Origin of the sequence: Paenibacillus sp. GXUN7292 (assembly GCF_050864975.1) — a bacterium.
Classification (GTDB): Bacteria; Bacillota; Bacilli; order Paenibacillales; family Paenibacillaceae; genus Pristimantibacillus.
In genome coordinates this window covers 1-57671 of sequence record NZ_JBOZWO010000015.1, presented here as the reverse complement: position 1 = coordinate 57671, position 57671 = coordinate 1, and the positions used below count along the sequence as shown (strand labels likewise).

The window sequence follows — 57671 nt, the reverse complement described above, 5'->3', positions numbered from 1 at the left end:
AATTGCTGCTAAACGGCTGGTTTTTGCCGGATTGGGAGCGCTGGAGCGAGTATAAAAGATGCTGGCGCCCGGCTATTCCAAAGGAGCGTCATGACATAAACAGCGAATGGGAAGCCTTGCAGCAGCAAGCGGAAGCGTTTGGCGACCAGGCTATCAGCTTGTGGCTAAGCGAGGCGATTGAGGAGCTGCTTGCGAATAATCATGACGTGCAGCAGGCTTGGGAGCAAGCAGAGCGTTCTGCTGGAAGCGGGCTGCTGGCCAGAAAGCTTCCGGATGAGCAGGATTGGCTGACCGCCATTGGGCTATTAACGGATTCAACGCCGTTCCGTATAGCTCTGCAGCTGCTGGAGCCGTTTGCAGGGGACTGTGAGGAATGGAGATTAGTGCCGGCTGTTCAAGCGCGTGAAGGCGGCCCTTGGCAGGCAGTCTATTACAATAAGCGGGCTGAGCTTTGGCGGCCATTGTTGGAGGAGCATGCTGAGCTGCCGTCGTTATGGCAGCCTTTGCTGACCGAAAAGATCGGCAAGGAGCACCAGAAATGGCTCGCTGCCTTGCATAATTGGGAGCTGGAGCAGGGTGACGAAGCAAATGATTGGAAGTTAACGGAGGAAGAAGCTCTCAACTTTTTGCATGAAGGCAGTATGACACTGCTTGAGGCAGGCTGCTCTGTATTGCTGCCATCCTGGTGGGAAGAGGCCAGATCGCGCAAGCTGCGCGTCAAGGCGAAGATGAAGCATATGCTTGGCTCCGCTGCCGAGCCTATGTTTGGCTTATCGCAAATTGTCCAGTTCGACTGGCGCCTCGCTGTTGGCGATTTGCAGCTAAGCGAGGAGGAGTTTCTTAAACTGGCTGAAGAGAAGCGGCGCTTTATTCAAGTGGGCGAAAGCTGGGTATATCTCGACCCGCAGGACGCAGCGCAAATCAAAATGTGGCTGCGCAAAGTCGGCCGCGGCAAAGGGCTGACGTTCCGCGACGTACTGGAGCTGCATTTACGCGGAGAAGCCAGCTTCTTAACCGATTATGAGGATATGAGCGGCCGTGCTGAAATCGAAATGAATGAGCATTTGCAAATTTGGATGGAGCAGCTGCAAAATATTTCATCGATGCCGCTGGTCGACAAGCCATCTGCCCTTCATGGCGAGCTCCGCGAATATCAGCGACAGGGCTTGTCATGGCTGCTCTTTTTGCGCCGTTACGGACTTGGCGGCGTTTTGGCAGATGATATGGGGCTAGGCAAAACGATTCAATTTATAGCGTATTTGGCTTATTTAAAGCAAGAGAGATTAGCACACGGCAGCTTAAAAGCTGCCGGGCATGCTGAAGAAGCGCTCCCATCACTGCTAATTTGCCCTACTTCGGTTATAGGCAATTGGGAGAAGGAATTGGAGCGGTTTGCGCCTGATTTAAACATCGAGCTGCATTACGGGGCGAAACGGCAAAAAGGCGAGGAATTTAAAGAGCTGGCGGGCAAAGCGGATTTGGTTATTACGTCCTATGCGATCGCTCTGCTCGATCAAGAACAATTTGTTGATATGCAATGGGATGCGCTATGCCTAGATGAAGCGCAAAACATTAAAAATGCATACACGAAGGGATCAAGCGCCATTCGCCAGTTTCCTGCGCAGCATCGCATAGCCCTTACTGGAACACCGATGGAAAATCGCTTGACGGAGCTATGGTCCATATACGATTTTATTAATCCTGGTTACTTGGGCAGCTTGGGTGAATTTCATAAGTCTGTAGTCATTCCAATAGAAAGAACGCGGGATGAGCAGCTCATTGCGGGGCTGAAGCGCTGGGTGCAGCCTTTTATGCTGCGCCGGTTGAAAAAGGACCCTGCTATACAGCTGGCGCTGCCGGATAAAATTGAGTCAAAAGCTTTTGTTACGCTGACTGCCGAGCAGGGCGCGATATATGAGCATATTGTCGCTGATTTGATGGAGAAGCTTCATACGCTTGATCCGATGCAGCGGCGCGGCATGGTGCTGGCCGCATTAACGAAGTTGAAGCAGCTGTGCGACCATCCTTCCTTGTTTCTAAATGAAGGCGGATTGAAGCGGTGGGAGGAGGAACGCTCCAACAAGATGGTACGCTTGCTTGAGCTAATCGAGGAAATTGCAGCTGAAGGCGAAAGATGCCTGATTTTTACACAATATATCGAGATGGGCGAGCAGCTAAAGCGTATATTGGAAGCGCGTTTTAAGCTAGAGGTGCCTTTTCTGCACGGCGCTGTGCCTAAACAGAAGCGGGATCAAATGATTGAAAGGTTTCAAAATGAACAGGAGGATTGTCTCGCCTTTGTTTTATCTCTTAAAGCAGGCGGAACCGGCCTTAACTTGACAGCAGCCAATCATGTTTTTCATTTTGACCGCTGGTGGAATCCTGCCGTCGAGAATCAAGCGACCGACCGCGCCTTCCGGATTGGGCAAACTAAAAATGTACAGGTTCATAAGCTGGTGACGCTTGGAACGCTGGAAGAGAAAATAGATACGATGATTGACAGCAAGCAGTCGCTAAACGATCAAGTTGTCGGACAGTCAGAGCAATGGATAACGGAATTGTCTAATGAGGAGCTGCGCGAATTGTTTGCTTTGCGCAAAAACTGGCTGAAAGGATAGGTTTGCTGCATGGATGAGTTGCACAATAGGCTAGATAAATTAAAGCTGAAGGAAATTATACCTGAAACGGGCCAGCCGTCTGTCCCTGATCAGCTTGAAAAAATGCCTCAGCAAGAGGAAATGACTGAGGATTGGAAGAAATTTTATACGGAAGTAAGAAAAGCAGTGGAGCGGATGAGGGAATAGGAAAATGAAGGATAAAAGCACGGCTGCAGGGAGCGATGGGTCTCGCCTTGCCGTGCTTTTAGCATGGTTGCTTTCGTTGCCGAATTTCTTGCGTGCTGCTTGAAACAGCCTGCTTTATTATCCTTTTTAAGGTGTTATCGCACAAAGTGGTCAAAGGTTAGGTCATGCAATATATAGGCAAGAAAGAAAATGACAGATGGATTTTCGTAATGATGCTGCAGTTGTGTTAGCTGCGCGTAGTAGATTTCACCATAATGCGGATTGTTGCGCATTTCGAGATTGCTTTTAATCAGCGCGTCAAGCTTGTCGGATATATCCGTCAGCTCACCTTCATAAGTTTTGTCCTTGGCATGTACAATAAAATCTGTAAGAGGCTCATGAAAGCTGATCGGCAATGCCTCCACCAGAGATACTGCGAGCTGGTGTTCATACTGCTCAAAGGCGGCTTTGATCTCAAGCGATGATTTTTTTATAGGTGAGGCTACATCGCCGCTAATGCTTTCAACCAGATCATGATATAGCGATTTGGCGAGTGCGCGAAAATGGTCAATGCCGCTTGACCCGAAGCGTTCCGTTTCCAGCCAGCTGTTAAATAACGTCATAGCTGCAACACGAAAGGAATGCGTAGCGTCATTATCGGGAATCAGATTGAAGCTGCCGCCCCAACGTTCGATTAAATCAAGATTCACAATATGGTGAACCAATTGCTGCAAGCCGCTATACGGCTCTTGCTCCAAAGCTTGAATAAACCATTTGACAGCAGGCAGGGCTGTTTGCTGCAAATCATCGTAAAGGGCTTGACAGGTTTGTGAAAAATAAGGGCTGCTGCCGGCCTCATGCTCGCGCTTGCAAAACAAATAGGCATCAAGCGTATCGATTTGCTTGACTAAGGCGCCTATATCGGAATCATCCTCCGCAAGCACAATGTAATTATAGAAGGAACCTTGCATGGAGCGTGATAAGCAGCTTACCAAATCTTTGCTGACCTCTGTTTCAAGCTGACGGATATGCGCTGCCACGATGGCGTCTTTTTTTGTGTTATGTTTGATAGAACCGGTAACGGTCTCATTAAGATCATGCAGCAGCGCCCGTGCCGCAAGCTCGAGCTTGTCCACTGGCTGCTTGATTATTTGCTCTTGTATGATGCCGATTAGCACGGCAATTGCCGCGCAGCGAAAGCTGTGGCTGGCTGCATTGTCTTTATAGCGTGGGGAGTGCTCATGCCACCTGGGCACATACTGCATTTGAATAATGGCATGAAAAAAACGGCTGTTTTTCATCCGACGCACCGCCTTTTAGAGTAATAAATAATCGTTCTATGTTATTATAAAATGAAAAGGATAGCGAGACTAGACAAAAAAGAGGGAATACCTATGCGGCGCTTTGGACTTGCGTTTAATCAATATTTTGAAAAATGGATGTTTCTAATTATACCTTGCTCCTTACTGGCAGGTTTTTTTATGGCCTCGGAGCTGCAGTATTTTATAGGAGCCGTCCCTTATTTGTTTGCTTTTGTTACTTTTACGATGGCAGTGGGCTGCGGGATGAAACAGCTAAAGGCTTCGGCTGGCAGGCCAGGCCTTATTATACTTGTGTTTATTCTGGCGCATATGATTTCGCCGATTGTGGCCTATGCTGCAGGAATCTTAACGTTCGGGGCGGACTCTCCTTATGTTATAGGGCTTGTGCTGTTCGCAATTATACCGCTTGGCGTATCCTCCGTGCTATGGGTGGGCATGTCAGGAGGGAATATACCGCTCATGCTGGCTATGGTCGTGCTTGATTCTTTGCTTAGCCCATTTGTTGTGCCTGCGGGCATTCATCTGTTTTTCAATTCTGCTATCGAAGTAGAGGCTGGGCCTATCATGCTCGATTTGACGATAATAATCGTGCTGCCTACTATTATAGGGGTCTCTTTGTATGAATGGAGCAAGGGGAAAATTGCCGACCGTGTGAAGCCGGCAGCAGCTCCGCTGTCCAAGCTTTGCTTCGTGCTTGTCGTTGCGTTGAATGCAGCTGCCATTGCGCCATATATCGGGCAGCTTAAGCAAGATATGCTAACACTTGTGCCATTGACTATCGCATTAGTTGCGTTTTGCTATGCAATTGGATATTTTGCTGCAGCGAAGCTTAAAGATAAGGGAAAGCAGATTACCGTTTCATATGCAACGGGCATGCGCAACATCTCGCTTGGCATTGTACTGGCGCTGGGCTATTTCAGTCCGCTTGCCGCTGTGCCGGTCGTCTTGTCTATACTGATTCAGCAGCCTATGGCTACCTTGCATCATTATATTTTACAAAAACTTAATAATAATAAAGCTAGCGAGACAACCTCACTGCATGTAGGATAAAACTAGCGGAGATGCATGAAGACTATCGATTCGGAAGCGTATGCTTGAGTATCGACAGTTTCAATCTAGAAGGAAGCAACAGTATGTGTGGCGGGGGTGAGTCGTATGAACAGTTTTCGTACCAGATTAACGATGATTATTATTTCTATTATCGCTTTAGCTGTAAGTGCAGCTGGCTTTATGATGATGAATACGTTCAAAAATATTTATATTGACGCTCTTGAAGATAATATGGTGCGCGAGATGAAGCTTATCGCCTCCCGTATGGAATGGAAGGCCAGCGACAATGCAGAGGAAGTGTACAGTTATTATACCGAGCAAGCAAATGAAATAAAATCATATACAGAGTCGCGGATTACCTTTATTCGCAGTGACGGCGTCGTGCTTGGCGATTCGGATTATGCCGCGGAGGAAATGAATAACCACTTATACCGCAATGAGGTATCCGAAGCGCTTGAGGAAGGAATTGGACGAGCTGTTCGCTCCAGCAACACGATGCGCATGAATATGATCTATGTTGCAATTCCGATCAAGGATCAAACGGATAATTATTCTTATGTTATTCGTATGGCGATGACGCTGGATGAGGTGGACAGCGGCTTGCGCAAGGTGATGTATGTGATGATTGGCGGACTGCTTATCTTATTTGTCCTTGCTGCTGTTATCAGCTATAGAGTTGCCCTCGGGCTTACAAAGCCATTAGAGCAAATTACGAAGGTGGCTAAGCGGATAACGAATCAGGATTATGTAGCTAGAGTAACGGTAGTGAAAAAGGATGAAATTGGCGAATTAGGTCATGCTATTAATGCGATGGCGGACAGTCTGCAAGTGCAAATGGAGCGCATCAAGCAAAATGAAAATCAATTGCAGACCGTATTGGCAAATATGATTAACGGCATCGTCATGATAGAGACTGACGGAAGAGTCGTGCTCATGAACCGCCATGCAGAGGAAGTGCTTGGCTTGCCGGCAAGCGAGCTTGTTGGAAGGCATTATTCAGAAGCCAAGCAGCAGTACGAGCTTTCGCAAATGATCCAGGGCGCATTAAGATCCAAGGAGGCTCTGCGGGAGGAAGTGACCTTTTACTATCCGGAGGAGCGGCTTGTGGAATTGACGCTGGTGCCGATATCCGAAGGCGAGCATCAGCGCGGCGGCGTGCTGCTTGTGCTGCAGGACGTATCCGCAATCCGCAGGCTGGAGCGCATGCGCAGTGAGTTCGTTGCTAATGTGTCGCATGAGCTGAAGACGCCGATTGCAGCAGTTAAAGGCTTTGCGGAAACGCTGCTGGGCGGAGCTGTAAAGGATGAGGAGACTGCGCGTTCATTCCTGCAAATTATATTCGACGAAAGCGACAGGCTTAACCGTTTGATTGGCGATATTTTGGAGCTGTCCAAGATTGAGTCCAGACGTGTGCCGCTAATGTTCTCTCCAGTTGAACTGGATAGCTTTGTGAGCAAGACGATGACGTTGCTTGAAGCTGAAGCGACGATGAAAGGAATCGAGCTTTGCAGCAAAATTCAGCCAGGCCTTTATGTGGAGGCTGACGAGGATCGGTTGCGCCAAATCGTAATGAATTTGCTGTCCAACGGCATCAACTACACGCCGGACGGAGGCAAAGTAACACTTTCGATTCACGCGATTAATGACGATTTGCTGTCTATTCAAATTAGCGATACAGGAATCGGCATACCGAAGAAGGACCTGCCCCGTATTTTTGAACGCTTTTACCGCGTAGATAAGGCGCGTTCAAGAAGCTCGGGCGGAACAGGCCTTGGATTGTCCATCGTCAAGCACTTGGTGGAGCTTCATAAGGGAACTATTACGGTGACAAGTACAACTGGAGTCGGAACAACCTTTACCATTATTTTGCCCGTGCTGCAATAAGAAACCAATCCGGTAAAAAAAATATTGCCTAATTGGTGGACAGGCATGTTAAACTAGAGGTATTGAACGATTACAGATAGTACGCGGGTGCGGTATATATGCTTTAGTATGTACGACTCGCATGGAGGTCATCATGTCGTATAAAGTGCTTGTTATCGAGGATGAGCCTACACTGGCCAGGCTATTGTCCTATAATTTGTCGCAAGAGGGTTATGAGACTAAGGTAGTCGATCATGGCGGGGAAGGGCTGCATACTGCTCTTACGGGCAATTTTGATCTGATTATATTGGATATAATGCTTCCTGGTCTCAATGGCTTTGAAGTATTGAATCGCCTCCGTCAAGGCGGCAATAAAACACCTGTTATTATTTTGACTGCGCGCAATGCGGAGGAAGAGGTTGTGCAGGGGCTGAAGCACGGAGCGGATGATTATATTACGAAGCCCTTTGGGGTTGCAGAGCTGCTGGCAAGAGTATCCGCCGTATTAAGGCGAACACAAATAGAAGATACTGCGCCGGTCATGTCCAGCGAGAAAGTAATCCAAGCGGGAGAGCTGTTTATTTATCCCGAAAAGTATGAGGTTACATTGCATGGCGAAGCGATTCCGCTGCGTCCGAAGGAATTCGAAGTACTGCTTTATTTGGTGCAGCGCCCAGGAGTAGTTGTGACAAGAGATGATCTAATGAATGTCGTATGGGGCTTTGATTATTTTGGCGGCCAGCGAACCGTAGACGTACATGTCAGCTCTCTGCGCAAAAAGCTGGAGCTGGGTCAGCAGTCCGTTGCCATTGATTCCATTCGAGGCGTCGGCTACAAGCTCGTAATGAAGAAAAAGCTCGAAACCCAGTAAGCGGGTTGCGGGCTTTTTTAATTATTTTTCTTAATTATGCGTGCGACGTCTATTTATTTAGTAAGAGTCGGCATATGCGCGGTATTTAGTTAGTAGGCATCTCTATAGTGCGCTATTGTCGATTAATTGTAGGCAACTACAGGCAAGCAAAAAGAAAGGGGAATGAAGTCTTGATCGCAGTACCCCTCTTTACCATTGCACTCGTTGCCTAATCCAGAATGGAATCGAAACTTTTCTGCCTTTAGCGTCTAACGGTTCTGACAAGCGCTATCTAGCTAAAAAAAGGCTATTTAGAAATTGTAACGGTTGTGATCAGCGTTATTTGTGAACTTTGGCTTTTTCGAGCTGCTTTTGAGGTAATTAAGACTTCTAACAACCGTTAAAATCTAGGAACTGGTGTTTTAGGCATGTTAGCGCTACTGACAACCGTTAGATTCTGAAATCTGATGTTATAAGCACAACAGTGCGCTGAGAAACTGTCGATTAGGTTGAAAACATTCAAAAGCAATGAAAAGGGAAACGGAGAGCAAGATTTGGGAATGGAGAAGCGGCAGCGTCCGCCTTTGTAGGCTAATTTTTTCCTTTACAAGGGTTATTTATTCATAAAAATTGGACTACAACAGCGGTCGGAATCCCAATCTTGATCGCAGTGATACCCCTTTCTATTGCTTGTTGCAACTATCCACAATTAATCGACAGTCTCATACAGTGTCTTATTTGATCAAAAAGGGTCTCCGGACTGACATTAGTTCACATATAGCGCATCAGATCTTCGTTACAAAATCAAAACAGCCAAATCAGGCCAAATAGCGCCATGAGGATTCGTTAGAATCAGAAGTAGCGTATTTGCTGGCCACAAAGCGTACTGCTGTTACAAACAGCGCACTGCTAGCCCAAGTTTGCCAATCGGCAATGCAGCAAAAGCCCCTAAAGTAACAGATCTCAAAGCATCGTTAGTTTAAGTTAATAGCTTGTTACCGCTTATAATCATCCTGCTGCTTCCACTGCAGCATTTTGCTTTGAAATTGCTTCGGCGAGCAATCATTGTATTTTTTGAACATTTTATAAAAATGGGCCATATTTGGCATTCCGACACGATCGCTGACTTCCGCAATGCTTAAGTCCTTCGTCAGAAGGAGACGTTCTGCAGATTTCACTTTGCGGTAGTTGACATATTCCGTGAAGGAGAGCCCCAGCGTTTTTTTGAAATATTTAACGAAATAATAGTAGCTCATATTGGCAATCTTGCATACTTCCTCTACCGAAATGCGGTCATGCAAATGCTGGTCAATATAATCGAGCACAGGCTTAAGGCGTACTTTATCGAAATTGTCTTGCTCCAGCAGCACTTGACGATTGTCGTTTCTAAGCAGAAGCAGAAGCAATTGTTTGATATGGATACTGACGGCCAGCTCATAGCCCGGTTTTTTCAGTTGTGTTTCTTCTAATATTTGCATAATAAGCTGAGATGCTGCTTTTTTTACCTCTGGATACTGCCTAAATATATAGTTTGCCTTGCTTAAAGGCATATGCGTTTCTGAAAAATATTTCAAGTAAGAGATTGAGCTGTGGTCAAAAAAGTTTTCCAGCTCGAATTGCAGCACGATATAGTCACAGGAATGCAGCGTACGGTCACGATGCAGCTCCGAGGCACCGATAAGCACAATATCGCCTTCATTAAGCGGATAAGTTTCTTCCGCGATAGAAACATCAAGCTCGCCTTCTATAATGAGAAGCAGCTCCAGCTGCTTGTGATAATGCCAGTTGATGTAGTTGCCGCCGGCTCGCTTCGTGCGGAAAATGCGAATCGATAATAAGGGATTTTCATAGGGCACCATTTCATTGAACGCTTCCATCTTCATTTCCATATCTCCCTTACCGAGCAGCTTTGCGAATAAATTGATGAACGACCTCAGAGAGCACCAGACCAATCGCTATTGCCCCTGAAATGAGCAGCACCTGAGTGCCAAGCTGCAGGGCGATATCATATTGATCCTCGACGACATTGCGCATGGCGTTATAAGCCAGCCTGCCGGGAACCAGCGGAATAATGCCTGATACGTTGAACAAAATGATCGGCGTTTTTAAGAGCCGGGCAAAAATCTGGCTAATTGCTGTAACACAAAACGCTGCAAGCATAACTGCCGCAATGGGATTAAGGCCCAGCCATTCTTCACCGGCAATAAAGACGAGCCAGCCGCCCATACCAACTGTACCGCAGATTGGCAGCAAGCGCAAAGGCACATTGAATATAAGCCCAAAAGCGGAGGTAGCAATAAAGCTCATCAGAAGCTTCAATATAATATCCACAACGCGCTAACTCCTTTCTGCCAAGTAAATGATTTCGTCGTTCTTTGAAGTGAACAATTCTAAAAAACAAATAGTACAGCAGCGATGCCTGCTCCGATCGCGGATGCCGTCAGAAAGGCTTCTGCTCCTTTGGAAATTCCAGATACTAAATGGCCGGCCATAAGATCGCGTATAGCATTTGTAATATGCAAGCCGGGCACCAGCGGAATTACGGAGCCGATTATAATCGTATCAAGCTGCGAGGCAAGTCCCATATGTACGACAGCAACGGCAAGCGTTCCGATTAGCAAAGCAGCGATAAACTCAGCAAAAAACTTAATTTTTATAGAATCATGTAAAAGATTAAAACAGCTGTAGCCTATCCCGCCAATTATAAAAACAGGGGCCAGCTCGTACCATGTTCCGCCGGACATATACAGAAAACAGGCGCTGGCGACAGCAGCAGCTAGTGTCGTGAGCCAACTGGGGTAATCCAGCTGCGCCTTGTCAACATGCTGCAATTGCTGCAGTGCTTCATGATAATCCAGCTCGCTGCTGGCTACTTTACGCGAAATATCATTCACGATCGCGACCTTTTTTAAATTGTTGGATCGGTTAGAGATCCGCACTAGCCTGGTAACATGGGAGGAGCCGTCTATCGCGAACAGGATCCCAGTTGGCGTAACGAAGCTATGTGAATTATGATGCCCGTAAGCGGCGGCAATACGCATCATCGTATCTTCTACACGCTGAGTCTCGCCACCGCTTTGCATAATGATTTTGCCTGCCAGCAGGCAAAGCTTCGTAACTGCTTGTGTATCTGGCTGGACAGCTGCGTCTGAAGAAGTGAGGTCCGGCATCATCTATTGCCTCCGCAAAGCTTGGAATTGTGCGCGTATTTGCTTAAGCAGTGCTTCGTTCGAGCACACGTCATAAGCTGTGGCTGCCAGAAGCTTGGCTCCAAAAATCATTCGTTCAAGCGCCTGCTCTGTCATGGCTGCATCGCGAAACTGCTCGGTATGAAGCAAAAAGCGTTCCTCCACGATTTTGACATAGGGATGAATAGCCGGACAGCGAGTCGATACGTTGCCAAGATCAAGCGAGCCATGATCCTGGCCTTCCCCAATTTCCTCCACAGGAACGCCCATCTCCAGCAAGTTTTTTTGAAATTGATCGGATAGCGCTTCATTTGTAATCAATTCATCATAAGACAGCTCATAGTGATTCATGCGAAGCTCGCAGCCGGATTGCAAGGCAGCGCCCTCTGCGCATTTCTTTACTTTAGCCGTAAGCTCATTCGTATAGGCCCGCGAAGCCGAGCGAATATAAAATTTAGCGGACGCATAGTCCGGAATAATATTGGGTGCACTGCCGCCTTGATCGATGATGCCGTGAATTCTCGCGTCGGATTTCGTCTGCTGGCGCAGTGCATTGATGCTGTTGAACAGCTGCAGCACACCGTCAAGCGCATTGACTCCTTCCTCCGGGTTAGCCGCTGCATGAGAGGCTTTGCCGAAGTACTCAAATTGAACGGCATCGAGCGCGAGCGAGGTGCCTGATCGTTCGAACTGATAATATGGATGCGCCATTAGAGCAAAATCGCATTCGTCGAACAGACCTGCTTCGGCCATCGGCACTTTGGCGCCCATCGTTTCTTCTGCCGGCGTGCCATACACTTTAATTTTGCCGCCTGTTTCATTCAAAACAGATTTGAGTCCGACAGCAGCCGCGGCACTCATTGAGCAAATCAAATGATGGCCGCAGGCATGGCCGATTTCAGGCAAAGCGTCGTATTCACAAAGCAAGCCCACTGTCGGACCCGGCCGATTGGAGTCATAGGTGGCTATAAACGCAGTCGGCAAATTAAGCACACCGCGTTCGATAGAAAAATTATGGCCTTCAAGTGTTTTAATCAATAAGTCAGAAGCGAAAAATTCTTTATGGCCCAGTTCAGGCCTGCTCCCAATTGAGCGGGAAACCTGCTTGAATTGTTCGGCATTTGTATCTATAGCTTCCATTACAATGTTCTTGTTAGACATAGGCTTATCCTCTTTATCCTCATAATAGTCACGCTTCTATTATAACATATTCCCTTTTGCAATTATTTTTACAATCCCATAACATGAATCTCGTTTTGGTTTAATGAACTAGTTCTATAGTAATGGTGTCACTAACAATTAGGGAGGTCAAAGTACTATGGCAATTGTAGTGAAACGGCCAAATCAGTCAGAAATTGCAGCTGTAATTGAAATGAAAGGCTCAACCCAAGCAATAGCTTCAGCAAACAGAAAAAAAGATGAAGAATGGGGCTCTTACATAAGACAACCCTTGATTGCTCCGCCCGAACTTTCATGCAGGGAGGCTATACAACTATTCCGGCAAAATCCTGAAAGTGAATGCTTGGTCGTATGTACGCCATTATACAAGCCGCTTGGGATATTAATGAGACCCCGTTTTTTTCTAAAACTGGGCCAGCGGTTTAGTGCCGAGCTGTGGTATGACAAGCCGATTGAAGCTTTAATGGATCAGCAGCCTTTAATCGTAGATGCGAAAGAGGAGCCGCAGCAGGTCATTAGCAGAGCTTTGCAGCGCCAGGAGCATATTTTATATGACTGTGTTCTGGTAACTAGCCAGGAAAGATTGCACGGAATATTAACGGTATCAGATTTACTTAAGCTTTCTAGCGCTTTGCAAGAAAAAGCTATTTTAGGACAAATCGCTGTCATTGCATCCGCCGAAACCGGCTTGCAGCAAATCAAGGATGTCATTTCTGAAGTGCATCGATCTGCAAAACAGGGCGAGCAGCAGGCCATCGCGATGTCTGAGTTGATGAACAGCGGCCGAGGCGAGCTTGGAAAGGTGACAGATGTTTTTCAATCCATTTTGTCAAACGCGTTGGTGCAGCAGGAACAAATGAAAAATTTGCAGCAGGAAGCGGGAGCCATTTATAAAGTTACCGATTTAATAAAAGGACTGGCAGAGCAAAGCAATCTTCTTGCAGTGAACGCATCTATTGAAGCAGCGCGGGCGGGTGAGCATGGAAGAGGGTTTGCGGTCGTGGCAGAGCAGGTAATGAAGCTCGCTAATGAAACAAAGCAGCTTGCTAATGGAATTACTAGAATAACGAAAGCCGTTATACATGCGATAGAAGATACAGCAGCCGCAGTAGAGACGGGCAAGGATGAAACGATGGCAAGCCGGCAGTTTGTAAAAAAGACGGAGACTGTATTCGATCAGCTGATGAATACAGCCCATCAAAACGAGGAAAGCGGCAGGCATATCGGCAAATTGGCTGAGCATTCCTATCAGCATGCCGTTCTAGTAGCAGATGAAATGGAAAAATTGAGAGCTTCCTATGAAAATTGATTAACAAATCGCAATACTTTTAACACTGCATTTACAAAATCAGAATACTTCATTAACAAACTGTTAGTAGTATTAGAAGCGTAGGAACGATAAAAAATATTAAACATTCAATTCAGAGGAGTGGTTGTTTTGGTTAAGAGAAAGAAAGCAAAAGGGATTATTCTAGCATCGGTAGCGGCTATTTTGCTGCTTACATCAGCTTGTGGAAATAAAACGGACAGCGGGGATAAAAATCAGGGAGCAGCAACTACAACACCTCCTTCAGCTACAGCGCCGGCAAGCGAAGCGCCAAAGGTTGAAACTGCGAAGCTTAAAGGTGAAATTTTGGTAGACGGCTCCAGCACAGTATTCCCATTGACAGAAGCAGCTGCAGAGGAGTTTGGCAAAGAGCATCCTGATGTGCGTGTACCGGTAGGCGTTTCCGGAACAGGCGGCGGCTTTAAGCGTTTCTGCGCAGGTGAAATTGCAATTGCAGATGCATCACGCAACATTAAAGATGAGGAAGCAGCAGCATGTGCGGATAAGGGAATCGAGTTTACTGAGCTTTCTGTAGCATACGACGGACTATCTGTAGTTATTAACAAAGATAATGATTTTATCGACTACTTGACTATTGAAGAACTGAACAAAATTTTCGTAACGGAGTCTGGCGTTAAAACTTGGAAAGATGTTCGCGACACATGGCCGGACAAAGAAATTCTAATGTTCTCTCCTGGTGCTGATTCTGGTACTTATGATTATTTCAACGAAGCTGTTCTTGACAAAAAAGGTATTCGCAACGACAAAGCGATCGTATTCAGCGAAGATGACAATACGCTAGTTCAAGGCGTTGCAGGCAGCGAGTTCGGCATTGGCTACTTCGGTTTTGCTTATTACGAAGAAAACCAAGACAAGCTGAAGGTTGTTCCAATTGACGGCGGCAAAGGCGCAGTAACTCCATCTTACGATACGATCAAAGACAGCAGCTATTCACCGCTTTCCAGACCATTGTTCATCTATGCTAACAATGCAGAGATGGCACGCCCTGAAGTGAACGAGTTTTTGAAATACTACATTAACAACATCGGCGCAATGGCTGGCGAAGTTGGTTACGTAGCATTGCCGGATGAGAAGTACAAAGAAGAAGCAGCTAAAATTAAATAACGCACTTATAAGAGGCGAGAAAAATGTGATGCAAGATGTGATGCCTTATCGGGCATCACATTTTTCTCGCCAATGATGTTAAAGATTTGTAAAAGGGTAAAGAGGAGGCCGTCCAATGACGCAGCAAGCCGAACCGTCCAAACTGGGAGCTAGTGCACCTAGCCAGCCATCGATTGGTCGATTTAAGAATGAGCGTGTAAGCATAATCAACAAAGTAATGCCTGTACTGCTTTTTCTTTGCGCCAGCGTATCCGTTCTAACGACGATTGGAATTGTCGTCACATTAATTACGGAAACATACAGCTTTTTTAAAACTATTCCGATTGCAGACTTCTTATTCGGCACCAAGTGGTCGCCATTAATTCCGCCAAAAAGCTTTGGCATATTGCCGCTGTTATCAGGCACCTTGCTGATTACGGTTATCGCGTGTTTAGTTGCTGTTCCGATCGGTCTTGCCAGTGCTATCTATCTATCGGAATATGCACCTAAACGCGTGCGCAATATTGTAAAGCCGATACTGGAGGTTCTGGCCGGTATCCCGACGATTGTATATGGCTATTTTGCACTAAGTATTGTAACTCCGATTATTCGAGATATATTCAGCTCTGCAGGAACGTTTAACGCATTGAGCGCTGGTATTGTAGTAGGTATTATGATTATCCCTATGGTTTGCTCCCTTAGTGAGGATGCGATGTCCGCGGTACCAAGATCACTTCGTGACGGCGCATATGCGCTGGGCGCCACAAGATTCGAGGTTGCGCTTAAAATAGTTGTGCCTGCCGCTTTGTCCGGCATTGTGGCATCGGCCGTGCTTGCTTTCTCCCGTGCGATTGGCGAGACGATGATCGTTACTTTGGCAGCGGGCGCTACGCCGAATATGACAGTGAACCCGCTGGAAAGTATTCAGACGATGACTGCTTATATCGTACAGGTCAGCTTAGGCGATACACCTCATGGCTCTATTGAATATGGCTCGATTTTCGCTGTCGGCATGACTTTGTTCGTCATTACTTTCTTGCTTAATATTGTTGCCCAATATGTTGCAAAACGATTCAGAGAGGAGTACTAGGCATGAGTATATTTCAAGATGCAAATCGCAAGCAGATTGCTCAACGCCGCCGTATAGACTGGATGCTGCATTTACTATTTGTCGCGGCAACCTCGGTCGGTGTCATCGCCCTGTGCGCCTTGCTGATTGATATTGTTATCGATGGTATAGCTAAGGTTCAGCCCCAGCTATTCACCGAGTATCCATCGCGTAAGGCAGCAGCTTCCGGTATGAAGTCTGCATTCGTAGGAACGATCTACATGCTTTGCATTATGGCCCCGCTAGCTTTCGTATTCGGTGTCGGAGCGGCTATCTATCTGGAGGAATACGGCAAGAAAAACCGCATTGCGAAGCTGATTCAGCTTAATATAAGCACATTGGCAGGGGTTCCTTCTATCGTATACGGAATATTGGGCCTTGCCTTGTTTGTCCGCCTTCTATCCTTAGATAGAAGCTTGCTTGCAGGGGCTCTGACCATGACGCTGCTTGTCCTGCCAATTATTATTGTCGCAGCTCAAGAAGCGATTCGCGCAGTGCCAAGATCAAGACGCGATGCTTCCTTTGCACTGGGAGCAACACAGTGGCAAACTGTCTCACGAGCCGTGCTGCCATCGGCTATGCCGGGTATTATGACAGGTGTCATTTTGGCTATGTCACGTGCGATTGGAGAAACTGCTCCGCTAGTAATGATCGGAGCCCTGACTTATGTTGCCTTTTTACCGAATAGTATTATGGATTCTTTCACGGTCATACCGATTCAAGTATATAACTGGATATCCAAGCCACAGCCTGAATTTAAAGAGCTTGCAGCCGGCGGCATTATTGTGCTGCTCGTTCTACTGCTGCTTATGAATTTTGCGGCAATTCTGCTTCGCAACAAGTATCAGAAAAATGTTTAATTACAAAAAGATGGAGGGAACGATATGGACGCTCTCATAAATATCAAAAATTTAAACTTGTATTATGGCACTTTCCAGGCTTTGAAGGACGTTTCACTGACTATTCCTGAAAAGGCGATAACTGCGTTTATTGGACCTTCCGGCTGCGGCAAGTCCACATTGCTTCGCACGCTTAACCGCATGAATGATATGATTCCCGGCACGAGAATTGAAGGTCAGCTTAAAATAGGCGGGACTGAGATTTATTCCAATGAAGTGGATGTAGAGACGCTTCGTAAAAAAGTCGGTATGGTGTTCCAGCAGCCAAACCCTTTTCCTAAATCCGTATATGACAATATCGCTTACGGTCCAAGGCTTCATGGCATCCATAACAAAGCTAAGCTCGATGAAATTGTAGAAACAAGCTTGCGTTCTGCAGCGCTTTGGAATGAAGTGAAGGATTATTTGAAACGGTCCGCTTTTGGTCTCTCTGGCGGTCAGCAGCAGCGTTTGTGTATAGCGAGAGCACTCGCGGTCAATCCGGATATTTTGCTTATGGATGAGGCGACATCAGCGCTTGACCCGATTTCCACCTTGAAAATTGAAGAGCTTGTACAGGAGCTGAAAAATAATTATACGATTGTAATGGTCACACACAATATGCACCAGGCTGCCCGTGTTTCGAATCAGACTGTGTTCTTCTTAAATGGCGAGGTTGTTGAGTATTCGGAAACGGAGAAGCTGTTCTCTAATCCGGTTGACCAGCGTACAGAAGATTATATAAGCGGACGTTTTGGCTAAGAGGTCTCTAGTATTTTAAAAGCGGATTAAAGAGTGCTTAAATCTATTGTTTGGGGGAGTGTTCATAATGATGACAGTGCGCAAGGAATTTGATTCTGGTCTTGAGCAGCTTCATAATTTGATTGTACAGATGGGGAAATTTGTAGAAAATTCACTTGTAGAAGCGATGGATTCATTGCTTAAGCAAAATGTGCGGATAGCAGAAAATGTTATAGCAAAGGATTCAGAGCTTAATCAGATGGAAGAGCAGATTATGGATTTGGGCTCGCGCTTGATCGTTACTCAACAGCCTGTTGCGAAAGATTTGAGACGTATTTTATCTGCCTTCAAAATTGCCAGCGACTTGGAGCGTATGGGGGATTTATCGGTTAATATTGCCAAGGTTGTTATACGGCTTGAAGGACAGCCGATTATTAAACCATTGATTGATTTGCCGCGCATGGCGGAAATAGTAGGCAGCATGACGAATGAGTCGATTCAAGCGTTTGTGCAGGAGAATGTAGATCTGGCTTATAAAATGGCAAAGGATGACGATACCGTTGATGCGCTTTTCGGGCAAATTATGCGTGAGCTGAACATGCTGATGATGGAAAATCCGCGCAATATTGCCCAGGCCTCGCTGCTTAATGTAGTTGGCCGCCATATCGAACGCTTTGGTGATCATGCTACCAATATTGGCGAGAGCGTCGTTTATTTGATAACCGGAAAGAGACCGGATTTGAACACATAACTATGTATCATCCTTAACTAGGGACGTTCAGCGTTTCTTCTTGACTAGAAAAAATTAGAATTTGTTAAAGATGGGTTTTCAACAGGCGAAGATGCTTGGGGATAGCCCATTTTGTGTTATGATAGTAAAGTAGGCATTAATTAGGCGAGGTGTTGATCGAATATGAGTAAATGGATGTTAATAGATGGTAACAGCATTGCCTATCGGGCATTTTTTGCAATGCCTCCGCTAACCAATTCAGCCGGACAGCATACAAATGCTGTTTATGGCTTTACAACGATGCTGCTTAAGCTGATTGAAGAGCATAAGCCGACACATATGCTGGTTGCATTCGATGCTGGCAAAGTAACGTTCCGTCATGAAGGCTACAGCGAATATAAGGGCGGCCGTCAAAAAACACCGCCGGAGCTATCCGAACAATTCCCGATGCTTAAGCAGCTGATTGATGCATTTGGCATTGCGCAATATGAAATTTCAGGCTATGAAGCAGATGATATTATTGGAACTTTAACGAAACAGGCGGATGAAAAGGCTATTCAGGCGATCGTCGTGACGGGAGATAAGGACATGCTCCAGCTTGCCTCCGACCAAGTCACTATTGCGGTAACCCGCAAAGGGGTGAGCGAGGTTGATCTGTACACACCTGCAGGCATCGATGAAAAGTACGGGCTTACACCGCTGCAGATCATCGATTTAAAGGGGCTTATGGGAGATGCATCAGACAATATTCCAGGTGTTCCCGGTGTCGGCGAGAAGACCGCGCTTAAGCTGCTTCATGAGCATGGATCGGTAGAAAATGTGCTTGGCAGTCTTGACCAGCTTAAAGGCAAGCTCAAGGAAAACCTGACGAATCATAGCGACGATGCAATTATGAGCAAGAAGCTTGCTACGATTTATCGCGAGGTGCCGATTGAAAAAGGCGAGGCTGATATTCAATATGGCGGATATGAGCAGGAGAAGCTGGCCGAGGTTCTTCGCAAGCTTGAATTCAAATCGCTGCTTGAACGGCTTGAGCTTAGCAGCAGTGCAGGAGCATCGGCAATCGAAGCAGAGGCTGCAGCGGATGAGCTTGCAATTACAGTAGTGGACGAGCAGCAAGCTGATGAGCAGGTTGCTCAATTGGTTAAACTGCTAGATGAATCGGAGCAGCATGGCTTATATATTGAGGCGATTGGTGAAAATCCGCATCATGCTGGGCTGGCCGGAGTTTCTGTCGCATTTGAAAAGCATGTATTTGTTGTTCCAAATGAACTGCTTGCACATGATGCATTAGCCGGGCTGCTTGCTTGGCTCGCTGATGAATCCAAGCCTAAATACGGCTATGATTTGCATAAGGTCGAGCTGGCCTTGCAATGGCATAATATGAAGCTGGGCGGAATGGCGTTTGATGTGCAGCTTGCCGCTTACTTGCTTGATCCGACGGATGGCAACCAGGTGCTTAGCGGCATTTGCGATAAGATGGGAATTGCAGGCATTCCGTCCGACGATGCTGTATACGGCAAAGGAGCCAAATTCAAGCTGCCTGAAGGCGAGACGCTGTATCGCCATTTGGCGATAAAGGCTGAAGCTGTCCGAAAGCTGACACCGATCCTTACTGCCGAGCTGGAGCGCACTCATATGAGCAAGCTTTATTTTGAGCTCGAGCAGCCGCTTTCTCGCGTGCTGGCAGCGATGGAATATCAGGGCATAGCGGTTCAAGCTGATGAGCTGTCCGCACTGGGGGAGCAGCTGGATAAACAAATTTCGATTATGGTAGAAGAAATTTACAAGCATGCAGGCGAGGAATTCAAGATCAATTCGCCTAAGCAGCTTGGTGAGATATTGTTTGAAAAGCTCGGCTTGCCTGCCAAAAAGAAAACAAAAACGGGCTATTCCACAGATGCCGAAGTACTAGAGGATCTTGCGCCTTATCATGAGATTATTCCGCTGATTTTGAATTACCGCCAGCTTACCAAGCTGCAATCTACTTATGTAGAAGGCCTGCTGAAGGAGGTACGCAGCGAGACTGGCAAAATTCATACGTATTATCGACAAACGATTGCTGCAACCGGACGTCTCAGCAGTCAATTTCCTAACCTGCAAAACATTCCAATCCGCTTGGAGGAAGGACGCAAAATAAGAAAAGCTTTTGTGCCGTCCGAGCCGGGCTGGTTTATATTAGCAGCAGACTATTCGCAAATCGAGCTGCGAGTGCTGGCGCATATTTCAGGCGATAATAATTTGAAGGAAGCTTTTATTCATGACATGGATATCCATACAAAAACCGCAATGGACGTGTTTGGCGTAACTGCCGAGCAGGTGGATGCCAATATGAGACGGTCAGCGAAAGCAGTTAATTTTGGCATTGTATACGGCATAAGCGATTTTGGCCTGTCACAAAATCTTGGTATTACAAGAAAAGAAGCGGCTTCCTTTATCGAGCAGTATTTCAACGTTTTCAAGGGTGTAAGAAATTACATGGACAATATAGTTGCACAAGCCAAACAGGACGGTTTTGTAACGACATTGCTGGAGCGCAGAAGATATTTGCCGGAAATCAAGTCCTCGAACTTTAATCTCCGTTCTTTTGCTGAGCGTACAGCGATGAATACGCCGATTCAAGGTACCGCAGCGGATATAATCAAGCTGGCGATGGTGCAAATGGATGAAATGATTAAAGAACGCAAGCTGAAAAGCCGCATGCTGCTGCAGGTGCACGATGAGCTTGTATTCGAAGTGCCGGCCGATGAGCTGGAACTGATGAAGGGCTTAGTGCCTGAAGTTATGTCAAGGGCAATCGAGCTGGATGTGCCGCTGCGCGCTGATGTGAGCTTTGGAGAAAGCTGGTATGAAGCCAAGTAATATTAGTGTTAGTCAAAATGAAAAGAACTGCCTGCCGAAGGCAGCATGCATGGGGAGAGTAGCTATGCCAGAATTACCAGAGGTTGAAACCGTCAGAAGAACGTTGGTGGAGCTGGTTGCAGGCAAAACAATCAGGTCTGTCACTGTAAGCCTGCCCCGCATCATACAGCGGCCGATTGAGCCGGAGCAATTTGCCGACGCTTTGGCTGGTCATACGATACAAACGGTTGAGCGCAGAGGCAAATTTTTACGGTTTGTGCTCGACGGAATTATTCTTGTTTCTCATTTGCGAATGGAAGGCAGATACGGCGTATATAAGCAGGCAGAGCCTGTAGAGGCGCATACTCATGTTATTTTTCATTTTGCAGATGGAACTGAGCTGCGTTACAAGGATGTAAGGCAGTTTGGCACGATGCATCTGTTTTTGCCGGGAGAGGAATTTGAGCTCCCTCCTTTGAATAAGCTTGGTATAGAGCCGCTTGATGAGCAGTTTACGCTGAAGGCGCTCAAGGAAACGATGCAGTATCGTTCGTCTAAGATTAAAGCTTTACTGCTCAATCAAGAGCATGTAGTGGGACTTGGCAATATTTATGTTGACGAAGCATTATTTCAAGCTCGCATTCACCCCGAACGGGAGCCGGGTTCTTTGTCTGCAGCGGAATGGAAGCGTCTGTATGAGTCGATTAAGCATACATTGACCAGTGCAGTGAACGCAGGTGGCTCTTCTATCAAATCCTATGTGAACGGACAAGGGGAGATGGGAATGTTCCAGCAGCAGCTGCTTGTATACGGCAAAAAAAATGAACCTTGCCCTCATTGCTCAAGTAAAATAGAAAAGCTGAAAGTAGCTGGAAGAGGCACTCATATTTGCCCAAAATGCCAGAAGCTGCCCAAAGCTGCAGCTGCCGAATTACACACGCGCCTGTCCTGAAGACCTAGATGCCGTGTCGTGTAGCCTTGCGCGCAACCTGGCAGCAAGTTGTACATTTGTATCGGTTATGCACAGAGATAAACTCCTCGCATATGATGGTTGTGTCACATCGGTTAGGCCTGAGCCCTTTTTTGTTCAATTTTTAAATTGACAGGTTAAGGCTCGACAGGCGGGGAGGTAATCAGAGTTGGAAATCATCGTCTCTATGCTCGTACTTGCAATAGCTGTCAGTCTGGACGGATTTGGAGTTGGAATCGCTTATGGCTTGCGGCGCATTCGCATTCCTTTGTTGTCAGTTGTAATTATTGCTTGCTGCTCGGGCTTTATTATATGGCTTTCGATGCAGGCCGGACGCTGGCTAAGCCTGTACCTGTCAGATTTTATTGCCAATCTTATTGGAGCAGTCATATTGATGCTGATTGGCAGCTGGTCGATCGTACAATTTATCCGTTCACGGCATCATAAGCCGGATGCGGATGCTAGTACCGGAGACAGCAGTCCTTCAGAGCAGCTTGTTTCGCCAGATAAAGCAAATAGTGCTCATAATGCCGCGTCCGATAAGGACGCGCCTAAGCAGGTCATATTGCTGGAGCTGAAAAGACTCGGTCTTGTTATTCAAATTTTGCGTACACCACAAGCAGCGGATGTCGATAAGTCAGGCAACATTTCAGCCATGGAGGCGTTTATGCTTGGCACTGCGCTTTCGCTGGACGCGTTCGGGGCAGGCTTGGGCGCAGCTTTGCTCGGTCTGCCTGCGTTGGCAACCGCAATCGTTATCGCTTTTTCCAGTGCACTTTTATTAGTGTTTGGATTGCAGACAGGTTTTCGTTTTTCTGCAATGAGAAATGTTCGTTTGCTGGCATTGCTGCCAGGTGTGCTTTTAGTTGTAATAGGCGTATTAAGAATGATGTAATTGGAGGTGATGGGATTGATTATCGGATTAACTGGCGGCATTGCAAGCGGTAAAAGCACAGTCGCAAGTCTATTGGCTAAGCATGGTGCGCATGTAGTTGATGCCGATCAAGTAGCGAGAGAGATCGTCGAGCCCGGTAAACCTGCATTGGAGGCAATTGCCTCCGCTTTCGGACAAGCTATCCTTCAAAAGGATGGATCACTCAATCGCGACGCTTTAGGCCAAATCGTATTTCAAGACCAATCACAGCTCAAAAAGCTTGAAGCTATTACCCATCCAGCTATTCGTGAACAAATGCAAAGCAGCTTACATAGATTGGTTCAGCAATATCCGCAGTCATTGATTGCAGCAGATATCCCTTTACTATATGAAACGAAGCAGGAGCAGCTTTATGAAGGGATAATGGTTGTGTATGTTCCAGAAGATTTGCAAATCCAACGATTGATGGAGCGCAATGCAATGGAGAAGGAAGAAGCAGAACGCAGAGTAGCGCTGCAGATGGATATAGAGCAGAAGCGTCAAAGAGCGGATTGGGTTATTGATAACAGCGGCTCAATAGAGCGGACGGAGCAGCAAGTGGTACAATTTTTAAAAGCAAAAGGTTTCCTATGAAGCTTAGAGTGCGCAAAAGATTTTATTTGATCGTGCTGCTGATTATATGTGCTGTTCTATTTGTAAAATCAGATTTACTCGCGCCGATTATTTATCCTGTTCATTTCAAGGACGATATACGGATAAGTGCTAGCAATTATAATGTCGAGCCTCAGCTTGTAGCTGCGATTATTCGCTCGGAATCCAATTTCAAAACAGGACGTGAATCCAGAAAAGGCGCGCTGGGGCTAATGCAAATTATGCCGAGTACGGCGGAATGGGTTGTTCAAAAAGCAGGCTTCGACAATGTTAGTGTAGATATGCTGCGAGATCGCGCAGATATTAGTATTGAGGTAGGCACCTGGTATTTGAGCTCGCTGGTGGAGCAATTTGATAACAATAAAATTGCTGCTGTCGCTGCTTATAATGCTGGACCCGGGAACGTGCGCAAATGGCTTAATTCCGGCGTTTGGGACGGCAATCTGGAGACGGTAAAGCAAATACCTTTTGGCGAAACACGCCACTATGTACAAAGAGTTCATTATTATTATAATAAGTACAAGGAGCTTTACCCTAATATGTAGCATGCATTTTTAACGTTGAAAATAAGCAGAAGCCCTGAAGAACTGTCACTTCAGGACAAGCTCTTCAAGGCTTCTATTCATAGAGCATAATATTCAATAATTATTGACGGCTTGATAGGGATTGTTGTGCCATTTGTACTAGACGACGGGTAATCGATCCACCGATCGATCCAGCGTCTTTAGTAGTCATATTCCCATAGTAGCCATCTTGAGGGATAGCGATACCAAGCTCTTGTGCTACTTCGTATTTCATTTGATCCAAAGCGGCAGTTGCTTGAGGTACAACCAATTGGTTGCTGCTACGATTGCTCATTTATGTTCACCTCCTTGCGGTTGGTAAATGTATTATGTGCGGATTTTCGAAGTTCATTCAGGTAATCGTTGGAAATCACGTTTTTTTTATTTTTTTTATTGATGGAAATGTGGATAAGAGTAGTATGTATACGTATAGTTTGATATGATTTATACAGCAGTATTCATTTTAGATAATGGATAACATGAGGCTGTCGATTAAATTGTGGGCAACTATTGATAAGCATGAACTTTAATTAAGCAATTCAGATTATAGATTGGAGGCGGCAAATTCGAATGAAATGTCCCTATTGCGACTATTCAGGAACAAAGGTATTGGATTCTAGACCAGCTAACGAGAACAAATCAATTCGCCGTCGCCGCGAATGCGAGCAGTGCAGCAGAAGATTCACAACCTTTGAAATGATTGAAGAAACACCACTTATTGTTATTAAAAAAGATGGCAGCCGAGAGGAGTTCAGCCGGGATAAAATTTTAAGAGGGCTTATTCGCGCATGCGAGAAGCGTCCGGTTCCCGTTGAACAGCTTGAGGTTATCGTATCTGAGGTAGAAAAGGAGCTTCGCACGACGGCCCATGCCGAGGTTGAAAGCAGCGAGATCGGCGCTATCGTAATGAGCCAGCTCTATCCGCTGGATGAGGTCGCTTATGTGCGCTTTGCGTCTGTATACCGTCAGTTCAAAGATATCGATATGTTTATGAAAGAACTGAACAGCCTGCTGTCAGGCACACCAGAGAAAAAAGAATAGCGAAGGCGTCGAGCTAATTACAGTCTTGCCTCATGCTTTACAGCGATGCGCATTGCAGTTGCGGTGCAGCATCAGCTGTTTAAAGCATGAGGCAGACTTAGTAACTACAGCAGGTGTGAGCAATCGCTGATTAGTCTGGGCTGGGAGAGGCTCCAAAACTCTCTTGGCGTCCTAACTGAACTCTGATTTATTTTTCTTGTTTTCTAAACAGGGTCATTTTGTCGTTGACACCATCAATTGCCATGTGATACGATATTACTTGGTCATACGGGGCCATAGCTCAGCTGGGAGAGCGCTACACTGGCAGTGTAGAGGTCAGGGGTTCGATCCCCCTTGGCTCCACCAAACATAATATTCAACACGCCAAGTAACGGCGTGTTTTTTTGTGTTTGGTGGAGCCCTTAAAGGGGGCGAACCCAGGGTTCAGTCCGCATGCAAAAACCTCCACGATAACGGAACAGCACGACCTTATTTCTATAAACAAGAGCCAAAATAAAATGTAACGGAACTCAGCGTCGCTATATGAGCAAATTGTGGTGAGAAACAAGAAGTTTGCATCAATAACGCATTTGAGTTCCGTTAGAATTTAATCTCGTCCATTTTGGTCCGTATAACGCCTCTTAGTTCCGTTAGCCCCATCCAAGTTTCGCAAACTCTCCCCAACATTCAACTGATAAGTCCGGTATCTTATATTTCCTCCTGCAACTACTAAATGATTGGTATCTACCAGACTACGCAATATACTTCGAGCATATCGATCTGTAACGCGAAGATGTACAGCGAGTTCATTTGGCATAAAAGGCTTGAGCACTCTGCGTGCATATCGAACCGTTTCTGCTTCCACACAATTCAACCGGGCATCCACCTCGAAAGACAGAAATTTTCCAATGAACGATAAGATCAGTTGCTTGCAAAATTCCGGTTCATCACGAATAGACAAGTACGCAATCGGAAAGAAGACCCAATCATCGAGAGACAATAAACTTTGTCTGCGGCACAGATCCTTAAACCTTCGTGTGTCCAAATCATGGGCATGTGACCGATAATCGTGAATTTCAATATCTCCTTTCATATTTCCCGGTAAAAAAGCCAAATCGAGATACCTGTATTCATTATTGAAATCACGGACCTCCCATTCGGGATATAAATAATCGAAGTTACCGACGGTTGGATACCAAATAGAACGCAACATTTCCACCGTCCCGTGGCTTAATCCTTTTTGCAACAACTCGCGTCTTCTGTGATTCTTTTCCTGCTCGATCTGCTTCTGCATCCACGACTCATACTTTTGATTAAATATGTGCTGCCCCTCCTTATCACCTGAAAAATAGAAAAGCCGCTTCGATACATTCAAGTATCAAAGCGGCATGTGAATTCATGTCTGATGGTTCAAGTATAGCATTGAAGTCTGTTCTGTTCAATAGGCTTCGAAAGCAGCTTGGATCAGGAATTCAATAATGGTGTCGTGAACAGTTAAATCGATGCGCTTTTTCAAGCACGACTGGAGAGCATAGTGATGGCGAGCAATAGGAGAAGGAGTCTTTGACTGTTCAAAACTTGACTACGGATCTTCATTTCGTAAAGAGAGGTTATAAACACTCAAACCGCTTCATTCGAAGTGGCTTTTCTTTTATGTGGATTGCCTGGGGGCAATCCCCGGAATTCATTAGGTGCAGGCACAAACCTCTGTTATATTTTCTTACCTTTCCTATAAGCTGCTGGTGACTGACCGATGACGGCTTTGAAGTCTTTAATGAAATGGGCCTGATCGAAATAACCGAGTTCTACTGCCAAGTCCGGCCATATTCTTTCATCCTCTCGCTCAAGGCGTTCCGCAGCTTCCTGCAGACGAAAGCGTTTGATTACCCATTTTGGAGTGACACCGACATATTTGCGGAAAAGTCGCTGTAATTGCCTGATCGATAACCCGCTATGCATACTTAATTCCTCTACCTTAATGATGCTGCTATTATTCATTATTTCCTCTACTATGTGTGCAGCTAGCTCGGCCTGGGCATCACGATCAGGCAGCCAATTTTCTAAAAGAATATCAGCCTGACGTGCCATTGCAGCATCATCGTCTGCATCGAGAATGTCATCTAGCCAGCTGTGAGCACTCGGTCCAAATATTTCAGACGCTGAGATCGTCGCTCCATAAAGTAAAGATATGTCCTGTCCCCAAAACGGGTAAAAGCCGCCTGCACGAAATTTGATACCAAGCACTCTGCCGGATCCGCGAAGCTCACGCACAAACGGAGTTTTTGGAACTCCATACAGCAATGCACGGCGACCTTCGGTATCTTGTTCAAAAGCAAGGTGGATATTCGGATAGGATAGAACCGTTTGCTTGTATGATGTTTCTTTGTCCAAATCGTAGCGAATGCTCCAGTAATGCTCGATGAACGGTTTGAGCTCTGCTCCGGATTCATAACGGGATAACGTATACATGCTTTTTCCAGCATCAGCTTTCAATATACCGCGCGAGGATGAATTCTCTGCTTTTTTCATACTCGTACTCCTTCTCTTTGTTTAATGTCGCTTTTTTACAATACTTCCGAGAATGAAAATTCTATAATAGAGACTAGCAGAAACGAGCTCATTTCGCAAAATAAATTGCAAGAAAAGACTGTTTGAAATGAAATATTTGAATTGGAGGAAAGGCAATGTCAAACGACAAAAAACATAGTGAGGGTGTAACTGGGGAATATACTAAAAACGGGATACCGATAGGGTACAGTGCCATTACGCCGTTTATAGTTGTGAAGGATCCCGCTAGAGCGATAGCTTTCTATGAAACCGTTTTTGGGGCAAAAGTAAAAAGTGTGACGGATGTAGGTATAGACGGTAACTCAATGATTATCCACGCGGATATTGATTTTGGTAATGGATATTTACAATTAGGGGCCGCTAATTCTACTTACCGATTAGTTTTACCTCCAGGAGATGGGAATGCATGCTATTCATTAGGAATATATGTTCAAGACGTTGACCAGACCTTTTCTTTGGCGGTAGCCAACGGCGCTACTGTGAGAGAAAAGCCTGCGGATTTTGTTTCAGGAGACCGATATTGCAGTATTTTAGATCCATTTGGCATCAGATGGTCGATTATGACTCGCATTGTGGATATATCGGAAGAAGAGAGCCAACGCAGGGTGGCCGAATGGAGTAAGAGTTTATAACCGATTTGACCCATCGAACCGGCATCAAGAGCGGAAGCAACTGTGCTGCTATTGCGTCTGTGGTATGCCCTAAATGCGGCTTCGAGATCTGGATAGAGAGCTTTACCGTACAACAAAGTGCGCGTAAGGCTCTTTTTTTATGACTTTAAGCACCTAATGACAACATCATGAAACAATTGGATTTTAAGTTCATTATTGTAATCTCTCAAAACTTACATTGTAAAAATAGTGCACGAAACAATCAAAATAGCACACGATATTTAAAGTGCTTTGAGACTATGATTGAACTAATATAGTGCCGGAAAGATGATATGAATATGGAGGTTCTTCCGTAAGATACCAGATTTATTCGCTGGAAAGGAGCTTTACTCGTGGGGAAACGATGGTTAGAACGAAATATGCGAAATCGCATTATTATTATACTGTTAGTTGTGATCATTGGAATCGGCTTGTATTATACGATGAACAAACTGACTGGCCGAGATAATATAGATCGAGAATTCGACTTGCTAAAGATTGACGATGTTTCTATTCCAGAAGAAGAGTTTCAGTGGTTTTTACAAGATGAAAAAGCTGGAACGGCGAGCTACTTTTATCAAAAGTATGGTGCGGAATATACGGATCAGTTTTGGGAGGCAGCATACGGAGACGAAGTGCCAATCGAGGTTGCAAAGCTCAGAGCGCTTGAGCGGCTGTTAAAGGTAAAGATTGAGCAAGCGCTAGCTGTCGACTACCGATTGCTTAAAGGCTCAAGTACAGCAGATGTTGCAGCGGCAATGGAAGTTGCGGAAAAAAGTAGTTATGGCGCTGCGAATTTAGAGCCATTTCAGGAATATATGTTGTTCCATCAACGGCTTGTGCTTGATGTTAAGCAGCAATATAAGATGAAGGCTAAAGCCATTTCAGAGCAAGAGCTTATGGAATTTTATACGGAAAATAAGGAGCAGCTATTTACTTTGCCCGATGATCTGCTTGTCAAGCAAATCAGCTGGATTAGTAATGAGCCGGATGAGGAGCGGCCCATTGTTCAGCAACTGGTTGAAGAGCTTCAGAATGGCATCACTGTGGAACAAGTATTGCCTAAGTACCAACAATTGAATGCGCTTCAAATTCAGGAGAAGCAATTTGGTGCAAACGAAAGTAAGGATGAAAACTCGTCATCGATGGAAGTGATGTTAAAGGACGAAGCTTATCGGCTGGGACTGAACGAGATCAGCGATTGGATTCCAGTGGGGAATCGGAATTATGTACTTATATGTATGAAGCGGAATGAAGGCCATGTGATCGATTTTTCCGAAGTTAGTTTACTTATAGAGGACGCTCTGTTAGAGGAGCAATATGAGCAATTTATTAAGGAGGGGACGAAACGCGCTAACGTATCAATTAAAGAAACAGGTTGGAACAGTCTCGAAATGCATTAAATTATGTGAAGGAGTGGGGGAAGTTTGAACAAATTACGTAAATCATTATTGATCACGTTAATGCTTGCAATGGTTTTGCAAGGTTTTGCCGGGATTGTTGCTCCGCAGGCGTTTGCAGCTGAACCAGAAACGGCTGCTGCAGATACAGTTCGCCTGAATGCAACGTACAGTGGAACTGTTCGCGCCGGGAGTCATGCGGACAAAACTCAAGCATCTAGTAATGGAGCAATTAGTAGAGAGAATATAGAGGCTAAATGGGCTGGCGATATGAGCTATTCACGCAGAAGCCATTTGGAATTCGGTATTAATGAGTCAGTAAACTGGGAGGATGTAAAAAGTATTAAGCTTGTACTATATCTTGCCCAGCATACAGGCAATGGGAAAAAAGATACCATTCAAGTATTTAAGACCGATAAGCCTGCAGTGAGTGAAGAAAACTGGACATGGAATAATACGAACAGCTTGATGAATAGTGCACAATTAATTGGCAGTGGAACGTTCAAGGAGGTTCATACGGGCTCTTGGGTTGAAATTGATGTGACTGACCTGAAGAATTCGCTAACGAATGATGCGAAAGAGTTTGCAATTGCTTTATATCCTGAACAAAAAGATGACCAAGGCGGTATCATATTTTACTCTCAGCATGCACTTGGAGGCAATTATACTCCATACTTTATGATTTACACTGACAATTACGTGGATACAATTGCGCCGTCGATTATGGTTACAGGACTGACTGATGGCATGAAGGTATTAAATCGAGAGCTAACGTTTAACATCGAAGCTGTTGACAATGCCGATGAGCAACCAACAATCCACCTGCTAGTCAATGGTGTAACTCAACTTGCAACAGCTGGCAGCAACACGGTTGCATTGCAGGCGGGCAACAACGTTATAGAAATTAGTGCTGCAGACAAGGATGGAAATCTATCCAGGACAATATTGTATAACGTGGAATATGAGCAATCGGCAGTTTATCCGGTTACTGCGGATACGTTTACAGATATTAGATCTCCTAATAACAACTACAATAACCTAAGCACTCAAGGCGGACTGCAATTAAAAACTCCTGCTACAGGATCATCAACACGTAAAGTTTATTTGTCATTTGATCTATCGAACAATACTGAAAGCTATGTAAAAGACGCTAAAATTCAATTGTTTGCTCATGAAATGATGGGCTCAGACCGTACTTTAGAAATTGTTAATATTTACGAGATACCTGACTTTAACGAGACTACATTAACATGGAGCAATGCCCCTGCCAACGGCAATAAGGTGGCCGATGCAAGCTATGATCGCAGTGTAGGGCATCAAAACTTTATTAACCTGGATATTACTTCATACATCAATCAAAGGCTTACTTCGGGCGAACCGGTAAGTAAACTTAACTTTGTGCTTCAAATTGAAAACGGTCATGACCAGAAGGGCGCTTTCCTGGCAAGTAAAGAAAACTTTCCGGATCGTGCTGCAAGATTGATTTTGACTAAAGGATTGCCTGCGCCGATATTGACGGTAGAGGGGATCGAAGACCAAGGACTATATTTTGATGAGTTTATTCAAGCTGCTATTCATGCTTCTTCAGTCAGCAGCAGCATCGCCATCGACTTAACGGTAGAAGTGAATGGTCACACTGTTACCTCTAATGGTAACGACTTGTACGATATTCCATTACAAATTGGCGCAAACCAAATTACGATTACTGCAAAAGATTCTGAGGGTAACGTAACTAAACTAGCATATACGGTGAAAAGGTTGAATCCGGCAGCGGCAGGCACATATTATGTTGACAGTGTTGCAGGCGACGACTCCAACGACGGTCTCAGCGAACATACACCATGGAAAACACTTGATAAAGTAAATGCTGTACAATTCCAACCGGGCAGCATGATTTTGTTCAAGCGCGGTTCCGTATGGAATGGTCAATTCAGACCTCATGGATCTGGTGAAGCGGGTCGGCCTATCGTTGTTGATGCATACGGCTCAGGCACGCAAAAGCCGATCATTAACGGTAATGGTATTTCTCATCTGGATACAGGCAACAACGTTGCTGAAGGCGCAGTACATCTTTATAACGTTTCCTATTGGGAAATCAACAACCTGGAAGTAACGAACGAAGGTCCAACCGACCGTTACGCTCTTCGCGCAGGAATTATGGTCGTGGCTGGAGGAGCAGGTTTTGTTGAAGACGTTCACATTAGAAATGTTTACGTCCATAATGTTAATTCTGGTGCAGATGCAGCAAAATTCTCAGGCGGTATTTTATTTAAAGGGGATACTGTCGATGAGAAAGGGAACGTAACCGATATTCCTTCCGGCTTTAACAATATTTCTGTTGAAGACTCGCATGTTAAGAACGTAGCCATTGAAGGCATTCGTACAAAGGTTCATCGCAACGGCGGAGACACTGGAAATATTAAAGGCGTTAACAACATCATCCGTAACAATCTGATTGAAGATATTTACGGTGACGGAGTTGTGTTGTCTGAGGTGTCGGCTGGAAGTGTTATCGAAAATAATATTGTAAGAAGACACAGCAATAACACAACTAGCCGTAACTATGCGGGTCTTTGGCTGTATCAAACAAACGGAGTCATTATTCAATACAACGAAGTGTCTGACGGTGTTAACGGGTACAACGACGGGGAAGCGTTCGACTTTGATATCGGCGCAACGAACAATATTTATCAATACAACTACAGTAATCACAATCGCGGCGGGTTTTTGCTAACGATGACTAGCGCCGGCGCCGGCAATATTTTTAGATACAACGTTAGTAAAAATGATGGACAAGGTACAGAAATTTTCTTCTGTATGAATGACCGTACATCGATTTACAACAACACGATTTATGTTGGTAAAGGAGTAACAACCAATTATTTAATTAATGAAAATGGCGAAAACAATGTCAAAAATATGATTTTTAAAAACAATCTCATCCTGGTTGACGGTGAGATCAAAAACTACTCAAGGATCACGACTGGTCACACGGCGCCAAACGTTTCACACAATCTGTTCTACCCTTCCAGCGTGGCCAGTCTGCCAGGCAGCCCGGCTTCGTATCCAAGCCTAATGACGGCGGATCCCAAACTGACAAATCCGAGCGGGGCAGATGTCCGCATGACGACTTGGGACAAAGAAATTTGGGACCAAAACTTAGCGAAATTTAAATTACAGCCGGGTTCTCCGGCGATTGATGCCGGAACAGTTATTAATAATCCGGGCAATACAGATTTGTTTGGAACACCGTTATATCAAAATCAGCCTGATATCGGCGCACATGAATATGTTGGAACCGAAGTTGAACAATCAGAATTTGATAAGGTTCGCATCGGCTGGTATGAACGGTTAACGGGCAAAGGTGCGATGGATTCGCAAGATCCATATTTTGCGAATGCGATTGAAGGATTGACGCAAGAAGTTTCCAATGCAGATCATACCGGGATTTGGGACGTGATGAACAAGGCGGCCAATCGCACGCATCTATGGAGCGATCTAGCGAGCACATCTAGCTCTGCGCATATTAGCGCATCGTATGTCAATCTAAAGAAAATGGCAGTCGTTTATTCTACAGAAGGCTCAACTCTGTTTCGAAACGCACAACTGCGCGATGATATTATCGGTGGTCTGGAGTGGATGTATACAAATCGCTATAACGAAAATAAATCTCATTATGGCAACTGGTGGGATTGGGAAATCGGTACACCACGTAACCTGAATGACGTTGTCGTATTAATGTATAGTGATCTAACTGAAGCGCAAATCGCGAAATATATGAAGACAATTGACAAATTTAACTCTCGCCCCGATTTCTCCACGCTGCTGAATCGTGCAGAAACGGGTGCGAATATGATGGACAAAGCGTTTATTATTATTTTGCGCGGTGTGATTGAGAAGCGTGCCGACAAAATTACGCTGGGTACTGGTCCGATTCCGGCCGATTTCGAATACGTTACGAAGGGCAATGGTTTCTACGAGGACGGCTCTATGGTGTATCACTCCGATCTGGCTTACACAGCAGGGTATGGTGCGGAGACACTGACCAGAACGGCTGACTTTATCCAATTGCTGAATGGCTCGGAATGGGAGATTAAGGACCCTCGCATTAACAATGTGTACGATTGGATTCTCAATGCCTTCCAGCCGATTATTTATAAAGGCAATGTTATGGATATGGTGAAGGGTAGAGGGGTTTCCAGAAAATCTGCAGAAGATTCGCTGACGCATATTCTATTCCCGACTTTGAGACTGGCTGAAATGGCTAATGACGAGATGGCGGATAAAGCGGAATATATTAAGGGTATGGTGAAGGAATGGATTCTATCTGACACAACACTGGATCATGAGACAGGTACACTTCTATATGAGCTGGCCTTGTATAAAAAATTGCTTGAAGAGGATTCCATCGAGCGTCGCGGCGACCTTGAGCGTAACTACGTCTTCGGCGGCATGGATCGCGTTGTACAATTCAGACAGGACTATGCGTTTGGAATCAGCATGTTTTCTAACCGTATTTCCGCTTTTTCTAAAGGCAACAATGAAAATCTGAGAGGCTGGTGGACAGGTACAGGTATGACTTACCTGTATAACGACGATATTTTGCAGTATCGTAACGATTACTGGCCAACAGTAGACAGCTTCCGCTTGGCTGGAACAACAACAGATGGTTCAGGCAAAGATAAGACTCCAGGGGAATGGACAGCATACCCGAATTCATATTCCTGGGTTGGCGGCTCCTCCATGGACGATCTCTACAGTTCCATCGGAATGCAGTTCTCTATGTCCAAAGTAACCGGAAGTGATTTGAACGGCAAGAAGTCCTGGTTCTTGTTCGATGATGAGATTGTTGCACTTGGTGCGGGAATTAACAAATCGATTGCTCAAGGGCAAGTAGAAACGATTGTCGAAAACCGCATGGTCAATGAAGCCGGCAACAATGCTTTAACGATCAACGGAGAACAGCAGTCTGCTAACCCGAATTGGGATTCTCGCCTTCAAAATGTCACTTGGGCACATTTGAAGGGCAACACGGAAGGCTCGGACATTGGATATTATTTTATTGAACCAGCGGGCATTTATGCAAAGCGCGAAGCAAGAACAGGCTCATGGAGAGATATTAATAGCGGACATCTTGTTGCCGAGTATCCTCCAGTAACTAGGAACTACGTCAGTATGGCGTTCGAGCATGGTCAAACTCCGACCGATGCCGAATATCAATATGTATTGCTGCCAGGTAAGAATGTTGCGCAAACAGAAGCATACAACTTGAATCCTGATATTGAGGTATTGAGCAATACACCGACTATACAAGCGGTTCATGAGAACAAGCTGGGGATGACAGGCATTAACTTCTGGTCGGCTGGAACTCTTAATATGGTGCGGGCGCATAACCCTGCTTCTGTCATGGTGAAGGAGCAAAACAATCAGTTGACGGTATCTGTTGCCGATCCTTCGCATAATCAGAGAACCATTCGTCTTGATATTGCTCGTACTGCGCTGGAGATCGTTGAGAAAGATCCGGCGATTGAAGTATTAAGCCTTGATCCATACGTTGAGCTCCGTGTGAATACACAAGGAGCGCTAGGCGGAAGCTTCAAGGTTGTGCTAAAAGTTGATCCAAATGCAGAATTGCCGGAATTACCGGAAGGGCCGGAGTTAACCTCCTACTTGACAGATGATGCTTACGTGACTAACGGATCAAGCGCCAATAGTAATTTCGGTTCAGATCCGTCTCTGCATATTAAAAGCGATACACCGGGTTATACACGCAAAGCGTATGTTAAGTTTGATTACACTGGTACAAAGGGCAAGAATGTGAAATCGGCAATCCTCAGACTGAATGTCAAAGCCGTAAATACAGATCCGGCTCGTACAATTTCCGTATATGGAACTAACACAGACTGGTCTGAAAATATGATTACATGGAATAATGCTCCAGCAGGTCAAACCTCTATTGGCAGTTTTACTGTAACCAATGGTAGTAAAGGGGCATGGTATGAAATTGATGTAACAGATTATGTCCGCAATCTTGGGATTAACCGGGTCGCTTCTTTCCTTCTCATTAATGAGGGAGCGGCGGCAAGTAAAGGTGATATGTCATTCTCTTCCAAAGAGGATCTTGACAATCATCCTCAGCTAGTCATTGAACTGGAGGAGCCTGCAGCAGACTTCACCGAATTAAATCGTATGATTTATCAGCTTGGCAAGACTTTGGAAGAAGCAGATTCTGGCGATCTGCCTGGGCAATATCCGGCTGAAGCGATCGAAGCATTCAGCGAAGCAATTACAGCGGCACAAGAAGTAGCCCATAATCCGGCAGCAACTCAGCAGGATGTTGATGATGCGGTCAACAGCTTGCAGGAGGCGCTGGATGCATTCCTTGCAGCTGCGATTCCTGATCCGTCTCCAGACAATACTGAACCAAGCTGGCCGGAAGATAGTCTGATGGCATTTACAAATGTTACACAAACAAGCTTAACCCTGACCTGGACACTTGCCGAAGATAACATTGGCGTTACGAAATACAAAGTAACTTGGAAAGGCGGCAGCAAGGAAGTTGCAGGTCACGTAAACCAGGTGAATATTAATGGCCTAAAGGCAGGCACAGCGTATACGTTTACCGTCGAAGCGGCAGACGAAGCGGGGAACTGGAGCACTGGAGGTCCTAGTATTACAGTTACGACAACACCTTCAAGCGGTACGGGTGGCGGTATCATCTACCCGCCGACCGAGCAGCCGGGTTCTGGCGGCAAGGATGATGGAAAAGAAGATGGAGAAGAAGGCAATGAAGATGGATCGGAAGGCAATCAGGAAGAAAACGGTGAGCCGAACGGGCAGCCTAAATCATTTATTGATGTCGAGAAACATTGGGCTGAAGAAGCAATTAACCTTGTAGCGTCTCTGAATATTGTTAACGGGTACCCGAATAACACGTTCAGGCCAGACGCAGCAATTACCCGTGCAGAATTTATGGTGATGCTGGCTAAGGCGTTCAAGTGGAATCAAGAGGTTGCCGGAGTCTCCTTCACTGACACGGATGTAATCGGTGATTGGGCGATGCAAGCGGTCGCTCAAGGATTTGAGCGTGGAATTATTACAGGTTATACGGATGGCAGCTTCCGGCCAAACCAACAAATTAGCAGGGCTGAAATGGCCGTAATGCTTGCTAGAGCGTTGGGTGCAAGTGCAACAACCGTGGACCATACGGAATTTGCAGATGATGCTGCCATTCCTGCATGGGCTAGAGGAGAAATAGAAGCACTTCGCAAACAAGATATCATCCAAGGTAAGAGTCAAAACAAATTTGCTCCGGCAAGCATTGCAACTCGTGCTGAAGTTGCCGTAATTATCGTACGAGCGCTTGGGCTATAGGCGAGTAGTAATCGTATATAAGTAAAAAAAGACAAGCACAACGCAGATGCAGCAGCATAGCATCCGTTGTGCTTGCCTTTATTTCTGAGGTCAAAAACCTACACGATAAGGTCAAAAACCTGCACCGTATTCTCTTTTTGAAACTTTAAAATATAAGAAGAACTCAAAATAACAAAATTAGGCAAGTTCATAGAGGAGGGGGAAAATTAATGTGAAGAAAAACAAAAAGATTTTATTGACGGGCGCGGCATTCCTTTTTACTGCAATTGTCGTTCTGGTTGGTTTTCTGCTGCGGAATAGCACGGACCAAAATATCATTCTTACGATTAATCATCACAAGGTGACGATAGATGAATTTAATGTGTTTTTACAGGATAGTAAGGCATTAACGATTTCGCATTTCCAGAACAAATACAATGCTGAGTATAACAAGGATTTTTGGCAAACGTCATTTCAAGGAGAAACTCCGATAGAGCATCTTAAAAATAAGGCTCTAAACAAGCTAAAGGAATACAAGGTTGAGCAGATCATGATGCTGGAGGAGGGGGTTGTAGAGGATATAAGCCATCAGCACTTTTTGAAAGCATTAGAAGAAGAAAATCTGCTGCGCCAGCAAAAGTTGAATAGCAATGAACCAATTTATGGGCCCAGGCAATACCAGACTGTTGAATATTTTCAATATTCTCATACGTTAAATCGCCAAAGGCTGATTGATAAGTTGGTTCTGGCGGCGCGTGACGAGCATACAGAAGAGTTTTTTGAGTCCTACTATGAAAAAATTAAGGCGAGGTATTTTAAAAAGCGCAAACGCTTTGACTATGAACAAATTGTTGTTCACAAAACCGAAGACTCCGAACAGCAATTTGATAAGCTGCTATACCTGACATCGAAAGAACCATTATCAACCGAAGAAGCGATAAAACGGGTTGATTTAGAAGCAACCATTGAGCAGAAACATTTGGATATGGCATTGATTTCAAGAGATGACGTATGGAACAGCTTTTTGTTCGAAAGCTTTCTTGAGCTGAAAACAGGCGAGTTTATGGAACTATTGCCTGAATATGAACAGCATGATCTTACGTACCGTTTAACGCATATTTACGATGACGGATATGAAAAGTATGAAGATGTGAAAAATGGAATTCCACAGTATTACATTCAAGAGCTGCTGGAGCAAAGACTGCGGGAAAGCATCAATCAAGCTGAGGTTGTAATTCATGAAAGGGCTTTCAACAATATTCGAATGAATTGAATGAGCAGCTTTGATCACATTTGATTACATGGAGAGGAGGAACTGGCGGCACGTTAGATCAGGAATTTGAATGAATACGCTAAAATTAAAATGAAAGGATGAAATGCATGGGATCAAAACGTATGCGTTATCGGCTTCAGCTTTTGATGGTGTTGTCACTAGTATTGAGCCTGCTTGTACCTGTGGTACAAGCAAACACTAGCATTTTCGCTGCCGATCAGTTGCCGGAATATGCAGTAGACGCAAGTCGCAAGGTTGTAAACTCTTATAACAATCAAGTAAATCTGACAATTAGTGAGCAAGCAGGGGGCGGAGAGCTTGTTCCTCATCCAGACTATTACAAAGCAGTATATGAAACGGATGATCCAGATGTCACGATCGATCAGGAAACTGGGGTCTTGACCTACAAAGGAGCTTTCGATCAAGCCAAGCAAATCGAAGTTAAGGCAACGGTGCAAGAATATGAAAATTTGGTTCATTCCGAGAGCTTCGAGAAAGGCTGGGGCGAATACGCAAGAGAGGAAGAACCTGCTGCCAATCCTGGATCAGGCCCTATTCTTTCAGACAAAGTTGCTTATCACGGCAATGCAGGCGTGCAATATAATGAGACTCCGGCTGTCGAGAAAAGATTTGGATCGCAACAACAAGGCATAGTCACGATGATGTTCTATGATAGCGGCTCTAAAACAGGTAATGCATTAAGAGCAGTAGCGCATGTTGGCAATAAAAGGAATGATATGTTTGCAGGCATGGGAGTATTTTTTGACGGAGGCAGTGTGGGCCAGAAGGAGAACTACTCTGTTAGAGCAAGCAACAGCTTTACTGCATGGATAGATACAGGCATTCCCCGTGCAAAAGGTTGGCATGAGTTCAAATGGGATTACTCCACTGGAACAGACTTGAAAATGTATATCGATGGCCAGCTGGTTCATTCCACAACGTCCATCAAGAGCTTCGACCGGATCAATTTAAGCTTCGTGTGGGATAAAGCTGATGGCCGCGTATTCGGCTTTGACAACATCAAATATGCAGCCAATAGTACGATACTTACAAAACAAGCTGTACCATTGAAAATTACTGTTGAACCTGAAGGAGAAATCGTTCATAGAACGTTCTACATTAGCTCAATTGACGGCAACGATAGCAATGATGGAATGTCCGAGAATACTCCTTGGAAATCCTTGAATCGTGTTATGCAAGCAGCTGGCGAAATGCGTCCTGGTGACAAATATTTGTTTAAAGCAGGAGATGCGTGGACGGGTTCGCTGAAGCTTAACAATATTGCCGGAACGGTAGATGCGCCTATCGTCTTCGACAAATATGGCAGTGATCATTCTGAAGTTCGTCCGATTATTAACGGTAATGGCACCACGTCTACAGAGCCGCTTTCATTATATACGTATTACAGCAGCATCAGAGATAAAACGCAATCTGCAGTAATCGACATGACGGACGTCAGCCATATTGAAATCAATAACTTTGAGCTTACGAACTATTCGCAAACGGTTGTTTCCCAACGCTCCGGGATTGCGATCAAGATGACCGCAACAAACCAGACGGAATGGGAAGCGAATCCGCAGTACGGTATTACCATTCGCAACAACTACGTACACGATGTGAACGGAAATCCAAACGGCCACAAAATGGGCAGCGGCGGTATTTTGCTGTTCGGCAACATCAATGACGTACTTGTTGAGAACAACAAGGTTGTTAACGTAGACATTGAAGGTATTCGCAACGCGGGTCTATATCGCGAAGGCGACACGGATGCGAACTTTCCGCGTGTGCTAAGAAACGTTCAATTTAACAACAATTACGTTCAAGGAACACAAGGCGACGGCATGGTGATGAGCAACGTCGGCGAGCTTGGCCGGATGGAGTATAACACCGTAGTTGAACATTCCAATAAAAATGTGGGCAATGTAAACTATGCGGGTCTATGGGTTATTTGCGTAAAAGATATGATTATGCAATTTAACGAGGTCTATGGAGGACGTTATGGCTATAACGACGGCGAAGCATTCGATATCGACATGTTTAGCCATGGCACGCTTTATCAGTACAACTACAGCCATAACAACAGCGGCGGATTTATGTTGTTCATGCACAGCTCTACCAACTCGCTGGTCCGCTACAACATCAGTGTGAACGACGGTTTTGGCAGCGGTCAGGATATCTTCCACTACTTGCCTGAAAATCCTGATGCGGCGCCGCTTATTCATAACAACACAATCTATGTTGGCGAAGGGATCACTACAAGAATTGTAAGTCCTCGAACCAAGCAGTTCTTAAAGATGTATAACAATATTTTTACGGGTCCAGGCACTTTGAATATGGGATCTCCTACATTCAGCGGCGGGGAAATGAAAAATAACGTTATTTCAGTAGGAGCTACTGACATTCAAGAGACAGGTTACCCCGGACTATCCTTTGGAAGCAACTTGTACATTGATCCTCAGCTTGTTAATCCGGGCGGGGAACCGAGCAATATTATTACGGGCTTGAAACAGTTGGATGCAGAAGCACTTGCAGGCTATAAGCTGAAGGAAAATTCTCCGCTAATTGATGCAGGTCTGGATATGACTGGCTTAACGCCACTTGCATGGGGTTCCGATTCCATCGCGAAGGCAGACTTCTTTCATAATCCTTTGATTGGCACACCGGATATTGGCGCTTTTGAATATCCGAAGTTTGACGTGAACGATGGACAATTTGATGTGAAGCTTTATGAAAGACTTGCCGGTAAACTAAGTGCCGGAGACCCAACGGGCAAAGCGATTACATTCAGCATCACAAAGCAACCGATCAAAGGGTCGCTTCAGATTGTTGACGCAAGCACAGGCGAGTTTGTGTACTATCCAAAGGGAGGAGTAGGACAGGATAAATTCGAGTTTGCGGTAACGAATGGCGAGGAGACATTAACAGGTACGATTACGATTCAAATTTATTTGAACACGGCGGAGAAGGATGTTTATGTCAGACCCTATCATTTGACATTCGATGATCATCTGGAGGATGAGTATGATCCGGATGCAGCTTACACTATGCATGGAGAAGCCAAATATGCTGCCGGTCAGAAGGAGAAAGCGCTTTCGATCAGCAATAGCGCAGCGTTGCCGGTATCGCCAAGGCTTGACTTGGGAGAAGTTCAATACGGAACTGAAACGGATTTCACCATTGCCTTCTGGTTTAATGCTGACCGAGCGCAAAACGGTGTGAACTCTATCTTTATGGGGAACTCCAATTATCAAAACTGGTGGCGGGTCGGTTGGCTGTTTGTTGCGCATAACCGCTTTACAGGACAATCTGGCGGATCGGGCCCGGTCGAACTGGCATTTAACTATCAGACAGAAGGCACCTCTGATGCAGTGACGAATCGGGTTATGGAACCGTTCCGGGGCGCAATGGACGGACAGTGGCACCATATTGCCGTTAGTGTGACGAGAGGCGAGAAGATCGATACGTTCATGGATGGCAAGAAACTGAATACCCTGAACTTGAGCGCTGTTAATCAAGCGTTCGGGACAGTGGACGCAGGTTTGCCTACTGTGATTGGATCTGATGGCAGAGCATCTCAAGAAAACAATACGAACTTTAAGATGGATGAGCTGTTTATTCTGCCGGTTGCGATGACCGAAGCAGAAATTAATGCGCTGATCCAAACCGGCGACTGGGAGCTTCCTGAAGAGCCTGAAGGCATCAATGGTGATGTTAATGGCGATCATGTTATCGATTTGATTGATCTTTCCATCGTGGCCAAATCACTTGGTATTACCCAGTTTGATGAGGCCTGGGATAATGTAAAGAAAGCTGATGTTAACAACAATGGCGTTATAGACATCGAAGATTACGATCTGATCGTAGAACATATTTTCAACTAATATTATGATCAAATAATAAAGGGTGAGGAATAGTGAGTAAGAGGCTGCGGTTTAAGAAGAGCTTGATTTACGTTACTCTGGTCACAATGCTATTTTCAATTTTTCCTTTTCACTCCTTTGCTGCTGAAGCTGAACTTCCTTTAGAAGAAGCCATTGAGGAATCTATTGATTTTCCAGTAGATGAAGCGATTGAAGAAGATGTGAGTGAGGCAGAGGATGAGAATGCAACGGTTGAAGATACGAATAGCAAAGCATCGGACTTTAGCAGCTTGATGCTGCTTGATGATCCATTGTTTCGTACTATGAGTTTGAAGTTTGAAGATAATCTGCAAGATGCGGAGCTGCCTTTAGTAAGCTATACCGCTTTTGGACAAGCAGCTTATGCTGCAGGCAAATATGGAAATTCATTGTATATGAAGCAAAAGAAAATGAAGCCGGCAGAACCTCGCGTTAGCTTAGGTAATGTCGAATACGGCGCGGACCAGGACTTTACGATCGCGTTTTGGTTCAATGCGGATCGAGCAAAAAATAACGTAGACTCCATTGTTCTATCGAATAAAGACTATGCAAACTGGTATAGAGCAGGCTGGGTGTTTACAGCACATAACCGTTTTACCGGACAGGCCAGCGGCTCCGGCAACATTGATCTGGGGTTTAATTTTCAAACACAAGGCTCACCAACTGCAGCGTCTAATCGTATTATGGAACCATTCAAAGGTTCGATGGACGGTCAATGGCATCACATTGCGGTAAGTGTCACTCGCGGTAAAACAATCGAGACGTTTATGGACGGGAAGTCACTAAATGTATTGAGTCTGCCAGCTCTTGGTCAGCCGAATACAACAGTAGACGTTGGCCTGCCGACACATATCGGTGCAACAGGTACAGGTGAGCAGGAAAAAGATTCGGAATTTATGATGGATGATTTGAACATCATTCCACGTGCTTTAACTGAAGCTGAAATCGCAGAATTAATGAAAGAAAGTGTAGTGGAATCTGCATTTGATCAAGCGCTTCTTGCTATGAAGTTTGATGAGAATGCAGTTGACCAATCGAAATATGCCAGAGAGGTTCAATTATTTAATGTGCCTAAATACGGCGTTGGACGTATGGGCAAGTCCATTAGACTTGGCAACTATGAAGATACGGCAGTGAAATATGCGGATGCCGGTAATATCACATACGGAAGCAAGAGCTTTTCTATGGGCTTTTGGCTAAAAATAAACCAAGCGGAAGATATTAACAATCTGGCTTCCATCCTTGGCAACACTGTTGATGAAAATACGGGTTGGATGTTCGGTGTTAATGCAGATAATGAGCTGCAATGGAAAATCAAAGGGGCCGACTCCGTTCAAGCGCAAACGATCCATGCAGCAGATGCTGATCTTGGCAAGTGGCATCATTATACGATCATTCAAGACCGCTCAAGTGCACAATCAAAAATTTATGTTGATGGCAATCAAGTTCATCAGGGCCCGCTAAATGTACAAGGAACAGTTGATCCGGGGACATATTCTACCAAGATCGGTGTGGATGGCAATGGTGTTCCAGGCGCAGGTGCGCTGGACTTTTTGCTTGACGAGCTTTACATTTTTGAAGGAGCGCTCAGCGAAAGTGATGTAGAGACGCTTTACAACATGGCTCCTCCAATTCCGGAAGAAGAAGTATCTGGCGAACTGGTATTTTTCGGTGCTGAGCATTCCATCGCGGACAGCTTAATGCGTATGAACCTTACCTCTAGATTTAAGCGTCAAATCGATCGTGCAAGCACTCTTCATACGACCATTATGTATGATCCGGATAAATTCGAATTTATTAGGGCATATGCTCAAGACACCAGACAAACGATTCAAGTATTAAGCAATGAAAATGGCAAGCTTGAGCTTAAAATCTCCGGTGTGATTCATAAACCGTCCACTCATGAATTTGAGTATCGCGAATCCAAAATGGCTATCCTGGACTTCAAAACGATCTCTGAATCCGGAGAGGGAAGAGTGGCCATTACCGAAGCGTTATTTAGTGATGCGGCTGAGACCGTTTTCTTTGAAAATGCAGCCAGCTTTACGCTTGGTGAGAAAATAGTACAAATTCATAACAAGGAAGCACTGGATCTGAACAAAGACGGCTTGATTACTGTAAGCGATATTGCAGCAGGTCTGGAAGCGAATGTTAGCCAGGATATACTTGGGAAAATTGCTGAGCAATCCAGAATAATGCCGTACAAACGCGTATTGTTCATCGGCATGGATGGCGGAGGCAACGTTGTAAGAGGTAAAGATTCTCCATTCTGGAGCAGTCCGAACCAACAGGTGCAGCCAGTCGGCGACTTGCTCAACATTCCATTTATTCGCGGCTTAATTGAAAGCGGAGCGGTGAGCTACGACGTTAGAACGGTTATGCCGTCTACCTCCACACCTAACTGGGTAGCGATGATTACGGGATTAGATTTTGAACATCATGAGGTTGACAACTGGAGCTCTGCTAAAAATCGCTATAGCAGCAGCTCGATGTACATGGATGGTCACCATGCCGGGACAATCCATCGTACATTGAACGAGACTTGGCCACAGCGGCGTACAGCGTACTTCTCTGTATGGTTTGATGCGATTTATGGTCACGTTGAACAGAATTTGGGTGCTGAGCTTGTCCGCGGCTTGAACAATGATGATTCCTACACGTTAAACAATACACTGGATTTCGTCAGAAGCGGCAAGTTAAAGGATACTAGCTTTATTCATGTTACGTTTGACGAAACGGATACGACTGGTCATAGCAAGGGCTTTTATTCCAGAGAATATTACGAGAAGATGAACCTGACGGATACTAGAATAAAGCAGGTTGTTGACGAAGTGGCCAGGCAAGGCTTGCTTGAGGATACACTTATTCTTATGAGCGCAGACCATGGCGGCGGTATGCCGCAGCAAGATGGCACAATTAAAAACTGGACACAGCATGGTTACGATAATGATCTGAACCGTACTGTATTTATGGCTGCTAACGGCCGGACCGTAGCGACCGAAGAACTTGGCGAGAAGCTGCTGAAAGGCGGAAACACTTATGACATCTATGCGATTGTTCTTCGAGCGCTGGGTTTAGAGCAAGATGATACACGTGATGCCAAAGTGCCGGAAGGATTATTCCTGGAGCAAACGGAGCTTAACAATTCCGAAGCTGCCAATGTACTTTTTTATACGCTTCCATCTGCTGGCAACGAGACTGTATATAAGCTTGCAATGAATAACATAAGGCCTGGCACATTTGTTGCCGAGTTTGAACTGGAGGCAACGGGCGGGGCGTTTGACGATATTGCGGTTGAACCGGAAGATGGAGTGGAAATTATCCGCTTCGCCGAGAAGGCAGATGGCAAGCTGCAATTGATCGTTGCAAAGAATAATGGATTTGCAGATAATGAGCCAATATTGGCCGTTAAACATGCCGCAGGCAAGCTGGCGATTACGCAAGCGATGGTTGTAGATCAGCGAGGACAAGAGTCACTGCCTAACTTGCGCCAAGGAGAGGTTCCAGATCCGATAAACGTATCCTTCATCAAGGCTCCAGAAACAGCAGAAAAAGGCGATGTTATCGATGTTGTGATTGGCCTGGAAAACCTTCAAGCAGGAGTGATCGGCCATGAATATATACTTGAGTACAATGCGGATGCATTTGTTCTCGAAACAGTTGCGCTTGACGAGAGGATTTCTCCAGACGATGCGATTCTGCGTTACAATGCAACGGCAGGCAAGGTTCATATCCTTATTACCGGCAATGCCAAGGCGCTTGATCAATCAGGCGCGCTGTCAGTGATACAGCTTAAATCACTTAAAGATTCTGCGAATTCTATTGAATTATTGACGCTATCCGGTTTTGTTTCTGACGGGGTTGTAAAGGTGCCCGTTCAATTGTTTGAAACGGAAATCGAACTGCTTGAATCAATTGATGACAAGGTTGCGCCTGCATGGCCTGCTGTCAGCTTGCTGTCTGCTTCAAATTTAACCAAAACAAGCTTGACCTTAACGTGGACGCGCGCAACAGATAATGTCGGCGTAACCCAATATAAGTTGACTTGGGAAGGCGGAAGCAAGGAAGTTGCCGGTAATGTGAACAAAGCAGATCTTATCAACCTGCAACCAGGCAAAAAATATACCTTTAAGGTTGAAGCGGCAGATGCAGCCGGAAATTGGACAACGGATGGACCAAGCATTGAAGTTGCAATGATGCCTGCAAGCAGCGGCGGAGGCGGAGTTATTATTCCTCCAGCAGAAAAGCCAGATCCAGGCAAGCCGGGAGGCGGCACGGATGGCGAAACTGAAGAACCGGAAGAACCGGAAGAGCCATCCAAAGTTGAAGAAACAAGCTTTACTGATGTTAAAGGACACTGGGCGACTGATGCTATCAAACGCGCGGCAGAGCTTAATATCGTTAAAGGCTATCAAGATCAGACCTTCAGACCAAACGCCGCAGTAACACGTGCTGAATTTGCCGTTATGCTGGCTAATGCATTTAAGTGGAATGTTGCTGGAGAAGCAATTGATTTCCAGGATCATGGGCAAATCAGTGACTGGGCTAGGAAAGCTATTGCTCAAGCGATTGAGCTAGGAATTGTGAAGGGCTACAGTGATGACACCTTCCGCCCGAACCAGCAAATTAGCCGTACAGAAATGGCAGTTATGCTTGCACGTGCAATGGATATATCGCTTGACGATGTATCTAACAACACTGGATTTGCTGATGATGGAGCAGTACCGATATGGGCGAAGAGCGCAGTGAAAGCTTTACACCAAATTGGTATTATCCAAGGTCGCAGCCATAATCACTTCGTGCCAGACGGCATTGCTACTCGAGCGGAAGTCGTAACCATTATTATGCGTGTAATTGAGCAATAAGCGTTAATCAATCCTTTAGCTTAACTGATTATTAATAAGCGCAATGTGATCGAACAGCCACATCACATTGCGCTTTTTTTTGAATTACAAGACTTTATAAGTTTTCACTATAAACTTGTTCTGATAATTCATCGGTAAACGCGCCTTTCCAAAGGACGGCGGAAGCCGTTTATCCTTGTCTGATTAAAACAACATTCATATTTTCGAAGGTAAAAAAAGTGCACATTCAAGTACAAATCGTCAGCTTTTTGGCTGTTCCGGGCGTACTATAATAAATTTATAATCATACAAAATCAGGATGAGGGGAGAACAATATGCAGGGGAATGCTCAACCCGGGGTCTCGCTGAAAAAAACAGAAGCGAAAAAAGTATTTTGGACGAGTTCTCGGAAAGAAACGCTGTTAGGGTGGTTATTTATAGCTCCTGAGACGATTGGTATTGTAGTGCTGGGAGCTTTTCCTTTGCTTTTTTCGCTATACTTAAGCTTTACCAGTTGGGATCTGGTCTCAGGTTTTAAAGGTATTACATTTGCCGGGTTTGATAACTACGTCAATCTGTTCCAGGAATCGAAGTTTTATAAAACGCTAAAGAACAATTTATTGTATACGGCAGCAACCGTACCGCTTAGTATAATTTTTGCAATGGTCATTGCGGTCGTGATACATTCGGTTTTGTATTTTAAAAGTTATTTTAAAGTCGTATTTTTTATCCCTTATATCGCGACGACAGTTGCGGTAGCCGCCGTATTCTCTGTGCTGTTTCACCCGTCCCAAGGGGTCGTCAACAATATATTAATGACTCTTGGTATTATGGATCCGCCGAAATGGTTGGGAAGCACCGACTATGCATTGTGGAGCATTATCATTATTGCCGTATGGCAAGTCATCGGCTACAACGTTGTTATTTATTTGGCGGGGCTAACCGCTATTCCGGATGATCTGTATGAAGCGGCGGAAATCGACGGTGCCAACAAATGGAAGCAATTTACGCGCATTACCGTCCCAATGCTGGGAACAACAACGTTTTTCCTGACAATCACCTCGGTCATCAATTCGTTCAAGGTGTTTGACTTGGTCGCTTTCCTGACCGGCGGCGGTCCGAGAAATGCCACGAATGTATTGGTCTATTATCTTTATGAGGAAGGCTTCCAAAAGTTTCGCATGGGATACGCAGCTACGCTATCTTGGGTGCTGTTCATTGTGATCGGGGTAATAACGTTGCTGACTGTCAGAATGCAGCGGAATCAATATTGAGGAAAGGTGTTGTCCATGACACAGTTAAAAGTATCAAAAGTGATAGCTACATTGTTGATGGGGCTCCTTTCCCTGGTGTTCCTGTCGCCGCTGCTTTGGATGTTATCTGCAGCTTCTAAGGTCGAGAAGGATGTTATGAAGTTTCCCATACAGTGGATCCCTGCCGAATGGAACTTGATCAACAACTTCAAAACGGTATGGTACGGCAATGTTCCATTCGGACATTATTATATGAACTCCATTAAGATTGCCGTGATCACGACAGCCCTTACGCTGATCTTCTCATCTTTGGCCGGCTTTTCGTTCGCCAAGATGAAGTTCCGTTACAAGAACGTCGTATTTTTCTTATTGCTCTCGTTTTTTATGATTCCTGCGGAATCGACATTAGTGCCGCGTTATGTGCTGATCAAATGGCTGGGGCTTTATAATACGCATGCTGCCCTGATAGTCATGACCGCCTTCTCGATTCCTTTGACCTTTCTGATGCGGCAATTCATGCTGGGCATCAATCAGGAATTTATCGAAGCGGGTAAAATAGACGGAGCAGGCCTGTTCCGGATTTATTGGCAGATTGTCCTGCCTATGGCGAAGCCGATTCTGGCCACCGCCGGTATTCTGAAGTTTATGTGGTCCTGGAATGACTATCAGAATCCTCTTATTTTCCTTATGGACAGCAAGCTATATACGGTCCCGTTAGGCATTCAATCCTTCCAGGGGATGTACAGCACCAGTTACGCGGCGATCATGATGGCTGCCGTCTCGGCTATTCTGCCATTGCTGCTGGTCTTTATCATTTTGCAGAAGCAAGTTATTAAAGGGATCACGGTAGGGGGAGTAAAAGGATAAAGTAAAATAAGTGCACGTAAATGCAAAGATTGTACACGCTATTATTATACTTGGCATTGTAAGATACGGAAGAGGTATAAATGGTATATGAAAAAGGGAGGAAAAAAGAATGAAAACGGTTAAATTTTTGGCTATAATGATATTGGTTATTGGACTGCTTGCAGGATGCGGTTCATCTAACAACAAGGGGAACAATCAGGGGACAGCTACGGAACCGCCGCAACCGACGGCGTCGAGCGAACAGAACAACAATGAAAACGAAAAGCCAAAAGATGTGACTATCAAATATTATAGCTGGGAAGACGGAGTAGCGGAAGAAAAAACAATGGAAAAAATAGCTAACTTCGAGAAAGAGTTTCCTCATATCAAAGTTGAATACGTGAAGCTGGTTACGAATGCAAACAGCACGGATTTCTATCAGAAGCTTGACATTATGGCTGGTACGGGAGAAGCAATCGACGTTGTTGCTTTCTCGCATGTTGATTTCTTGATCGAGCGTGCCGCACGCGGCATTCTGACTCCGATTAACGAATATTTGGACGCGGACGGCATCAAGCCGGCGGACGAGTTCTTCATTAATCCGATCTATGACGGTAACGTATACGGCATTCAAGATTTGGCACAGCCATGGCTCGTAGCTATTAACAAGCAAGCATTGGAAGATGCTGGGCTGGAAGTTCCGGTTTGGGGCTGGACATGGGATGATTTCCGCGATTATGCACAAAAAATGACCAAAGACGGACAATACGGCACGTATTTCCACACATGGGGCGAATATGCAAGCTTCCCAGCGTATAACGAATTGCCGCATCCGTATTTAAAAGAAGACGAAACGCCTGTATTTGGTGAAAAAGTGTTTGCTGACTACCTCGATATGCGCCGTGCTATGGAAGAAAGCAAATCTGTTAAACCATTCTCCGATGTTATTGCATCCAAGCTGCATTATGCATCAGAGTATTTGAACGGTGAAGCGGCAATGGTTCCGGCGGGCTCTTTCCTGATCGGCATGATCAAGGACAAGGAAAAGTATCCGCATGATTTCCAAACGGTATTTGCACCGCTGCCTCGTTCTTCTGAAAATGTGGAGATCGGTTCTTCCTATGTAGGCGGACATTACAATGCGATCGGAGCCAATTCCAAACACAAGAAGGAATCATATGACTTCATCAAGTTCTTGGCGCAGCAAACGGACGTTATCACTGACTTCCCGGGTTCCAAAAGTGTAGATGCAGGACTTGTCATCTCCAGCATGGCAGGTGGCTTTGAAAACTTGATCGATGTGGAATCTCTCAAAAATACGGTGTACGATAGCCGTGTAAATATCCCTTATGATCCTACTTTCTCCACAGCTTATTCCAGCCAACTGAAGAAAGTGTTGGAGGAAGGCCTCAGCATGTTCTTGCTGGACAAAGCGTCAGCTGCAGACACGCAAGCGTGGATGGTTTCGGAAGCCAACAAAATTATTGAGCAATCCAAGTAACGACCGTTCACAATTTATACATAGTAAAGGTAACCTTATAAAGGTTGCCTTATTATGTATTCTAGGGTAACATTTCGTCACATCAATAAGGCCACTGGATGGAGGGAAGGGAACGGAATGATGAAGTGGTTTCAGAAGTATTCGTTTTATTCGCGCATCCAGTTGTCGCTACTATTCTTCATCTTGCTCCCTCTTGTCAGTGCCAGTTTGCTTGCCTATATAGTTATCAAAGATATTACGCTTGAGAAGGTAAAAGCTTCTCAGCATAATGTAATCACGATGATTGCCCACGATTTGTCCAAATCGATGGAGGACGTGATTTATACCAACAATTTAATCAGCTTCAACAAAAACGCAAGTTTCCTGGAATCCCTGAGAAGCTTTAAAGATGTAGCGGTTTTGCAATCCTCGAAAAATTACGAAAACCTAATGTATATTACGGATTATATCGATCTGGTGTTTTCCAAAACATCAGGAATGAAAGCCTCTATTTTTTATCTGAATCAGCAGGGCTATATTGTGTACGGCAACAACAATGAACTCGACTATCGTTCGCTTAAAACCTGGGTGGCCCAGGAAGCCGTCTCCGACTGGATCACTCATGCAAATCCCAATCAGTTGCAATGGATGATGGCGGAGAATCTCAAGGTAAGCAATTTGCGGAAATCGGATTCCTTCTATATGGCCATGCGTCCCGTTAAACATATATATACGGGCGAGCGGCTGGGGACATTGTTTATCGGTATTCCAATTCATTATTTTCAAGAAGTGATGTCTTCTGTTAATTTTGGGCAAATCGATCTGGTTAATGAGAAGGGCGAAGAAGTTTTCTCTTATAAGATGGAGGGAACAGATGCAATTTCTAGTGACAATCAGGTAGAACTCCGGTCAATTGTTTCTAATACAGGCTGGGAATTGATCTATCGGTTTTCCAACAAAGAAATTACTAAAGAACTAACCTATGTGTTTCGGATACATATTTTGCTGATTACGATTTGCTTCATTCTTTTTATATTCATTTCCATCTTTATCGGAAGGCAGCTTTATCGCCCGCTGGACAAACTGCGCCGAGTAGCTGAAAATTTTGGCGAGGGAGATCGTGTCGTCCGCTTCCCGGCCAAAGGCAAAGACGAGTTGTCCATTCTCGGGATTGCATTCAATAACATGCTGGACAGAATCAACCGTCTGCTCTTGAACATTGAACAGGAGCAGGAAGAAAAAAGGGTAATTGAATTGCAGGCATTGTTTGCGCAAATTCAGCCTCATTTTCTGCTTAATACGTTAAATTCGATCAAATGTAACCTAATGTTAAAAGGGGATCAGGTGCACGGCGGACAGCTCGGATCATTGATGAGTTTACTGCGGGCATATATGCGGGTTAATGAGATGTGTTCGTTGGAAGACGAATGCAGGCTGCTGATGGACTATACCCGTATATTGAAGATGCGTACCGAAATGGACTTTCAATTTCTCATACACATTCCTGATGAATGGAAATCGTTTATGGTGCCAAGGCTGATGTTGCAACCTATGGTAGAGAATGCAATTATTCATGGCTTCTCCAAACTTCCCGATTATCCCGCCAATCCGGCCATACGGGTAGATGTATATTGTTTAGAAGGCACCCTGGTGATCGATGTCGCAGATAATGGCAAAGGGGCGCCCGTCGATACGTTGGCTAACCTGCGATCCATTCTGGAAAATGATAAAGAGCCGGCAGCATCCAATCAGAATATCGGGTTGCCCAATGTGTTACGCAGGCTGCAACTGACATTCGGAGGTTCCGCCTCTATCCGAATTTATGAAAATACGGACAATGGAATAACAGTGTCCACACGTATTCCATTATCAGATGGCAAAGAAGGTGATCAGATTGAGAAAAGTAATGATCATAGATGATGATGTGCCGATGCTCCGCTATTTGGAACAAATAATTCAATGGGAAGAGTTGAATTTGCAAGTTGTGGCCACTGCCTTCTCCAGTGTCAAGGCGCTTGAGATATTTCGGGAGAAAAATCCGGATATTGTAATTTCAGATATTGGGATGCCGCAAATTGACGGAATCGAGCTGGCTTCCCGGATTCGCGAGATCAACTCCGCAGTACGCATTATATTTGTGACATGCCATGAGGATTTTGGTTATGCCAGAAGCGCTGTGCGTCTGCAGGCTGACGATTATTTGATCAAGGACGAATTAACACCGAAGAAACTGAGCAACAGCTTACAGAAAGCATCCAGAGTGGCCGATGAATTGCGGGATCGCATCGATCAATTGTCCTTCAGAGAAGAACTGGAACACCATCGTGATCAAGTCAAGAAACAACTGTGGCGTCAACTTGTAGGGAAGATGGATGAGCAGCGGTTGCAGCAATTGCTGGAGAAGGTCGGGATACGTTGGGAACTTCCGCGTTTCATGCTGGCCGTGGTGGCGATCGATTACGCCTCATTGCTAGAGCATTATCGCTATGAGGATATGGATCTGATTCATTATGCCTTCTTTAATATTGCGGAAGAGACGGCAGGCACTTGGTCGCCTGTCACAATTATTCCGCTGGAGCAGGCAGGGAAATTTGTATTTATTCTGAATTATAAGCCCAACTTGGCGGTTAATATCCATAAAGAATTTGAGACATACTTGGAGAGGCTCCGTCTGAAAATCAAAGATTACTTGAAGATTGAAATGAGAGGCGCTATCAGCGGCGAACTGCACGGTCTGGGCGCGCTAAAGGCGGCATATGAACGATTGATGGAATTTCAGAGAATGATTTATTACGAAGACTCGACCGTCTCCCATATGCCCGATGAACCGCTTCCGGTATGGACGGCGGACGATCAGGAATTCAAGAGGTACAAGGAAGAGCTGTTGTTGGCCAATGAAAAGCGGAGTTTGAGCGCGTTGGAGACAGTAGTGGAGCAGATGGAGCATTATGCCCGGATCGTCATGCTGAATCCAAAGTCGTTCTGGTATCATTTGTCTCAGATGTTGCGGGCGCTGGACTATGAATGGAATTTTCAATACGATAAGGAAAATTTGTATACGCTGTTGCCGCATACCGTTTCCTCCCGGGAAGCTGTTCTGCTGGCCAAGCAGCATATAAACAAGATTGGGGGCGCTCAGGTCAAGGAGCGCAAGGAATTGACCAGAGAACCCAGATTGCACGAGATCAATGAATATATTACTATCAATTTGGCTGAAAACGTTTCATCGGTTTCAGTGGCCAATCATCTGTTCCTGAACCCGAGCTATTTCTCCCGCTATTTCAAGAAAATTGCAGGCGTTAACTTTACCGAATATGTGCATAGATACAAGATGAATATTGCCAAGCAATTGTTTGAGCAGGGCGAAGCGGTGGAGATGGTTGCGATTAAGCTGGGGTACTCGGATCGGACGTATTTCTCCAAAGTATTCAAAAAATATATCGGAATTAGTCCGCAGGACTACAAGTCTACCAAATAGACGAAAAAATACGATTTCGAGATTGAGGTTTTCTGAGACCGCAGACGACAAAAGACAAGGCCATCATGCGATGACCTTGTCAAACTGTTGAAAAACCCTTTATATTGGTAAATATATACAATCGTTACCCATTGCCTCAATTATGTGGAAATAACATCTCAACATAATATAATGCCACCCCACTTATAGCAAAGCGAGGTGGCATTGATTTTTTACGTGGTAACGGTAATAGTCGGTGCAGAAATAGTTGGCTCTGTAGTAATTGCAGATGTCGTATTGGAGAAATCTGCAACCTCTAAAACCACCGGAGTACCTGCAATAATTTGATTAGTCGATAAAACCAACTGGCTTGTACTAAGGGTAGACAATCCGCCTTCTTGCAGCACACCGTTTGAATATACATTGTAATATCCATTCGTTGGCGGTGCTGGAAGGGCACTCACTGCTGCACCATTGTCGTCCACGAAACTATCTGCCAGGATGGTTGTATCTGTTGCTCCAATCATTCCACTTTCCACGACTGCAACGTAACGTGTTACAGATGGATTCACTGTGGTTGTAACTTCGCCGTCTGAAGCAATAGGCTGGGAAGCTGTCGCGGTGACATATAACTTTACGAGACTTGCGGCCATGTTCATCACCTCCTTTCGGCGAGACCGTGACTTTACCCAACTAATACTCACAAACTGAGCGGTTATCGGAACACCTTTTACGGGAACATCTGTTGTTTTTAGTTTCATTTTCCCTTTACTGAATTTGTAGTTGACGGAAGGCTGTAACACGCCATTGACGTAGAGGCTCACAAATGAAACTTTACGCGGGTCTGGGATATAGTTCTTCCCGTATCCCTTTATATGGTCATTATTTGTATAAGTTCTTTTGACGCCATCAGACACCGTATAGAATGTGTTAACCTTTGTTTGAATGACACGTTTTTTCTTCGTGTTCTTCCTACGATGTCCTCTATGTTTTTTACAGCTACAAGAAAAATAACATTTGCAGCAGCAATAGACATTCCGTTTCATTGTTTCTCCTTTCCCTTCGCTATGAGTTATTAATTTCAGTAAATTCAAATTCGTCTGGATGCGAAACGGACAGACACCTGCTCAAAATATCAATATTTAAGAGACATGGTCACGGCATCAAAATTGAGAGTAATATTCCAGCATTCGTACATTCCTTGGAATCGTGCGCGAATGCTATATTTTTGAGTTGTATGAGAAGGGATTTTGCCAATCTATGTCGAATCGATAGATGATAGAATCGACATAGGGGGTTGAGTACGATTGTTACGTAACAAAATAATAAGTGCCATCCTAGGCGCTACTTTGCTTTTCGGCTCCATTGATGCGGCATATGCTGCCAATAAGGCGGATCAAATAGAATATGCCAGAAGTACGGTGGACGTGTTGAATGTACGCACAGAGCCGAATTTATCGGCATCCATCATCCGAAAGATAGGAAAGTCAACCCGGTATGAAGTGCTTGATAAGCAGAGCGATTGGGTGAAAATTCGTTTATCGAAGGAAAGTATCGGCTGGGTATACCAAGAATACATACAATATGAAAGCTCCAAGCCGGCTCAGTCGAAGGGGACAGAAGCAGATACGAGTCTGAAGCAGCCGACCATCGTTCATATTACTGATGTGACAAATTTGCGCAGCGGCCCGGGAACCGATTATAAAATTATCGGCAAGGCACAGCCAGGCCATACCTACTCGATCATCAGTACTGAGGGGGAATGGTACAAAGTATCTCTTCCGAATAAAAGCACAGCTTATGTTGCAAGCTGGGTCGTAAATACTGATTTCTCGAAACGAAATGGCAATGTTACAACATCTTCGAAAAAGGACGAGAATTTCGCTCCGATGTTATTTATTTATCATACTCATAATAGAGAATCTTGGAAAAACATCGCACGTAATACAAAGGGCTCTTCTGTTGACGACCCGGTCGAAAATATTACATTGGTAGGGATGCGCCTCGATCAGCTATTGGAGGAAAAAGGCATTCCTGCATTATCCAGTCAAGATGATTTCGCTGAACAGCTGAAGCAGGAGAAGCTGAGTTATAGTCAATCATACTCGGTATCACGCAAAGCTATTGAAAAGGCTAGAAAAGACTATCCGTCGCTTTCCTATTTCTTCGATATCCACCGAGATGCAGACGTTCCGCGTGAGAAAACCACGATTACGATCGAAGGTAAAACATATGCGCGAATTTTGTTCGTGATCGGTACCGGACACCCTCGTTACAAGGAAAACAAAGCTTTCGCCGAATCGTTAAACAAGCTGTTAAATGAAAAGTACCCGGGATTATCGCGCGGCATTTTAACCAAAAGCGCTGATAAAGGGAATGGAGAATACAATCAGTCGATTTCCCCGGGCAGCATATTGTTGGAGATCGGGGGAACGAACAACACGCTCCAAGAAAGCTTGCATACTTCCGAAGCGATTGCCGATGTATTCGCACAATATTTGAACGCTGGCAAATGATTCTTTCGCCTGAATAAAATATTAATTTGATATTAAATTTTGTAAAAAGAGGCGCGAAGCATGATGGATGAGCTAATTCATTATTTGAAGGAATGTGAAATAGAAACAGTTGATTTAGACAATTTAACGTTGCCAGCGAAAAAGGACGGAAAGCATGGCTTGTTAGTTCTGCCCTGCTATAATTTGGTGGAAATGCTTGAAGAGGTGTTTGACGAAGAAGAATCGCTTACGGCTTATGTCCACAATCAGCTGGCAAAGGTTCATAGCTTAAGCGCAGAAGATGCATGGCGGAAAATCGTAGAGTCTCAGCTTTATTATACGGATCTTCCTGCAGACCAGAAAAATTTGGACGGGAAAGGCTTTGAAGGAATCTACCAAGCCTATAAATTGATATGGGAAGGGCATGAGCTATTAAACGAACAGCTTTGTGAAGCGGAGACGGAGCCTTTCATTTTAAATTATTCGTGGATTCAGAGTAAAATAGAAGATGAAGACAAGAAGCTGATCGTATTGGCATTGTCGCCAGAGTCCGGCTTTGAAGCGCCGTTATGGGTTCCGATGGGAGGTTTTAATGAATGTCCGCTTCCTGAATACCAATCGGTTATTATGAAACATTGGCAGGAAAACTACGAGACAAGAGCGCTTGCGGTGTCGGATGATACTTGGGTTTTACAAGCCGGAAGAAAACCGTCGACACAAGAGGAAGCATTAAAGCTCGCTAAAGAGCATTTTATGTTTTGCCAATATGTTTTGGAAAGCTATCCGACGCTGGGGCATTATGCCGACTATTTACTGAAGCACGATGTGTGGTATTTTTGGTGGGATTGAATACGATTATAGCTTATAGAGTTACGAAATCAGGCAGCCCGATGAGGGCTGTTTTTTTATTTGTTTAGGAAATTATGCATCAGTTAAAATTGTGGATAAGTATATCGATATGCAAATCGCTCTCGGAGGATTTGCTATCTGCCGCCATGCTGTAACATGAAGTATACATAGCAGTGCAACAGGGATGATGAAGGGCAGTTCTATACGTTTGGTGTACGATGCAGCTATTGAGCTCGAGTGAATCCTAATGATACGGACAATG

39 protein-coding genes and 1 tRNA gene (1 of these 40 running past the window's edge) are annotated in these 57671 nt (G+C 45.0%); 31 read left to right on the top strand and 9 right to left on the bottom strand.

All coding sequences use genetic code 11. The annotated features are described in order from the left end of the window. Nucleotides 1-2618 carry the 3' portion of a DEAD/DEAH box helicase gene (locus ACRRU2_RS14060; protein ID WP_432502516.1) on the top strand. It extends 337 nt beyond the left edge of the window, so the window shows 2618 of its 2955 coding nt (coding positions 338-2955); its start codon lies off the left edge, out of view; it ends in the stop codon at nucleotides 2616-2618. Nucleotides 2619-2627: 9 nt separating this feature from the next. Continuing rightward, nucleotides 2628-2804, top strand: a complete 177-nt coding sequence (locus ACRRU2_RS14055) for a hypothetical protein (protein WP_331701383.1) — start codon at nucleotides 2628-2630, stop codon at nucleotides 2802-2804. Nucleotides 2805-2938: 134 nt separating this feature from the next. Here ACRRU2_RS14055 and ACRRU2_RS14050 read toward each other — a convergent pair whose 3' ends face one another. Next, nucleotides 2939-4084 carry a YfbR-like 5'-deoxynucleotidase gene (locus ACRRU2_RS14050; RefSeq protein ID WP_331701384.1) on the bottom strand — a complete coding sequence of 382 codons (1146 nt, stop codon included), beginning with the start codon at nucleotides 4082-4084 and terminating at the stop codon, nucleotides 2939-2941. 93 nt (nucleotides 4085-4177) lie between these two features. On the opposite strand from ACRRU2_RS14050, the gene ACRRU2_RS14045 reads away from it, so the two are divergent. The 3 genes from ACRRU2_RS14045 (at nucleotide 4178) to ACRRU2_RS14035 (ending at nucleotide 7889) form a co-directional block, all read left to right on the top strand. Further along, nucleotides 4178-5155 carry a bile acid:sodium symporter family protein gene (locus ACRRU2_RS14045; protein WP_432502512.1) on the top strand — a complete coding sequence of 326 codons (978 nt, stop codon included), beginning with the start codon at nucleotides 4178-4180 and terminating at the stop codon, nucleotides 5153-5155. A gap of 105 nt (nucleotides 5156-5260) precedes the next feature. Next, complete coding sequence (gene pnpS / locus ACRRU2_RS14040) at nucleotides 5261-7039, top strand: two-component system histidine kinase PnpS (protein ID WP_331701387.1); 1779 nt, start codon at nucleotides 5261-5263, stop codon at nucleotides 7037-7039. Nucleotides 7040-7172: 133 nt separating this feature from the next. Next, complete coding sequence (locus ACRRU2_RS14035) at nucleotides 7173-7889, top strand: response regulator transcription factor (protein ID WP_331701388.1); 717 nt, start codon at nucleotides 7173-7175, stop codon at nucleotides 7887-7889. A 974-nt stretch (nucleotides 7890-8863) separates the two neighbouring features. Here the strand turns inward: ACRRU2_RS14035 and ACRRU2_RS14030 are convergent. The 4 genes from ACRRU2_RS14030 to ACRRU2_RS14015 are packed head-to-tail and all read right to left on the bottom strand — an operon-like array spanning nucleotide 8864 to nucleotide 12217. Then, on the bottom strand, nucleotides 8864-9751 hold the full coding sequence (locus tag ACRRU2_RS14030; RefSeq protein ID WP_331698539.1) for a helix-turn-helix domain-containing protein: 888 nt from the start codon (nucleotides 9749-9751) through the stop codon (nucleotides 8864-8866). 13 nt (nucleotides 9752-9764) lie between these two features. Then, nucleotides 9765-10199 carry a threonine/serine exporter family protein gene (locus ACRRU2_RS14025; RefSeq protein ID WP_331698538.1) on the bottom strand — a complete coding sequence of 145 codons (435 nt, stop codon included), beginning with the start codon at nucleotides 10197-10199 and terminating at the stop codon, nucleotides 9765-9767. 59 nt (nucleotides 10200-10258) lie between these two features. Then, nucleotides 10259-11041: a threonine/serine exporter family protein gene (locus tag ACRRU2_RS14020; protein ID WP_432502508.1), complete on the bottom strand. Its 783-nt coding sequence runs from the start codon at nucleotides 11039-11041 to the stop codon at nucleotides 10259-10261. Beyond that, entirely contained in the window at nucleotides 11042-12217 is a 1176-nt protein-coding gene (locus ACRRU2_RS14015) for a M20 family metallopeptidase (protein WP_331698536.1), read from the bottom strand. Between the two features lie 157 nt (nucleotides 12218-12374). On the opposite strand from ACRRU2_RS14015, the gene ACRRU2_RS14010 reads away from it, so the two are divergent. The 11 genes from ACRRU2_RS14010 to ACRRU2_RS13960 all read left to right on the top strand — a co-directional run bounded on the left by ACRRU2_RS14010 (nucleotide 12375) and on the right by ACRRU2_RS13960 (nucleotide 24004). Further along, nucleotides 12375-13544 carry a methyl-accepting chemotaxis protein gene (locus ACRRU2_RS14010; RefSeq protein ID WP_432502505.1) on the top strand — a complete coding sequence of 390 codons (1170 nt, stop codon included), beginning with the start codon at nucleotides 12375-12377 and terminating at the stop codon, nucleotides 13542-13544. A 129-nt stretch (nucleotides 13545-13673) separates the two neighbouring features. Further along, nucleotides 13674-14687 (top strand): PstS family phosphate ABC transporter substrate-binding protein, encoded by a 1014-nt coding sequence (locus ACRRU2_RS14005; RefSeq protein WP_432502502.1) that lies wholly within the window; start codon nucleotides 13674-13676, stop codon nucleotides 14685-14687. 217 nt (nucleotides 14688-14904) lie between these two features. Beyond that, nucleotides 14905-15756, top strand: coding sequence for a phosphate ABC transporter permease subunit PstC (pstC, locus tag ACRRU2_RS14000; protein WP_331698549.1), 852 nt, complete (start codon nucleotides 14905-14907; stop codon nucleotides 15754-15756). A gap of 2 nt (nucleotides 15757-15758) precedes the next feature. Continuing rightward, nucleotides 15759-16634, top strand: a complete 876-nt coding sequence (gene pstA / locus ACRRU2_RS13995) for a phosphate ABC transporter permease PstA (protein ID WP_331698533.1) — start codon at nucleotides 15759-15761, stop codon at nucleotides 16632-16634. A 24-nt stretch (nucleotides 16635-16658) separates the two neighbouring features. After that, the gene (gene pstB / locus ACRRU2_RS13990; protein WP_331698532.1) at nucleotides 16659-17414 is read left to right on the top strand and encodes a phosphate ABC transporter ATP-binding protein PstB; all 756 of its coding nucleotides are present in this window, start codon (nucleotides 16659-16661) and stop codon (nucleotides 17412-17414) included. 70 nt (nucleotides 17415-17484) lie between these two features. Continuing rightward, complete coding sequence (gene phoU, locus ACRRU2_RS13985) at nucleotides 17485-18144, top strand: phosphate signaling complex protein PhoU (RefSeq protein ID WP_331698548.1); 660 nt, start codon at nucleotides 17485-17487, stop codon at nucleotides 18142-18144. A 162-nt stretch (nucleotides 18145-18306) separates the two neighbouring features. Further along, on the top strand, nucleotides 18307-20985 hold the full coding sequence (gene polA / locus ACRRU2_RS13980) for a DNA polymerase I (RefSeq protein WP_432502499.1): 2679 nt from the start codon (nucleotides 18307-18309) through the stop codon (nucleotides 20983-20985). A 64-nt stretch (nucleotides 20986-21049) separates the two neighbouring features. Further along, nucleotides 21050-21916, top strand: coding sequence for a DNA-formamidopyrimidine glycosylase (gene mutM / locus ACRRU2_RS13975; protein ID WP_432502596.1), 867 nt, complete (start codon nucleotides 21050-21052; stop codon nucleotides 21914-21916). A 187-nt stretch (nucleotides 21917-22103) separates the two neighbouring features. Then, a complete protein-coding gene (locus tag ACRRU2_RS13970) occupies nucleotides 22104-22829 on the top strand; it encodes a manganese efflux pump (protein ID WP_432502497.1) in 726 nt (241 codons plus the stop codon). 15 nt (nucleotides 22830-22844) lie between these two features. Beyond that, nucleotides 22845-23441 carry a dephospho-CoA kinase gene (gene coaE, locus ACRRU2_RS13965; RefSeq protein ID WP_432502495.1) on the top strand — a complete coding sequence of 199 codons (597 nt, stop codon included), beginning with the start codon at nucleotides 22845-22847 and terminating at the stop codon, nucleotides 23439-23441. Beyond that, nucleotides 23438-24004 (top strand): lytic transglycosylase domain-containing protein, encoded by a 567-nt coding sequence (locus tag ACRRU2_RS13960; protein ID WP_432502493.1) that lies wholly within the window; start codon nucleotides 23438-23440, stop codon nucleotides 24002-24004. The genes coaE and ACRRU2_RS13960 overlap by 4 nt, the downstream gene beginning before the upstream one ends. Before the next feature lie 100 nt (nucleotides 24005-24104). Here ACRRU2_RS13960 and ACRRU2_RS13955 read toward each other — a convergent pair whose 3' ends face one another. Then, a complete protein-coding gene (locus ACRRU2_RS13955) occupies nucleotides 24105-24317 on the bottom strand; it encodes a small, acid-soluble spore protein, alpha/beta type (RefSeq protein ID WP_432502491.1) in 213 nt (70 codons plus the stop codon). A 275-nt stretch (nucleotides 24318-24592) separates the two neighbouring features. Between ACRRU2_RS13955 and nrdR the strand changes: the two genes are divergently transcribed. Beyond that, nucleotides 24593-25063 carry a transcriptional regulator NrdR gene (gene nrdR, locus ACRRU2_RS13950; RefSeq protein WP_331698525.1) on the top strand — a complete coding sequence of 157 codons (471 nt, stop codon included), beginning with the start codon at nucleotides 24593-24595 and terminating at the stop codon, nucleotides 25061-25063. Nucleotides 25064-25332: 269 nt separating this feature from the next. Then, a tRNA-Ala gene (locus ACRRU2_RS13945) sits at nucleotides 25333-25408 on the top strand. A 241-nt stretch (nucleotides 25409-25649) separates the two neighbouring features. Here ACRRU2_RS13945 and ACRRU2_RS13940 read toward each other — a convergent pair. Further along, entirely contained in the window at nucleotides 25650-26336 is a 687-nt protein-coding gene (locus ACRRU2_RS13940; RefSeq protein ID WP_432502489.1) for a transcriptional regulator, read from the bottom strand. Between the two features lie 416 nt (nucleotides 26337-26752). Continuing rightward, nucleotides 26753-27571, bottom strand: a complete 819-nt coding sequence (locus ACRRU2_RS13935) for a helix-turn-helix domain-containing protein (RefSeq protein ID WP_432502487.1) — start codon at nucleotides 27569-27571, stop codon at nucleotides 26753-26755. A gap of 155 nt (nucleotides 27572-27726) precedes the next feature. Here ACRRU2_RS13935 and ACRRU2_RS13930 point away from each other — a divergent pair, with 155 nt between their 5' ends. The 11 genes from ACRRU2_RS13930 (at nucleotide 27727) to ACRRU2_RS13880 (ending at nucleotide 54086) form a co-directional block, all read left to right on the top strand. Further along, nucleotides 27727-28242 (top strand): VOC family protein, encoded by a 516-nt coding sequence (locus tag ACRRU2_RS13930; protein WP_432502485.1) that lies wholly within the window; start codon nucleotides 27727-27729, stop codon nucleotides 28240-28242. 371 nt (nucleotides 28243-28613) lie between these two features. Further along, entirely contained in the window at nucleotides 28614-29663 is a 1050-nt protein-coding gene (locus ACRRU2_RS13925; protein WP_432502483.1) for a hypothetical protein, read from the top strand. 24 nt (nucleotides 29664-29687) lie between these two features. Continuing rightward, nucleotides 29688-37034 (top strand): DUF7594 domain-containing protein, encoded by a 7347-nt coding sequence (locus ACRRU2_RS13920; protein WP_432502481.1) that lies wholly within the window; start codon nucleotides 29688-29690, stop codon nucleotides 37032-37034. Between the two features lie 211 nt (nucleotides 37035-37245). Next, nucleotides 37246-38286 (top strand): hypothetical protein, encoded by a 1041-nt coding sequence (locus tag ACRRU2_RS13915; RefSeq protein ID WP_432502479.1) that lies wholly within the window; start codon nucleotides 37246-37248, stop codon nucleotides 38284-38286. A gap of 107 nt (nucleotides 38287-38393) precedes the next feature. Next, on the top strand, nucleotides 38394-42167 hold the full coding sequence (locus tag ACRRU2_RS13910) for a LamG-like jellyroll fold domain-containing protein (protein ID WP_432502477.1): 3774 nt from the start codon (nucleotides 38394-38396) through the stop codon (nucleotides 42165-42167). Nucleotides 42168-42199: 32 nt separating this feature from the next. After that, nucleotides 42200-47050 carry an S-layer homology domain-containing protein gene (locus ACRRU2_RS13905; protein ID WP_432502475.1) on the top strand — a complete coding sequence of 1617 codons (4851 nt, stop codon included), beginning with the start codon at nucleotides 42200-42202 and terminating at the stop codon, nucleotides 47048-47050. Between the two features lie 314 nt (nucleotides 47051-47364). Beyond that, a complete protein-coding gene (locus tag ACRRU2_RS13900; RefSeq protein ID WP_331698515.1) occupies nucleotides 47365-48303 on the top strand; it encodes a carbohydrate ABC transporter permease in 939 nt (312 codons plus the stop codon). Between the two features lie 15 nt (nucleotides 48304-48318). Continuing rightward, a complete protein-coding gene (locus tag ACRRU2_RS13895; RefSeq protein WP_432502472.1) occupies nucleotides 48319-49149 on the top strand; it encodes a carbohydrate ABC transporter permease in 831 nt (276 codons plus the stop codon). 109 nt (nucleotides 49150-49258) lie between these two features. Beyond that, nucleotides 49259-50629, top strand: a complete 1371-nt coding sequence (locus ACRRU2_RS13890) for an ABC transporter substrate-binding protein (RefSeq protein WP_331698513.1) — start codon at nucleotides 49259-49261, stop codon at nucleotides 50627-50629. Between the two features lie 117 nt (nucleotides 50630-50746). Continuing rightward, nucleotides 50747-52528 (top strand): sensor histidine kinase, encoded by a 1782-nt coding sequence (locus ACRRU2_RS13885; RefSeq protein ID WP_432502469.1) that lies wholly within the window; start codon nucleotides 50747-50749, stop codon nucleotides 52526-52528. Next, nucleotides 52503-54086, top strand: a complete 1584-nt coding sequence (locus ACRRU2_RS13880; RefSeq protein ID WP_432502466.1) for a response regulator transcription factor — start codon at nucleotides 52503-52505, stop codon at nucleotides 54084-54086. Before ACRRU2_RS13885 ends, ACRRU2_RS13880 begins: the two co-directional genes overlap by 26 nt. A 212-nt stretch (nucleotides 54087-54298) precedes the next feature. On the opposite strand, the gene ACRRU2_RS13875 is transcribed toward ACRRU2_RS13880, so the two are convergent. Then, a complete protein-coding gene (locus ACRRU2_RS13875) occupies nucleotides 54299-55111 on the bottom strand; it encodes a DUF4183 domain-containing protein (RefSeq protein ID WP_432502464.1) in 813 nt (270 codons plus the stop codon). Between the two features lie 261 nt (nucleotides 55112-55372). Between ACRRU2_RS13875 and spoIIP the strand changes: the two genes are divergently transcribed. Continuing rightward, nucleotides 55373-56581, top strand: coding sequence for a stage II sporulation protein P (spoIIP, locus tag ACRRU2_RS13870; protein WP_432502462.1), 1209 nt, complete (start codon nucleotides 55373-55375; stop codon nucleotides 56579-56581). 60 nt (nucleotides 56582-56641) lie between these two features. After that, on the top strand, nucleotides 56642-57409 hold the full coding sequence (locus tag ACRRU2_RS13865; protein ID WP_432502460.1) for a DUF4253 domain-containing protein: 768 nt from the start codon (nucleotides 56642-56644) through the stop codon (nucleotides 57407-57409). Nucleotides 57410-57671: the final 262 nt, after the last annotated feature.

What these genes read in the sequence shown, in the direction of transcription:
- ACRRU2_RS14055 (WP_331701383.1), top strand. Translation starts at nt 2,628, where the DNA reads ATGGATGAGTTGCACAATAGGCTAGATAAATTAAAGCTGAAGGAAATT.
- ACRRU2_RS14050 (WP_331701384.1), bottom strand. Translation starts at nt 4,084, where the DNA reads ATGAAAAACAGCCGTTTTTTTCATGCCATTATTCAAATGCAGTATGTG.
- ACRRU2_RS14045 (WP_432502512.1), top strand. Translation starts at nt 4,178, where the DNA reads ATGCGGCGCTTTGGACTTGCGTTTAATCAATATTTTGAAAAATGGATG.
- pnpS (WP_331701387.1), top strand. Translation starts at nt 5,261, where the DNA reads ATGAACAGTTTTCGTACCAGATTAACGATGATTATTATTTCTATTATC.
- ACRRU2_RS14035 (WP_331701388.1), top strand. Translation starts at nt 7,173, where the DNA reads ATGTCGTATAAAGTGCTTGTTATCGAGGATGAGCCTACACTGGCCAGG.
- ACRRU2_RS14030 (WP_331698539.1), bottom strand. Translation starts at nt 9,751, where the DNA reads ATGAAGATGGAAGCGTTCAATGAAATGGTGCCCTATGAAAATCCCTTA.
- ACRRU2_RS14020 (WP_432502508.1), bottom strand. Translation starts at nt 11,041, where the DNA reads ATGATGCCGGACCTCACTTCTTCAGACGCAGCTGTCCAGCCAGATACA.
- ACRRU2_RS14015 (WP_331698536.1), bottom strand. Translation starts at nt 12,217, where the DNA reads ATGTCTAACAAGAACATTGTAATGGAAGCTATAGATACAAATGCCGAA.
- ACRRU2_RS14010 (WP_432502505.1), top strand. Translation starts at nt 12,375, where the DNA reads ATGGCAATTGTAGTGAAACGGCCAAATCAGTCAGAAATTGCAGCTGTA.
- pstC (WP_331698549.1), top strand. Translation starts at nt 14,905, where the DNA reads ATGCCTGTACTGCTTTTTCTTTGCGCCAGCGTATCCGTTCTAACGACG.
- pstA (WP_331698533.1), top strand. Translation starts at nt 15,759, where the DNA reads ATGAGTATATTTCAAGATGCAAATCGCAAGCAGATTGCTCAACGCCGC.
- pstB (WP_331698532.1), top strand. Translation starts at nt 16,659, where the DNA reads ATGGACGCTCTCATAAATATCAAAAATTTAAACTTGTATTATGGCACT.
- phoU (WP_331698548.1), top strand. Translation starts at nt 17,485, where the DNA reads ATGACAGTGCGCAAGGAATTTGATTCTGGTCTTGAGCAGCTTCATAAT.
- polA (WP_432502499.1), top strand. Translation starts at nt 18,307, where the DNA reads ATGAGTAAATGGATGTTAATAGATGGTAACAGCATTGCCTATCGGGCA.
- mutM (WP_432502596.1), top strand. Translation starts at nt 21,050, where the DNA reads ATGCCAGAATTACCAGAGGTTGAAACCGTCAGAAGAACGTTGGTGGAG.
- ACRRU2_RS13960 (WP_432502493.1), top strand. Translation starts at nt 23,438, where the DNA reads ATGAAGCTTAGAGTGCGCAAAAGATTTTATTTGATCGTGCTGCTGATT.
- ACRRU2_RS13955 (WP_432502491.1), bottom strand. Translation starts at nt 24,317, where the DNA reads ATGAGCAATCGTAGCAGCAACCAATTGGTTGTACCTCAAGCAACTGCC.
- nrdR (WP_331698525.1), top strand. Translation starts at nt 24,593, where the DNA reads ATGAAATGTCCCTATTGCGACTATTCAGGAACAAAGGTATTGGATTCT.
- ACRRU2_RS13940 (WP_432502489.1), bottom strand. Translation starts at nt 26,336, where the DNA reads ATGCAGAAGCAGATCGAGCAGGAAAAGAATCACAGAAGACGCGAGTTG.
- ACRRU2_RS13935 (WP_432502487.1), bottom strand. Translation starts at nt 27,571, where the DNA reads ATGAAAAAAGCAGAGAATTCATCCTCGCGCGGTATATTGAAAGCTGAT.
- ACRRU2_RS13930 (WP_432502485.1), top strand. Translation starts at nt 27,727, where the DNA reads ATGTCAAACGACAAAAAACATAGTGAGGGTGTAACTGGGGAATATACT.
- ACRRU2_RS13910 (WP_432502477.1), top strand. Translation starts at nt 38,394, where the DNA reads ATGGGATCAAAACGTATGCGTTATCGGCTTCAGCTTTTGATGGTGTTG.
- ACRRU2_RS13900 (WP_331698515.1), top strand. Translation starts at nt 47,365, where the DNA reads ATGCAGGGGAATGCTCAACCCGGGGTCTCGCTGAAAAAAACAGAAGCG.
- ACRRU2_RS13895 (WP_432502472.1), top strand. Translation starts at nt 48,319, where the DNA reads ATGACACAGTTAAAAGTATCAAAAGTGATAGCTACATTGTTGATGGGG.
- ACRRU2_RS13890 (WP_331698513.1), top strand. Translation starts at nt 49,259, where the DNA reads ATGAAAACGGTTAAATTTTTGGCTATAATGATATTGGTTATTGGACTG.
- ACRRU2_RS13885 (WP_432502469.1), top strand. Translation starts at nt 50,747, where the DNA reads ATGATGAAGTGGTTTCAGAAGTATTCGTTTTATTCGCGCATCCAGTTG.
- ACRRU2_RS13875 (WP_432502464.1), bottom strand. Translation starts at nt 55,111, where the DNA reads ATGAAACGGAATGTCTATTGCTGCTGCAAATGTTATTTTTCTTGTAGC.
- ACRRU2_RS13865 (WP_432502460.1), top strand. Translation starts at nt 56,642, where the DNA reads ATGATGGATGAGCTAATTCATTATTTGAAGGAATGTGAAATAGAAACA.